Consider the following 55483-nt stretch of genomic DNA (forward strand, 5'->3'; position numbering starts at 1 on the left):
CGATGCTGCGCGCTGGCAGGCTTTCGAGCGTAGCAACCATGCCATCGAAATTTACGCCTAATGTCTGCGCATCAAAATAGGGGTAAGTGTGTACCTTGAATCCGGCACCGGCAAAAATAGCGATGTGGTTTTCCCAGGTTGGATCGCTGACCCACACCTCGGAGTCCGGGAAATAGTGTTTCAGGAAATCGGCACCGACTTTCAGTGCACCGGAACCGCCCAGCGTCTGGATAGTGGCAATGCGGTTGGCGGCCAGCGCCGGGTGCGCTTTACCAAACAGCAGCGTCTGGATTGCGGAACGGTAGGGTTGGAGACCTTCCATGGGCAAATAGGAGGAGGCCACTTTGGGCTGCGCTTCAAGCACACCAATGGCATCGCTCACGGCGCGTAGTGGCGGGATGGTATTCTGTTCGTTGTAATAGAGCCCGATACTGAGATTGATCTTATCTGCGCGCGGATCCTGTTTGTATTTTTCCATCAGAGACAGGATGGGATCTCCGGCATAGGCGTCGACATGTTGGAACACAGTTTTTCTCCTGAAATAATGATCTGCCACGCTTAACGCGCAGCGCACAACCCCTGAGCGCCATTTAGACCGTATAGCGCCCCGGTCGGTGATTCATCGCAATGATTAAGTTAAGCATCACGGCACCTAATACGGAAACCACCAGCATAGGTATGCTTACCACAAACAGTGAAGCCAGCACAATCACCACATCAACCGCCATTTGTAATTTGCCAGCGCGTATGCCGTAGTGATCCTGAAGGTAGAGCGCCAAAATATTCACGCCACCCAGACTGGCCTTGTGACGAAATAGCACGATGAAGCCCAACCCGATGATGATGTTGCCAAACAGCGTGGCATAGAAAGGCTGAAGTTTATCGAAGTGAATAAACAGCGGATGCACGTCTGACAGCAGAGAAACCAACCCGACGGCACAGAACGTCTTGATGGTGAAATGCCAGCCCATGCGGCGAACAGCCAGATAATAAAACGGCAGGTTGATCAGAAAGAAAATGGTGCCAAATGAAATATGCGTGATGTAGTGCAGCAGGAACGCCATCCCTGCTGTGCCGCCGGTAAGCGCGCCAGATTGGCGTAACAGGATGATCCCAAAAGACACCATCAATGAGCCAATCAACAATGCCAGAATATCTTCCAGCAGCGTGTGTTTTAGATTATCAGTTGCAACAACGTTATCCATGGTGTGCTCAATGGCAGAAAAAATCGAAATGTGACGCAAGCAAAGCAAAAAGTGCACCAAAAATGGCGCCGACAGTGGAGTTGCTGGCGTATTAACCGTGCTAATAAGTATAAGTTATTGAAATGCTGCAATTACGTATTGCACAAAAAGTGCAAAAATAGTGGATTCATGCGTGACTTGCGCATGTTTTGTGGGTTTTGTGCGCGGATTTATTCTTCGCGTGCACCAAAAGGAAGCGCTCCGCCCCAATAGGGTGCAAGCCTTCAGTTAGGCAGCACGACGCTATTCTCTTTCAGGCGATTCAGCACAACCGAGGTCTTCAGGTGAGAGACGCTTTTATTCTGCGACAAGATGCGACTGATGAGATCGCTCAATCCTTGCAGATCGGCTACTGCAACTTTCAGTAAATAGTCAGCATCGCCGGTGGTTTTGTAGGCATCAATGATCGCATCCACCTCTCCTAACATTTGGTGAAAGCGCTCCACGTAGTCGGCAGTATGGTTGATCAGGCGCACTTCGATCAAACCGAGACACTCCAGACCAATGGCGTTGGGTGCCAGGCGGGCGTGGTAGCCCAAGATCTGCCCAGCCTGCTCAAGCGCAATGCGACGGCGCGAACACTGCGATGCGGATAACCCGATCAGTTCGCTTAACTCCTGATTGGTCAAGCGGCCGTTGGTTTGCAGTAAGGTCAGCATTTTCAAATCATAGTCGTCTATCTGGTACATGGTGCTTTATCCGCATGATGTATCGGGAGATAAAACAGACTAACAGCTTTTTATCACCGCGTGCCGCTTCTTTTTACATCCTGGTTCTCGGCGGGATTGCACAACCAATGGGCATGCACCGTGTTGGCGCAACATCGTGCGTAAAATGATGCAATCAAGGGCGTTATGTGCATGTTATTGCCTGTTTATGCATCAATCTGTTTTGTGCCGCCATTATGTACCCCGCAAAGTGATAATAAAAATAATGAATATATTCATGGCATTAGTTTCTTTTATCACGGTTATTCGCCGCGTTATTGCTGGGGCTGGCCTGATTGTTGCTATGAGATTGCCAACACAACATCTTGTTCGGGGAATGTCATGGATACGTCGCAGACAACGGATCAACTGAAAAGAGGGTTAAAAAACCGCCATATCCAGTTGATTGCATTAGGGGGGGCGGTAGGCACCGGGCTGTTTTTGGGGATTGCGCAGACCATCAAAATGGCCGGACCATCGGTATTACTGGGCTATGCGATTGCCGGGGTTATTGCTTTTTTCATTATGCGTCAGTTAGGGGAAATGGTGGTGGAGGAGCCCGTAGCCGGTTCCTTTAGCCATTTCGCCAATAAATACTGGGGCAGCTTTGCCGGTTTCATGTCCGGTTGGAACTATTGGGTGCTGTATGTGCTGGTCAGTATGGCGGAGCTTTCTGCGGTCGGGATTTACATTCAATACTGGTTTCCCGATGTGCCAACCTGGGTTTCGGCGGCCGTTTTCTTTCTGCTGATTAACGCCATTAACCTCACGAACGTGAAAGTCTACGGCGAAATGGAGTTCTGGTTTGCCATCATTAAAGTGGCGGCAATTATCGGCATGATTGCGTTCGGCTGTTATCTACTGATAAGCGGGAGTGGTGGGCCGGAGGCCAGCGTGGCTAACCTGTGGCAACATGGTGGGTTCTTCCCCAACGGTTTTGGTGGCATGGTGATGGCGATGGCGGTCATCATGTTCTCCTTTGGCGGTCTTGAACTGGTCGGTATCACTGCCGCTGAGGCCGATCGGCCAGAAAAAAGTATTCCACGCGCCACCAATCAGGTGATTTATCGCATTCTGCTGTTTTATGTGGGCGCGTTGGCGGTGCTGCTGTCGCTGTACCCTTGGCAGAAAGTGGTGGAAGGCGGCAGCCCGTTTGTGCTGATTTTCCACGCGCTGGATAGCAACGTGGTGGCAACCGTGCTGAATCTGGTGGTGCTGTCTGCGGCGCTCTCGGTGTACAACAGTTGCGTCTACTGCAACAGCCGTATGCTGTTTGGCTTGGCTAAACAGGGCAACGCACCCCGCTCACTGTTGAGCATCAACAAACGCGGCATTCCGTTGAATGCGCTGGGCGTATCGGCGCTGGCAACCGGGCTGTGCGTGGTGTTGAACTACCTGATGCCGGGCAAGGCGTTTGAGCTGCTGATGGCGCTGGTGGTGTCCGCGTTAGTGATCAACTGGGCGATGATTTGCATTACACACCTCAAGTTCCGCCATGCGATGCAAGTGGCCGCAAAGGAAACGCGTTTCAAAAGCTGGGGTTACCCGGTGACCAACGTAATTTGCCTGCTGTTTCTGGCGGGGATTCTGGTGATCATGGCGATCACGCCCGGTATCCAGATCTCGGTATGGCTAATTCCCGTGTGGCTGGTGGCAATGGCGGTGGCTTATCGGGTGAAGAACCGTAACCGCACGCCGGCAGATATCGCGGTCAGTGACGTGTAATTGATGAAAAAGGCGTACCTTGCGGTACGCCTTTCTTAAGTTCTTGATGCGCCGCGCGATAAACTCAGGTCACAATTCAAGATAAATAGGTAGTCGCGAAATTTCAGCTATTGAAAAAGAATTACAGAATCATGCGCCCTTACAAATGCCATGAGACTCTTATAAGGTTGAAATACTCACAACCTATGTCACATATTCGCGCCATCGGCATACTTCCAGGTTTGTAGCGCTTGATCAAAGAACACTGGCTTCTTCGTGTCAACGTTATAGATAGTATGCCCCCAGCCTAAGAGTGATTTTGTCACTGCGCTGATCTGCGCGGTGGTGCCTGACCTTATGATGCCGTTGTAACCGGCTGATGGCAAAACCCACAATGAACCGGTCCACAAAACAAGTGTCCCAGTATCAGTTTGGTAGAATCGCCCTCCAGCAAGAACATTCAGGGGCCGTGCTGTCGATAAGCCAACAACTGCATATCCAGCCGCCCCTGTCCATATCCCAGCAGACACATTGGTTATGTACTCATTAAGGAAAGCGTCAAGGTAGCTAAACCCCGGTATTGCAATCGCAGTATAGTTACGCCACAGGGCGCTATTATCCGTGGCCCTGACCCTGACCCTCTGAAATGTTTGCCCTGTGGCATTCAGTGGAGAGGCCGTATTGACTGCATTTTCGCAAGTGATATCGATGTCAACATAAACGGGGGCTGATTCGCGGGTTATGTTCTGGAATCCCTGATAATGGCAACCCGTGGAACGCAGGGATTCTGACTGGATCCTGCCTGTTTTAGAGAAGTAAACAGCAAGCGCATTGACTGAGGAATGCGCATCATTAATATAGTCACTTCCCACATCGGTAACTCTGCGAGTATTTCGCCATTCGACCCCATTAGATATATTGGCTATCGGGCAATTAAACCTGTAAAGATTGTTGCTGCTATTTAAGTCGTTTAAATACCATGTCGCATCACTGGCCTGAGCATCTTCATCCTGAAATGTAACGACAACTCCAGCAGCGTAAGTTCGTGCCGTATTGTTGCTCACAGAAAAGCATTCTGCGTTTTGATGCTTTCTGAATGTTAACAGAGCTAAACCATATCCGCCTACAAGCTGATTATTGTGTAAATGAACATCCTTGGAACCGATAAATTTAAAGCAACGCTCAAATGAGGTCTCAGGCGTCTCTGTGGTGTAGTCTCGCATAACCGCTGTGTTATTCACGACAAAGACAATTTTACATGCACCAGAGCCATCATTATAAGACGAACAGTAAACACCATGACGATCGAGTGGTGAGCCAGTGACACCGAACGCGCACCCATCAACTAAGACAAGATCGCAGTCAATCGGTACTGTTCCATATCCATAAATACCAGGATTCCAGTCTTGAGATGCTAATTGCTGGTATACGTTGTAATACCTGGCTTCACGACAAATGTGAATCTTTGCTTTTACAGTGTTTACCCCCGCGCTGATATTGCGCATCTCCGAATTTTCGTAGTGCGCGTAAACATTACTCACAGTGATACCGACAACAGCACGACCAACACCACGTACCTTCCCCCCGTTAATTTTTAGCTTGGTCAGAACGCTTTCAATGCCGGTACCATCAAAGGTTAATATTTGGTAGTAAGTATCGTTTTCGGAAGGCGTGAAGTTAATCCAAGCATCATTTGTTGATATGATTGATAAATCTTTGCCGTTAAGCTGCCTGTAGATTGTCTCTGTTATATTTTGAGTGTCATCAACAAGAACATCAGCATTATTAGCAAGCGCTATATCAATAGCAGCAGCAAGGCTGCCGGCTTCTGATGTTTTTACTTTCCCTCTAACACCTCCCACAATCGTAAACCCTGCTGGCTTCGACAGATCTATGCGGATGATGTTTTCACCAACATCAACCCAAACCCCATCAGGATTATCGCCAGACCAAACCCCACCATCATCTTCTGGCGATTCACCGGCAATAATATGCGGAACATCGAGACTGCCGCGATAGCGATACCAGGAACCATTAAAGCCAACAATCTGGGTGGGCAATGAGACCTCAAGCCCCACCACCCACGCCCCCAATTGCATCCAGCCCAGGTTATCGAAAGCCGTGTCATATTTCTGCTTCAGCCATGCTGTGCGGTTGGCTAAGTCAATAAGCGGTTTGTTGGCTGTCCCTCGCTCTTTGCCTTTTTCATCAATGCGCAATGGCCCACCGGAAACAGGGTCGTTACGCTCTAACTGATAGACACCTTCAGCCCATTCGGGCACGTTAGGTAAATACGACATTATTTAACTCCCCTGGTGCGGTTAATAGGCAAAGTCATGCTCGCCATCAAAATCGATTTCATCGTTATAAGTAATCAGCCGGAAATCATTGCTCATTGAGATACGGCCAAATAAACCCAATTGCCGAGAGGGGGCTCTCTGCAAATCAGGCAGGATTAATGAGGTGGTTTCCAACCCAACAAGGGTATTCCCGGTATTAATCAGCTCCAGCATGCCAACCGGGTCGATATTAACGCGATATAATTCCACCAATGTTTTCCGGTCATTTTCGGCCAGATTGATACTTTCATAGCGCAACGCAAACTCACCCGGCGTGGAGGTTAATACCGGAATGGTTTTATAGCTGGCATAGTCATAACTGGCGAACACCGGCTGCTCGGCGGGAGTGGTGAGAAACTCAATCGCGCCAAAGTCAGCATCAACTATGTAGTCCTCACCTTCAGTTAACCCGGACAGCACCACATCACGCACGTTTTGGAATTCCAGACAAACGCGGTCACCGGCAACAATGCCTTCAGGTAACGCCTCATCACCTGCCCAGCTCTGCCGGTATTGATACTGTTCGCCATACAACAGGATGGCCAGATTATCGGCTGACAGGTCATGCCATGTCGCGGTGATGCCGCCGTTCCTGGCGGTAATGTACCGGTTTGCCTGCAATACACTCCCGCCACGAGAGATTTTCCCGACCTGCTGCTCATGGGTCAGCGTTACATTTAAGGCGGAAACGTCACCAATCCAGCGCCAGTTCACGCGACGGTCACTATCACGCTTAGAGAGATAGACTTTCCCCTGGCCGTAGTAATAGTTTTCCTGGCTCATAGGCTCCCCTCTGGCTCTGGCTCTGGCGTCGGTACGGGAGCATAAACGCCGACTGGCAATGTCACCTGATAGCGATACAGCGATTCTGTGCCGTCTCGTGTACTCCACAGCGTCAGAATGTGCGTAGCAGCATCTTCGCTTTCCGTCTCTGTGCTGTACGGCAGCGCCACGGCTTCATCCGTCGTGGTGTTCGTCCAGACCACAACACTCGTGGCCACATTGGTCAGCGTGATGACATATTGCACGCCAGGCTCTGGCCCGATACTGCCCTCGGTGAAATCAATTAACCGGTCAGCCTGAAGCAGGCGATCGCGGTGGGCATAGGTCAGCGAGTAACTGACAGCGGCAGCCACTGAAGCAGGGTAAAGAGCACCATTGATACGAATATTCCCTGGCAGGTAGGGGCGAGACTGGCGATGGTTCATCACGATCGTTGATACCGGTGCCAGTGCCGTATCGAGCATCTCAGCACTGGTGCGCGTTAACTGGCGCACCTCCACGTTTTCCCCGGTGATGTACTCGACGTTATCTGACTCGATAGCATCGGTGTAGAAACGAACCCGCGTACCTGCCGGATGTTGTGCTGGCAACGTATCCGCACAGGCACGGCCCACCGTCAGGCGATTGTTCTCTGCGTCAACCGCATCGATACGCATGATCTCGTCGCCCACAATGATCCCCGTGCCGATGGCGGGGAGACGTTGCAACGAGATATGCATCGAATCCGTCCACCGCGTCATGGTGGTCAGCACTATACCCGATGGCGTCCAGTCGCCCAGCCCCCGGTCAGCGAACGCGGCTCCGGCGGCGCGGGTCTGCAACTGGTAGTTAACAGACAGTGGCGTGGGGGCAGTAGACAATACGCCAACATAACCCGCTTCGGCCTTCAGATAGTCGAGTTCGGCAGTGCTCAACGTTGCAACCAAAATCATGTAGGGGATTTCAATCAACTGCACATCACTGACGGCATGTAATGACTGGTCTGGCGGCGTCCACTCACTGCCCTGGTTGCCATTACTGTATGACGTTGCTGGCAGCCCAAAAACATCCTGTACCGCTGTGACGGTCAACGCCCCGTTTTCTCCCTCTGTTATCTTGCTGGCTCGCATGACCATATTGGCAATGTTGCGATCGGGCAGAGAAACACGGAATACGCTGGCGGGGGCCAGGCTACCACCACGACGGTCGAACTGGATGACCAGACGGGTTAACCCGGATGCCCCCATTTCCAGATCGCGCTGTGCGACGCGGGCGGCAAGTTCCTGAGTCGGAATAGCCTTGTACTCGGTAGAGCTGGAGATAAGCCCGACGGACTGAATCGAACCAAGGTTCTGCGCCCGCACCGTGCCGTCGGTATTGGTGACCGGATCGCGGAACGTCACGACGATTTCATTCGGGGCCGAGTCCGTGCTGGTACTGTCATCGTCCTGCACCGCGATGATGCCATTGTCATAGGTAAACAGGGGCAAGTCAGCAGGATTGTAGTTATCGCGTATCAGCTTCAGCGTCATTTTGCCCGTAGACAAATCACCGTACTGTGCCGCACCGATGTGGTCGAGGATTTGCTGAACAAAGGTATCCAGAGAGTCCTGGCGGTTATAGCGAAAACACAGCCCGAACTTTTCATCGTAGAGGCGATCAGCAGCAACCTTATAGCTGTCCAGGTTGAAATCGTCTTCGAGAGACAGGCCACGCCCCCAGTCACGGTTGCTGCCACACTCAATCAGGATGTGCGCGGGATTCATGGCCAGAATCGTGCGTAAGTTATCCTGTATCGCTTCACTGGCTTCCGTCCTGATCTCATCACGCGTCGGTTCGCCAGGCAGTGGGGGCTCAGGCTCACCCTCTTCATCCAACACAACAGGAGGCCAGTTATCGTTTAACAGGTAGTTGGTGTTGAGTTGTGCATCATCATTTCTGAGGGTGATTTTGAGTTTTTCTGGATACCACACAACTCCCTTGTCCCACCCTTTATCGGTACGACGCACCCGGTATTTCCAGGGCTTCGGGCTGGCACTGTAGCAACTCACCAGGCCACTAAACAACGTTGTCACCAGGCCACGGAAACCGGGGACGAGTCCGGTAAGCAAACGCAGCAATGCCGGAGTAGGCTCCTGTGTTGGTCCTCCCATCATCACTTCAAACGTGCCCTGAATACCCCCTTCGCCGCCGGTGTCATCGCCGCCGAACAGGCCCGCCTTATCGATATAAAGAGACGTATTACTGCTGATTTGCCCCGCAGTGCCTGCAAAGACATTCTTATCGTCAGCCGTGATGGCAACGATTTCATCTACCGGGCCTCGACCAAGCCCTGCCTGGATATCCCAATAATAGCGATAGCCCACGGTGACTTTTTTAGACCCTTTACCGCCCACCCTATTTCACCTCATCTTGTCTGGCCTGAGCTTCAGCCAGACGGACAATATTGATGGCCAGCGCATCGCCGGTGGCCAGAAACAACGCTGAATCAATGCCGCCGTTCGCCAGGAACGCTTTCAGGTCGAGCGAGTAACGCTTGAAAAAGGCTCTGAGCCCAGGGGCACAGCCACCGCCTGCCCGGATATGCTCCATCGTGATCAACATAACGCCCCCTTACTTTCTGATCGCATCGTAGCGATAGTTGCCATAAGCCAGAACGAACCAGTCTTCCGTCCAGCAGTCACCAAAGAACACACACTGCGCCGTCCCTTCTGTCGGCTGGGGCATTTCCCAGTCCTCTTCCGTTGCCGCCTCTGGCGAGGAGTTCTTAGCCTTGGGAGCCAGCGCAACATTCAGAAAATAGGAAGCCGCCAATAAGCCGACATACTTGGCCACAACCAGCCAGGAAAAGGGTTCCACAGTGCCTCCTAAAACAACTTGATAATGGTGAACGGGGATTTGCCTGGCATATGCGGCTGGCCACCGTAGTTAAGATGGTTGCTGAACTTCTCCGCACACTGGCTGATTGTCCGGTTGCAGCCTGGAAACAACGTAATGGCCAGCCCTTCGGATAAACCCGATGTGCCACCAATCACACCGACCACATTGCCATCCTGCACTTTCAGGCCGCGCCGCTCGGTGATGCCGTCGGTTTCCCATTCAACATACCCCCCCGTGAACCAGCCGTTTTCCAGCCCCGCCGGAAGGGTGACGGTAATTTCAGCGCCATCCAGGCTGCTAATGACCAGCCCGGAGACTCCAAAACTGGCCGGATCAACCGTACAGTTGTGGTCATACAACGCATGCGGGCAGGCGCGGCCATAGGTCAACCGCAGCCCGACGCGGCTGAATGTTGATGCCAGGCTGGCCGTCACCAGGCGGGTGCGATCAATGGCTTCACGCTTTGCCTCTTTAATGGTGCCCACCCATACCGTTCTGAACTCGGCGCTGGTGTCATCCACATGCCAGCGATATATACGCACACGCACCGCGCGGGAGGGAGACACACCACGAAACAGCAGCGCCACCGCGTTCTCGGCGGGCACCGTCACATCGAGGTTGTCGCCGCTGCCTGCGCTCAGGCCGCTGTCGCTGATCGCCTGCGCTGTCCACACCACGTCATTGAGTAAAATATCTTTGTCCGCATTGGTGTAGCGGTAGGACAGCGTATCGCCCCGTACGAACTCATAGAGCGTGACAGGGCGACCATCGGCGGTTGAATACTCAAACTGATTCCAGCTCATCCCGGATCCCCCTGAACGTAGTGCTTACGGTGGTCAGCCCGTCGGTGTCCGTGACGTGTTGCCACTCCACCGAGTCGGACTCCTGGCGACACAGCGCCATAAAGGAAATGGACTCAATATCGTCAAGGGCCAGGCTAATGGCATCGCCATCGAGCAACAGGCGCTCTGTTGTTGACGACAATACGGCTGCTGCCGTTATGCGGCGGTACAAGCAGGTGCCATCGGTACGGCGGATACGCACATCACGTCGCCCTGGCACAACGCCCAAATCCGCAAACCCGGCGTTCTCAACGTCGATCGCATGGCCGTTCATGCCACTGACGGGATAAAAATCAGCGCTTGGTGTGGCAATCCAGACAGCCCGCTGACGCCCGCGCAGGTAATAGAAGAGGCGGCGCAAGGTGGCATGGGCTTCATTACCAATGGGCATCCACGCATGAGACTGCACGACAAACGGACGGCGTGCGGTGTCTGTCCGGGCTATCAACCCGGAGCCGTTATCCAGCTCCAGCAGCAGGCGGGCATACTGCCCCGTGACGGATTCACTCCAGTCAGAATCAGGCTCCAGCACCGGATGCTGGCGATAGCGTGGTAAGTCGGTAATGTCATCGCTGAAAGCATTGTGTTCATCCACCCGAAAGCGGACCTGCGCCGTGGCCAGCGTGGCGTTATAGCGGGTGAAGTCTGGCGGGTCGGTTAACATCGCCAGGCGCAACGGATACACCAGCGTACCCGCAGGCCAGCTTTCAGCCAGGGGAGTGGAGAACGTCACCCCTTCCGGCGAGACGGTCTCGATAGCGACTAATGATGACCGGGCACCTACCTCAATGCCTCTTTTCAGTAACAGCTTTCCACCGGCTGAAAAGTCACGCCCCGTGGTATCGAGCGCGAGGGACGACGAACCGGCAGCAAGCGCGGCAGGCAGCACTGACACGTCGGGAAAGACCGGCATGTTCCAGTGGGCAGCACCGGCATGAAACAATGCATTCTCCAGACGCTGGCGATCGTTATCCCCGACAAGGATACTGAACTCAAAGGTACGACGCGGAGACAGGCGACGTGCGATACGCTGCTCTGCGCCAGTGGGTGACTGAAGAACATCCGTTTTCCACTCCAGCGTCTCAGTGACGCCGTCCGTCCAGTTGGGCTCTGCCAGCCAGGTGATGAAGTCAGCCACTATTTCACCCCCAGCATTTGCTTCAGCGTCGGTGCATTCGCCTGAACAAACGTGAACATCTCACGTTTACCGCGCAGAGATTTCAGACCAGCGGACATAGCGTCACCCGCATCAAATACCAGGGTCTGCTGGAACGGCATGCCAGCACCATCATTCGCGGCGGCTGACTGACGCTGCGCGGGTTCGGGGATGGTGGCGGGCATATTGAAGACCGGGGCGGGAATACCGGCAAGCCCCCCCGTCGCATGACGAACGCGCGGTGCCCAGTCTTCCAGTGCGGCAATACCACGCTGGTTAAAGTCGTGCAGGAACGGCAGCGCACCCGGCTGCTGAACCACTGCGGCACGGGTGACAAACTCATGATCGGATAGCATCGCAGGAATAGAGTCACTGGTTGTTGTACCAGGGCCGCGAACGTGACCACCATCGGCAAAGAAGCTGGAGAACAATCCGCCGAGACCACCGCCCGCGCCGCCACCCGCGCCCATCAAGCTCGACGTGGCCATCATCGCGAGCTGCTGTGCGGCAATCTGCGCCATGCTGTTCACTATCGACAGCGCCAGGTTACCCACCGCATCACCCAAATCCATCGTCCCTTTGGCCAGACCCATGATGGAGCTTTGCAGCCCGGACTGGAGACCATCCTTGAACGCTACCGTCAGTTGATTGCCGCTTTCTTTCAGCTTGCCCAGTTCACCTTCCAGCGTGCTGATTAAGCCCCGGATGTTTTCACCCGCCTGGCCTGGTTGGGTTGCCAGTTCGCGCAGCTTCGGCAGGTACCCTTCAATCTTGGCGCCTACCTGTTGGTGCAATTCGACCAGGCGCTGGCGCCCATCCATTTCAGTTAATAAGCCGCCCTGTACCTGCGCCTGGATGCTGGTTTCCTGCTGGCTGCGCCAGGTAAGCAGGTCTTCCATTTCCTTTTTCAGTGCATCGGTGCGGATTTTGGCTTCCTGCATCGGCAGCAGCTTATCCAGCCAGTTCACGCCCTCGGTATTGCCGCTGGCGGTGAACTCATCACGCATTTGCTTATACTGGCTGCGAACCTCTAACAGGCTGGCACCGGCGCTGTCTCCCGATGCCCGCATGTATTCCATTTGCAGTTGCAGGTTTTTGTCACCGAACTCGCGCGCATTCAGTGCCGCATGGGCCGATTCAGCCAGCTTGCGTTGTTCAGCGGAGAGATTACGGGTAGCGATTTCGTGGGCGCGGGTAGCCGCTGCGCCCTGGGTGTGTTTTGAGGCTTGCTCGACCAGGGATTTAACAAAGCGCTCGTTCTCTGCCGCAGAGCGTTTGGTTTCGGCAGCTGCTTCGCGGGCTGCTTTGATGGATGCATCTTGCGCATCGGCTTGACGAGCAAGGGCACGGGCTTCGTTCTGCCGCTCTATCGTGGCGTCTTTCAGTGAGCCGGAGCGGATCTCCGCTTCGACTTTATCTAACTGGGTAATGGCAGTTTTCTGCTCAATGGTCTGACGTAACGTGTCGTTGTACTGCTGCGCTTTCTTATTGGAGGTATCCAGTGCGGCGACATCAACATCCCATTGGCCACCAGAGAAGTTCTGGCCATCGGTTGAGGTAACGCCCAGGTCACGTAGCTTTTCCTGAGAACCAGCAGCAGCCCACATTTCCTGGTATTTTTTCTTCAACGAGTCAAGGGCCGCTGCCTCCTGATCCATTGCGGTGGCATTTTTTCGCCATACAGGCTCCATTGAGTCATAAGCCTTCCTGGCTTTCTCTTCAGTTTTCTGTCGCTCAGATGCTGCATTAGCTACCGCATTTATTGCAGCTTCTTCCGCCTCTAATGCCGCTAACTCATCTTTGTCCGCACTTACTAAATTCTGATATGTTTCTCCTCTGGAGGCTATTTGGATATCACTTCCAGCGTTCGCTAGCTTTTCCCGTAATTCAAGTATTCTATTAGTGCGAGCCTCACTTGCACTTTCAGCGCCAACCGCACTAGCGGCCCCTCGCTTAGCTCGTTCAATTGCTTCACCCATCCTGTCTTTGACATTCTTCCAGCCACGGGCAACCCAATTAAGTTCTTTCTCTAACGCCAGCAAACGCTCGCTGGCAACTCTTTTATATTCTTGTGAGGCCAATTCGATGGCATCTTCGGTTTTTCCCTGTTCTTCCAGGGCACGAATACGCGTATAGGTAGCCGTATCAAGCCAGTGATACTTATCGTTGCTGTTTACAGCCCACTCACTGACGCTGTCGGACATCTTCGAAAATTCGCTCACCACCTGATCGGCAGACTGCCCGGTGAGCTGTGCCATCGCTGACGCTGCCTGAGACACGCTATCAATGGTGTCGGCAGTGAATTTACCGCTGCTGACCAGCCCTGTGAGAACGTCCCGCACCTGTGAGTAGTTATGGCTGAGAGCTCCGCCGCGCTGGGCCATTTGCTCCAGTTGGCCTGCGGTAACACCGGCATAGTTACCGGTCTGAGCGATCGCACGATTGAATGCATCCTGATCGTTCATCACGCTGATAACCGCAATACCCACAGCGGCTACGGCGGCGGCAAGTCCGCCCATCGCCAGACGTGCAGGGGTTATCAGGCTGGTCAGTGCCCGGAAGGTGTTACCGATGCCGCCAAACGAGTCCTTGATCTGGCCACCTTGCTGGATGGCCACCATCCATACCGGCATCCCGGATGCCAGGGAAGTGACCACATCGGTGATTTGCATCGGCAGAAAACGCATCGCCTGTGCGTATTGGCCAGCACTGAGGCCACCACGCTTCATTGCGGCGGAGGAGTCCGTCAGCCTCTGAATAAAGGGAGCCGCTTCGGCAGTGACGCCCAACTGAGCTGCTTTGTACTCCAGCAGTTCAGCCGTGGTCATGTTCATCGTATCGGCTTGCTCGCGCAGTCGCGCGATAAAGGCTTCTTTGGTGGCGCGGGCCTGGGCTTCTACCTGGGCGGCTTCGCGTGCTGCGCGGGCGGATTCTCGTGCGGCCTGCGCTTCCCGCTGTCCCGCTTCACTGGCGGCGTAAGCGTTCTTTTCCACCTGCTCGCGCATGGCGTTCAGGCGGGCGGTGTACTCGTCAAGGTCGTCACCACCGATTAACCCGGCAGCGCTGAACTCACCGAGCTGCCGTTCCATCTCATCCAGGCGTTCATAGGCTCCGACAACCGGATCAATGCGGCCCAGCAATCCAGCCAGTGCGGCCTGTTGTGCGACCAGGTCAGTATTCACATCACTGGTCGCGGCCTTGAGTGCTTCGGCGGCGATGTATGCCTGCGAGACGGCATTCTGATAATTGGTGGTACTGGCTGCGGTTTGCTGGGTAGTTGCCCCGACGCGGGCGAGTTCAGCGGCCAGTACAGCTTGCGTCTGGCCATGCTGTTTGGCTGCGGTCGCCGCCGCCTCCTGCGAGGCGACCATGGCTGACCATTGCGCATTACCCCTGCTGGCGGCGGCACCCGCCTTATTGATATCACCGGTCAATGACTCAACGGCACTCTTTGCCTCATTGAGGTCGGCAGTGATACGCAGTGCTAAATTCAAATCATTGCCCGTGGCCATTGATACACCTGTAAAGACTATTTTGTGAGTGCGTTAATCCGGCTTTTTGCCGCATCTCCGCCCGCAAACCCCGCGTTAACATCCAGAATAAAACCGGCGCTGTCCTGGCCTTGCAGGCGCAGCGCTTCGCGGTAATACAGCGTTAACTGTCGGCTGGTGTAGTGGCGGAGGCGTTCGGCGTCGTGTCCTTCTCTGACGAGCGTGGCGAAGACGCGTCCAAATCCGACTGTTCGCTCTGCGCTGCCTGTGCGGCCAGAATGGTGAGGCGTCGGACGGCAGCGCTCGTAAAAAAATGCCGGTTAACCGTCCAGAACCAGTCCAGCAGCGTAGTCCCATCCTGCGCAGGCAAAGCAGCGACCCATTCAACCGGCTTATCAACGGATCGAGCGATCAGAACGGGGATGATGCTGGCATGCTGCGCCAGCAGTGCGGCAACCTCGTCATACGCCATTGCCCGTAATTTCATCACTTCAGCCAGCGCCGAGACCAGTTGAGTGATAGGCGCATGCAGCTCCAATGAATCCATCAGGCTGTATTCGCGTACCGTCACTGTTTCACCGGCGATGGTGAGCGTGCGTTCCGGGATAAGCGTTTCCAGATCGCTTTGGGTCTCTTTGGACGTGCTCATTTACGCTGACTCCGCGACGTGGATGATGCGACCAAAACGACCCAACAGCGGGTCATTGGGTCGCGCGGTATCAAACAACACGCCTGCCGTGGTCTCCAGTGCTGCCAGTGACGTATCGTTGTTAATCAGCGCCAGCGCTGCCACGGGATCGAACGCCAGCTTGTACAGTTCGACGATAACCGCCGCACCACCTTCAGCCAGATTGATGCCTTCATAGCGCAGGGCAAGATTCTCGGGCTGGACGCTGAACAGCGTGGTATTGATGCCGCCCTCATACTTGTAATTCACGGTCGTTGCACCCGCCTGTGCGGTCAGAAAGGTGACAGCGCCATATACCGCATCCACTTCATAGTCAGTTCCGGCCACTAATGTCCCGATCACCACATCACTGACATTCTGCTGGGCCAACGTCAGGCGATCACCGGCGGCGATATTGCTGCCGAGGGCTTCGCCGGTCACCGTGCCTGCCGGAATGACGGCCTGCTCGCCGTAAAGCACCTGAGCCAGGTTTTGCGGGCTGTAGTCATGCCACGTTGAGGTGACGGTGCCGTCCTTGCTGGTTGGGAAACGCCGTACCGTTGCACGCTGACCGCTGTAAGATTCGCGATGCGTCAGGTTCTCCACCGTCAGTGCCAGGGACAAAGCCGAGACATCACCAATCCAGCGCCATGCCTTCGGTTTGCCATTGGCATCGCGTTTTGCCAGGAAGACTTTTCCCTGGCCGTAAAAGTACGTTTCAGGCTGTGCCATGATCGTCATTCTCCTGCTTTACGTTTTTAACTGCCTGGGCCTTGTCGGCGGGCACAGAAATCAGGTGGTGGTCGCGCAGCCAGTCAGCCTCGCGGTCACTCACCTCGATGGTTTCACCTGCGGCAACACCTTTACCGTTGTGCGTGTGCGGCGCAGTGAGGGTTACTTTTGGCATCGCATGCCTCCGATGACTCGTTTGGTCTGAAAGATATCCATCCACACCAGCGTCCCGGCGTCATAGTCCAGTACGTCACCACGTAGCCACTGCACCGGCGTGGTGTGCATCTTCGACGGCAAAAAACCGATCAGTTGATCGCGAACCTGGCCAATCAACGGATGAGATTCATGCGCCAGGGCAATGGCACCGTCACCGCTGTAATTGCGCACAGCAATGGCCACGCCAAACACCATCGATGCCACCTGGGCACGGCCTGAGCCAGGCTCTCCCTGTTCCGGCCCCATCAGCACATAAGCTGAAGGGGTTGAGAAGCCCGTCAGGTCGGTGATTTTGCTGTACTCGACCACCGTACCGATGAGGGTGAACGGCTGCGGGTCGATCGTCTGGAGGCGGGCCACAATGAGGGAGATATCAAACGGTGCGCTGCTCATTTGCCGTAATCCCTCAGTGAATCCATGCTGAATGTGCGACCGGGGCCGGTTATCTGCGGCGAACCGCCCGCAGGTTTTTGCGTATCCCCCAGACCCAGGCTGAATTTCCCATCAGCGACTTCACGCAAAAACCTCAACGCATCGCGGTAATCGCGCACGATGGGGTCGGTTCGTTCATCGGAGATACGGTGTGCGTGCAGCTTGTAACGGACGATAGATCGCGCCCAGGACGTCAGGATGGGTTGAATGTTGGCTAACGGCAGTTTGTAGCCGCGCTGTTGCAGATAACCGTCAATCAGCGTCTGGGCCTCTGCAACAGCATCACCAATGCGGGTTGTGGCATCGAGTGCCACATTGACCTGGTCGGCGGGCCACTGGCTGGTTTCTTCGCCGCGCAGTACCGCATCAAGGATTTCCGGTCGTGCAACAGGCTTGCCTATCTGCTGCGCGACCTGAGACAGTTCGACCGTGCCCGGACGTTCGGCCAACTGCGTCAGCGAGATATACCAGTTCGTGGCCATCGTCTTACGCCGCTACCGCGTTCTGGAAGAAGTAGCCGACGTCTTTGGCCACCACCAACTCTTTCACGGACTCACCCACACGAACGCGCTGACCACCGCGCAGCCCCATATCCGGGTCAGGGATAGAGCCGGAAACACGATTGCCGAACTGGGCTGTCATGCCCCAGGTGATCCCGCCACGGGTTGTGGCCAGCTTGTTGCGGTAGATAAAGGCGGCATGGCTACCCCAGGCACGCACCAGTTGTGCCGGCTTACCGGGCTTTGCAACATTGACCCAGCCTGAACCAACCAGAATATCTTCCAGCTCCAGCAGGTCTTTAAGGAACGCCAGTGGCACCATGCCATCCGACCCGGTACTGCCGTTGTAGGCACGCACCACGGACGGGTGACGGCGCAGCGCAGTCGCGGTAGCGCGGCCCCAGATTGCAATGTTCGGGCGCATGATGAGAGAGTCGAGCGCATCGGTAATGGCATTAATGGGCGTGCTGTCGGCATGACTCCACTGGTCATTACCAGCCAGGATGACGCGGTTGTCCGCGTTGTAGTTGGCAGCACCAAACACCAGATTGGCAGCGCGGACTTCGCGATCAAGCAGAATGAGGTCGGTGGTCGCCTCAGTCGCATGCCCCAGTGGATCGTAGTTTTTCGGGGCGTTATTGATATCGTCCTGCGGCACCGGGGAATCCAGCCCGTAGTCGTTGGTTGAGTCGGTTTCTTCGCTGGCCGGAAATTCTACCTGGTTCGGCTGCGATTTGCGTCCCACCAGAGTACTCGGCACCGTGAAACGTTCAGCGATGTCATATTTCCACCACTTGAACGCGCTGAGGCCCACCGGCACACGCGGCAGCACATCATCAGCAATCAGCGACATATTGCGGTACGCGATCGTGATGGCGGTCAACGCGGGGTCGACGGGAAAGGGAAAGTTACCAGCCATTGTGATGTTCTCCAGTAATAAAGAATAAGCAGTGCTCTGCCCGGAGGCTTACAAGCATCCCGCCGGATTAAATGGGATCGTCCAGTTGCAGAACGCCGGATTTTTCAGAATCGGAATAAGCCAGCAGCCCGGAATACTCCGGCATCTGCGTACCGTCATCCGCCTCAAACGCCGGGATAGTGCCGTGCGCTATCGTGTATGCGGGTTGCCCTTCTTTTGCCGCGAACTCGGCCAGTGACTTAATCTGTGCGGCGGTCAATATCAGCTTGCTCATGGCGTTCTCCAGCCTGGGTAATCAACGTGCCGGAGCTCATCCCGGCTATGGAGCGGTTTATACTGTCGCAAGCGTATTAACCGCCTGCCGCTGCGGGGAGTTGCCCTGGCGCAATCCACACCGAGCCAATTTCTTCCGCTGCGCCTGCCACTTCGGCATAGCCGATAAAGAAGTCGCCCGCCTCGGCAGGAACGGCGGCACCGGTGGCATCCGATGTCAGCGGATCGCCTGCGGCCACGGCACCACCGTAGACAACCAGAGCCAGACCCGAGCGGATCACATCCACATGATCGCCTTCACTGGCGCCCACATCGGTCGTCACCCCAATCAGTAACGCAGAGCCATCTACGGCCTGTGCAGCCAGCCCCTCGCTGGCACCGTGTACCACCAGGCGGCGCTTGACGAATGCCCCGGAAGCACGAAACGCGGTGATCAGTCCTGGAATATTCACTTGGCACCCCCTTGAACGTGGCGAACGGCATCGGTCGCGGAGACATTGCGCCCCAGTTTTTTCTGCTCAGCCTGGTAAACCTGGGCTGCTGATGCCACCGCTTCGGCATCGGCAAAATCCACAGGGGCACTGCCTGTGCCGGGTGACTTCTCGGCAAAGTCCAGCACCGTGGGCTTTTCTTCCAGCAGCTTGCGCAGCAGGGTTTCCGGCTTCTCGCTGATCGTGGCGGTGCCATCGGCAAACGAGATCGGTTCGTGGTCAAGGCCGACCAGCACCTCAACCAGCGTGGATTTGTGGCGCGGCAGGATCTTGCCGTTTTTCACCAGGCCATCCGCAAACGAGGTGATGTCGTCGCGGCGCTGTTTCTCTTCTTTTTCTTTATTGGCCTGTTCCTGGGCTTTGATTTTGTCCTCGCGCTCCTTGAGTGCCAGCTCACGCTTGGCAAGTTCATCCTCCCTGCCAGTAGGGGGTTTTGTGCCCGGGTTCTTTTCCTTAGCCGCCAGGGCGGCTTCGCGATCGGCCAGCGCCTGTTCACGCGCGGCCAACGCCTTTTCTTTTTCATCCACGATGTGCTCCTCGGCATATGCCAGTGGGGGAATAACAGAGTTGTCCGACCGGGTGGCCATCTCTTCTATGGATTTGATGCGCCACTGCGGCAGGATTTGTTCGGCACGCTCGGTGCCTTCTTTTTCGATGAGGTAATCGCGCAATCCCCGCAGCACGTCGGCAAGGTTCTCTGCCTCCCACTCGGTGGCGAACTCCAGAGGCGCGTTCTCGGCTCCGGTTTCGGCAAATTGCACATCCGGTAAACCTTTTATCGCCGGTGCCACCGCACCGAGAAAACCGACGTGCCGTGCGTAGTAATGACCAGGCTTGGGATTACCGGGCGAGTCAGGCAGATAAATGGATAACGAGCGTTTTTTATAAAGCCCGTCATTGAAGGCTTCCGCAAAGGCAGGGACGACCTGCTTGGGCTCGGCATAGACCAGTCCATCGCGCACCTCAAAGCGGGCTGCCCAGCCATAAGCGGGAGCCGTCAGGCTGGGATGACCAACAACAAATGGCGCTTCGGCCAGCGTCGGGTCATAGCTGGTTGCCAGGTCAATGCAGTCGTCCAGGGTGAATGTGACGTTGCGCCCGTCCATCGCGGTATGCGTGCCGGGGCGAAATACAGGCAAGGTGGCAGTGGATTGAGGCATTTCATCGTCGTCCGCAATTCAATAATGCAACGATGATGGCGCACAGGGGCTTGGGGGTAATCTGCCCCCGGACAGATAATTTCCGGGGGCTTGCAGCGAAAGCAGTGAAGGAGACGCAAGGGATACGCCCGAGAGCGTTATTAAAAGCTATTATAATAAGCCCGGAACGTATTCCCGCGACCATTGCGCCTCAAACTGCGCACAATGGCATACAGAGCGATTTATCCCCCTGTTTTCCTCTGGAACGATTGGCGGGCGATTTCCAGCAATCTTTCGGTGTCTGTGGCTGAAATCCCCAGCCAGGGACGCGCCGGGATCGTGATGCTGTAATTGGGCAGTGTATGCCACTGGCTGAAGTTCGACTTTTTCTTACTGACAAACTGATTGCCCACCTCTGTTTTCCCGTCGCTGTTGCGTTTGGTGCGGTAGTACGCCTGCTGAGGTCGCGACTTAATCTGTATCGTCCCGCCAAACTGGTGGATGGCACCATAATCTCGATCGGTGCCGAACAGCAGCTCATTGGCGTTCACCTGCCAGCGCAGCGTATTACGCAGATGGCCGTCGCGGGTCAGAATTTTATCAGCGTTCTTGCGCTTGCGCTTCTGATAGCGGGCTGAAAGCGACTGCCACGGTGTGCCATCAGGCGATTTTTGTTCCGTAAAGCGCTGCTGGTGAAACTCCAGCAGCTTCTCCCCCATGCCTTGCAGCATAGCCTGGGGAAATTTCACGGTCTCTTCGATAGCGAGAAGCACCTGAAGCGCATCACGATAATCCAGAGCAAGGGTTGCGCCAGCCATATCAATTCTCCCGGCGATACATCAGTACACCACTGCGCAGGGACTGCAACAGGGTTTCATCGGCTGCAATGCTTCCGGCCCAGCCATCTGCGCCGGTTTCAAACACCACCGATAACACGTCAGTCCCCGGCGACTGGAAGCGGGCCAGATAGCGATGGTGGACAACGGACTGCTGTTGCTCGGGAGAAAACACCACCTGCGCCCAGATCTCATCCGGGAATCGAATCCCCTGAGCCAGCAACAGTAACTGGTCTGACGCGGCAATTTGTCCTATCCCCGAGGGCGCATCGAACATCTCAGCGCCAATAGCAAGGCGCTGGCCCGCTGCATCAAGGAACACCGCTGGTTGCGAAAGCGATGCCTGGAACGCGGACAGAAACGCCTCAATAGCGTTATCGCTGGCCGATGGTTGCGGTGCGGGTTGAGGTGACGGCAAAGGAGGAATATTCGTTGCCGGTGTCGAGAGACCGTCCGGCGCGATATCAGCAGCCAGCGGATCATCGCCACGCGGAGGCGGCACTTGGCTGAACACGCGCGTGCGCCCTGGCGTATGCTCAAAGCCCGGATCGATGCCTTGCGGCACAAACACGGTACGTGGTCCGCCTGGACTACGCTGTCCGATAACCCGCTCAACAAAGGTAATGGGTGGCGCGGTGTCCGGGCCGGTTTTCCCCATCCGCTTCAGGTCGTCTTCTGTTCGTGCAATGACGCTGCATTGGCATCCCCAGGCATTGATGGGGAAATGATAAAGCCACCACGGGTCATCCCAGCGCAGCACCATACCGTTCCATGCCAGATGCTCTTCGCGCGGCTCTTCAACCACATCGCTGTGAACGTATTCCCAGTAGGGATGCGTTTCACGCATGGCCATCAGTTGCTGAAAGCGACCTGCCATATAGGACGAACGCAGGTTGGTTTCGTAGATGATGCGGGAGCGCCACTCGAAACCGCCGTTATAGCTCCAGCCATAGCGCTGGACGATCGCCGCGAACTCCTTGCGAAACTGCTCCAGCGTGCCGCCGGTGTTCGCCTTTTCTACCGCTGTGCGTAGATCGGCCAGCAGGTCATCACGATTGGCACCGGCGACCATAAACTCAGTGTCATGACTGGCACCGTAGACATCCGTCCAGGCATCAGTCTTGATGTTGAGCTTGCGCTCGAAAAAGGCAATCTGCTCACGGAACGGGAGCGAACCATAACTGACGTTACCGGCCATTCATTTCCTCCAGCAAGTCATTGCGACCTGCCAGTGCAGCGGCTTTCATCGCCAGTGCAAGGGTTTCGGCGTAGTCGTCGAGGTTCATTTCGGGCAGCAGACCGGTAAGCTCGTCGCGCAGCTGCTCCGGCGTTTCTGCCTTGTCGACAATCGTCTGTATCTGCTCAATCCACTTATCCGTGACAGGCTGTAGCTCTTTGTTCAACCGGCGGGCCATCAAGGTGGTGGCGTCGGGTTCGTCATGTTCGGCAAAGCTGACTGTCGGTGACGTTACTGCGGGTACAGACTGGGGTTTCTCTTCCCAATTACCACCATAGGTGTCCGTCACGTTGGCCAGCGTCGGCCTGAATCCGGTCGCATCGACAATATTCTTGTCACGCTCAGAGCGTGATTTGAGGTCTTCCGGCTCATCAAAGATGCGGGAAACCAGTGGGACAGCAGCACCAGGGAAGTTCAGCTCCGTCCACCATCTGCCAGGGCCACGGTTCCAGGACTCGCAAATCAGATCGGCGTCCGATTTGGCAATGGAGTTCAAAATATCCGATTGCAGTGATTCATCACCGCCGATGCCCTTGGCAGTACCGCCGGAACTGGAAATCTGCCCGACCACAACACGCCGGATGGCTTCATTCATCGCGTTATACAATGACTGGTAATCTGCTGCCCCGGAACGGCCAGCGGCCAGTAATTCGACCAGCATTTTTTCCGGCATAACGACACCGGTGTCGGTGGCCAATGCTCGCGTCAATGCCAGCAAGTCTCGCTTCTGAGCATCTGTAGCCCCTTCAGGATATTTTCCTACCACCGTTGGCATTCCAAACTTATCCAGAAATGTCAGCCAAAATTTAACGCCATTGCGTTTGAAGAATACCGGCCAGTACAACCAGTGGGCCAGCCCCAGACCATAGGGTTCATCGTCATGATCGGCACCGATAGAGTAATGCCAGAAGTAAGGCGGCGGACACTCGATACCTTCAGCCATATTGCGCGGGGTCAGTAAGCGCAACTCACCTTTTGGGGTATAGCGAAAACGCCTGCGATCGCGCACTTTGACGTCCTCTATCCACAGCAGGTTATCTTTGACGCCGTAAATCAGTTCAGAAACCGCATACCCGTAGAAAACGCCGTAATGCATCAGGCGCGTCACCCGATCAAACCCGATTGCCTCAATCTGCTGGCGCATGGCATCCGCGGCTTCGATATCAATCGGCTGTTCACCCCCAGCATCCACCTGCACCTCACGTGAGATCACTGCATCCTGCCGTTGTGTCAGTGCGGATTTCACTTCATCGTCGGTCAATACCTCACGGTAGATCTGCAAATCCTGAGAGCCGCGATGGCGCAGAACGCTGTCATCCGAAAGCGCCAGCGCTCCGAGCCACGGGCGGGTGATATCATTGCCGTCGCCGGTTGAGGCAATCTCCTGACCCAGTTTTGGCCGCTTGACCCTATCCTTAACGCGTTGCCACAGGCTCATATAAATCCTCCAAAATCATTCATGCCGCGCACCGTGCCAAAGCCGGTATCCGTTAGCTCACCGCCCTGCGGGCTGGCTCCATATCCATTGATATGCTGGTAAATACTTCGCGCCCCCGCTGACTGAAACTCGATCTGCGAGGACAGATTGAGCGCGGCATAGTTTGCCAGGCACCCGGCGATGGCCACGTCACCGTGGCGCACCAGTTCGGGGTCTTTGAGGTCTTTACGCTCCAGACGGGCCACCATCGGCACGCCATCAATGTTCTCTACCGTGCGCAAGTCCTGCGCCACGTTTTCATCGCGCGGCAACAGGATCATTGAATCCTCAAACAGCCCCGTGAACTTGGGCATCCACAGACCGTACCACTGGCGATTCAGGGTGATTTCAGCGATACGCGGGCGACCGTAGCGGTCGGCGGCATACTCGGCCAGCACCATGCCGGGGCCAGTGGCATCAATCGCGCCGCCCGACTGGCGGGGAAGATGGTCGATAAACCAGAATAAAATCTGCTGTTGCAGCGCTGACGGCACGTTGTTCAGTTCCAGCAGGAACGGCACATCGCGCAGCAGGTTAGGCTGGATGGCCATTGGCATTAACGCCGAGAAGTGACGGTGGCGGGCAAAGTCCATGCCGAACACATGGCGGCATTCCGGGTTCAGCGTTTCCGCCATTACCGGGCGCAGATAGCGGTCTATCCATTCATCACCCCAGCTTTGCCGCTCCAGCTCGCCCATGTTGATAAAGTCATCATCCAGCACCAGGCGAACCACCGGGCGTTCTTCCGGCATCGCGCGTTCAATCCACACGCCGGGGATACACACCCCGTTGCCGTCGCGCGGAATGGCATCCAGCTCTTCACGCATCGCCGCCTTGCGCGGGCCGTAGCCATTGCGGATGCCTTCATACCAGGCTTTTTTCCCCTCTACGGTGGCCTCTTTGCCGCCCATAGCGCACACCCGCTCATACAGGCCGTTAGCCACCGCATCATCGAACGTCACCGTAAACACCGCGGCATTCGCGCCATAGCGGCCTTCCTCTATGTCGTTGCAGAACTGGTTAAAGGGGTTGTTTTTACCGTTGTGAGAACTGATAACGACAATGCGCCCCCCCCAGATAAGCAAGGCGGTTGCCGCATCCAGCACGCCCTGCACATCTGGGTGGAAGGCGGCTTCATCAATGATAACCACACCTTGCAGACCACGGATGTTAGCCGGACGGGAAGAGAGCGCTGCCACCTGCATGCCACTGGCGAACCGCACGCGGTAGGCGGTGATTTGTCGGGTATTACCCTCGTTGTCCTGGTCTTCGAACAGGAACTCTTCGATACTGGACACCGCTGTGGCCTGCTGCTGGGCGATAACGCGGGCGAACTTGGCCACATAGCCGATAAACTCCAGTCCTTTCTCTTTGGTGTCACCGATGTAGTAAACGTTGCTGCCGCCCGCTGACTTGCGGGCACCGGCGATCAGCGTGGAGTTAAGCCCCCAGGCATAGGTAATGCCGGTTCGGCGTCCCTTGGGGATGGCGAGAATAGCCACATCCAGCTTCAGGCACTCGACTTGGTGCGCCATCAGCACACCGTCGGCCAGCGGGTTGAAGTCGGAAGGAATATCCCTGGCACGCGGGGGCAGTTCGTCCCACTCGACGACACGCACGGTTGAGGCAAGGGGTTTCATACCCTGCGGCTGGCTCATCACTTGATCCCCAGCACTTTCTCGCGCCAGAACTGCACCTGGTCTTCACTCATACCCTGGGCACTGGCGATTTGATCGAGGTTTTCCTGTTGCTCTTGCAACAGGCGTTCACGGGCCGTGCGTTCGATTTCCTTACGCTCATCCAGTGAAGCTTTGCGGGCCTGTAGCACATCTTTTGCCGCACGGGCCAGATGGCGAACGGTATCGATATCGGGCGTTTCCTCTAACTGGGCGGCGAAGGTGGCATGCGTTGTCAGCGTGGTGACAGCCTGCACCATCAATGCACCGGCTTTCTCGTCGGGGTTCTCGCCCAGCTCACTCACCAGCAACCTCGCCATCTGGTCTTGCTCGCGCATACGGCCGACCACCTGCTCAAACGACTGCTTGTAGCGGCCCAACGCACTGCGTGAGGGGGTATCTTCAGCATCAGGGAAGTGCTCGCGGATATCGGCAATCAGTTCATCAAGCGTTAACGCATCTTCACGCAACCGGCGCTCGATGTGAGAGCGAACATCAGGCGGCAGCTTATGGATAGTGGATTTGCGGCCCATCTCAGCCCCCTGCGCCAGGGCGTTTCACACCGGGGATAATCGCACGACCGGCCGCTGCGTCTGCACCGCGCTCGGTCAGCCTGGCAACCAGTACGGTCTCAATATCGTCGACAGTGACCAGCCCTTGCTCTTCGAGCCAGCGCAGCTCAGATTTAACCTGGTCACGGCTGGGTGCATGGCCATAGCGTGTTAACGCGGAATAGACCACCGAGCTGTTGCTGCTGTAGCTCGGCATTTCAGCGAGAAAGCGCAGGATAACCAGTCGCTGGTCTTCGCGTAAGAAAGTGGCAAAATCGCTCACAGAGTCCCCCTTTATTTGGTCTTTAGCAGGTATTCGTTAATGGTCTCAGTACGACGAGAGATTGCCGTAATTTGATCGCCCATCCCTTTTAACCCGGCCTCGGTGCGACTCAGATTGCTGATGAGTTCGGTGATCTGCGCCTGCGTTGGCACCTGTTTCACCTGCGCTTCCAGCGTGGTGATACGGGTGCGCAACTCCAGCAACTCCTGCTGACTGGCCGACTGACGGCCAATCAGCCAGGTGTAGATCCCCACCACACCCATCACGACCCATTGCAGAAACTGCCAGTTAAAACTCAGTTCATTTATCCCCACAGTCGCCTCCCTGGGCACATCGGATAACGTCGATCAATTGACCGGCACAGAGCCCGTACTGGTCATATAACTGCTTTTGCGCGATGGCCAGGTCATCCATGCTGTTACTGGCTGCTGCCACCGGACGCTCGCACGGCACCGCCAGACGCGCCGGTAAGACCGGTGGTGGCTGCACTTGCTGCACGCTCACGGGCGGCGGCAATCTGTTGCATGACGTCAGCATCAAACACGCAAAGAATACGAGTGGTGGCGGTTTTTTTAAGTGCAGCACGGATGGCCTCCGTTGATTGTTCGTCCGCCGCCTGGCGGGCATTGACCTGTTCTGACAAACGTTCGCTGGCGAGATTGGCGTTGGCGGTGAGTTTGCGGGCAGCGGCAATAAAACCATTCAGAGCGCCTGCGGCCTGCTGGGTTTCGGCACGGGATTGCGTCAGTTGGGTATCTGCGACACCCTGCTCATAGCCTGAACTGTGGATCATCCACACAGTCAAGACAATCAACCCCGCCCATACCAGATACCGGGCAAAAACCTTGATAGCTTCAGCCATCGCACACCCCCGAACCCCAGCCCGCACCGGCATAAAGCGGTTGCCAGCGGTGAATAATGCGGTCGGGATAGCCGCGATTCTCGCGGAAGTTGGCGGGCGTTCGGCCCGCGTTGACGGTCTCTGTCTGTCCCCAGTAGCGCGAACTGTCCAGACCGCGCTGCGCTGCCAGTTTTCGGTCTCGCTGCACCCAGCCCAGCCCGCCGTTATAGGCCGACAGCGTAAAGGCCATCCGGTCACAGTCACTGGCCGTTGCCGGGATGCGCTGCCAGTTCCAGCGGTTGTACTGCACCAGCGCACGCAGGGCCCATGATGGGTTATACGGCTGATCGGCTCCCAGTTCAGCGGGGTAGATACCGGCAATCCATGAGGATGTTGCGGGCATAAACTGCGCCAGCCCCTGGGCACCTACGGGCGATCGGGCCGTGGTTTTCCACTGCGATTCCTGGTGGATTTGACCGGCGAACGTGGCCACCGGCGCATCGATACCCCAGATGGCGCGACTGTTGCGGGTCAGCTCGTTTTGATAGCGACGGGCTTCCGTTGGCACATCGGCAACGGCTGGCCCCCAATGGCAGGCGCTTAACAGCAGAGACAGCAGGATTAGCGCTCGCATCATCACAGCCCCAGCGTCACGCCCAGCACCACCGCCAGCACAATCACCGCCCGTCGCAGCAGAACGGCAGCAAAGACCAGCTCATAACCGGTGGCGATGGGGTACTCTGGCTCGTTTCGTCCCCCTACGCCAGGCAGGGGCTTACCGATGGTTTTTTTCCAGTCGTCAATCAGGTAACTGCCGGGGCTGGCATAGGGAAACAAAGCCCGATCGAGGTGATAGCCCAACACGACAGCGATGGAGACCAGCGACAGCTTGTAGATGGTGACGCTCAGTTGTGCCGGTGACACGAACGCAATGACAACCAGCAGCAATACCGCAAGGATGACCCAGTAACGCAACCGCTGGGGAAAGACTTTATGAATGAGTGGCATGATGGATTCCCTGGTGTTGAAAGAAAAAAACAACGAACAGGGACATTGTGGGCGTGGGCTGGCGGGATGTAATTGGCCCTCGGACAGATTATTTAATCAGTCTCAGAGATCACTATGGCGGTGCATTATTATCACATTGCCGAGGGCATCATGAAAAAGTCAGAAAAAACTCAAACAGAAAACAACAAATCCCCACAAGTAGCAATGGGCCATGCTGAAATACGGCAGGTACTGAAGATCGAATATGACAATTGTATCAATACACGTATTGGCCGTGATTCATTGCTAAAAACCATAGCCAACTCACGTAGTGGTCGCGATACCCGACGTTGAATATTACTCCTTCCTATCTGAGGATATGATGACCATTCCAATTAAACCATTCAAAGCACTTTGCCTGGACTGGAGCAATAAATCACGAACTGCCGACGCTGAAGCGGGTAGAGCTTGTGATGAGATGGATAAGCGCATCTTGGGCAGTACCACATTGCATTATGCGACGTCAGCCCTGGAGTTGCTGCGAGCATATGAAAACCCTGCCGCAACAACACAGGACTTCATAGCACTACTCAAGGAATTTGAAAAGCAGGCGGGAATAGCTAAATCCGGTGTACTCCAAGCAAAAACTGAATATGACCGACGCGGCTGGCAAAATCGGGCTGATAACTTCACCGCTATTGCCAGTCAGTTGCGCAACCTACTAGAGAGGGGGAAGGTATTTGCTTAATTCCGCCTTCAGGTAATCTCTCAGAATAGAGAACGTCCAGCCAGCCAAGGGCTTCATTACGTTCTCTTTTGCTTTTTCCCACACGGTATCGCTTTTAATACTTTCTGCAAAATCCTGACCGTCCCATGTGAGTTGGTGTAACAATGCCCTCATCGGTATGCCGTTTCGTACCGGTTCAACAATACCTGTTACCAGGCCAGCCTCGACAAGCAGTAGTGCATGATAATTAAATTTTAACTGATCTACACTTTCCAGCTTAATTAAAGGCCCACTACGAACATCATCTCTGAGAGCCAGAACGATTTGCCGAATCAAATCCATATCTCGAGTCATAGTTGCTTAACACCCCTCATCAAGGCCAGCTTTGGGGCTGGCTTCAGTAGCTAAATCACCTAATACCTGGAGGAACAAACTTCACCACTTCATTATTTTTTGTATCGATAACACAGGTAGCAGAAACACCAACGAGTGCACCATGTTGGTTTTGTATCTTTAAGGTCAATGGTGTCCATTCATAGGTAACTTTGTCGCCATATCTCACACCATTAACGTCATCAATTTTTACGTTGTCAGAGTTTGCCGACTCCATGCGCAGCATCATCTTGCAGACATCTATCGCATTTCGTTTGGGTTCTGCGAATGAAAAAACAAACAGAACCACAAAAAAACCAACAGCAAAGATAGCCGTAATACCTAGACATCCCTTTAAATTACCAAGCTCTTTTTTTCTCTTGATGCCGCAATGAGGACAGACATTAGCTTTATCTGAAATCTCTTTACCGCACTCCGAACAAGCAACCAAAGCCACAATAGTCACCTTCAACAATTAATCCGTCTGGTTATCGATGGCACGCTACGCCGTCTTACCTTTTTTTCCTACTCGCTCTTGTTCCGCCAACGCAAAAGCCGTTCGCTCCAAGGCTGCCTTATCTGCCTCACCCAAATGATCATAATTATCCAATAACGCAGACTGACGCCTTGTTAATGAAGGTTTTTCTCTCGCAGTTGTTGAACTGCGCTGCCCAGTCAAAACATATAAAACATCCATCCCCATTAGAGATAGTGCAGATAACTGCACTGCTGTTGGTGAGGTGCGCTCTTTCTCCCAATCTATAAATGTTCTCTTGGCAACACCAATAGCTTCGGCCATCCCTTGCTGTGTAAGGGACAGGCGCTCTCTTTCTTCCTTAATACGCAAACCTATCATGTGAGTTTTTCTGCACTCTTAAATTGACTGGTGAGGAAATCTGCACCATAATCTAACACGTATTATACAAACATCATTGCATTACAGGAGGCAACACCATGACCCCCGAGCAGGTTAAAAACCGCTTCCAGCAACGTGGCATCACCATTACCCAGTGGGCGCTGGATAACGGCTATTCACGTGAAGCGGTATATCGGGTACTGAACGGCATCACCAAAGCCAAATATGGCCAGTCGCATGAGATCGCGGTGAAGCTCGGTCTCAAACAAACCGCTCAAGCCGCCTGATTTATCAGCATGAGCAAAAGAGTATCACATATTGCAAAAAGGGGAATGTGACATGACCAAGCCAAACACTTCAAGTTCCGGCTCCCGCATTCTGCGCGTCCTCAAAGCACTGCGTGGTCGCTCGCTGGACGGTCTTTCTAACAGCGATCTTGCGAAAGCGTTGGACGAATCACCCGCCAACATCAACCGGGCACTCAACACCCTGATTGAAGAAGGGATGGCACAAAAACTGGATAGCGGCCGCTTTGCCCTGAGCGTTCAGGTGTTGCAGATAGCAGTAACTCACAGCAATGAGATTGCCCGCGCTCAGAACCGCATCAATGAATTAAACCAGCGCGTTCTGGCTGGCAGCCGATAAGGAAAAACAACGATGGCACGTACTAAAACCCAACCAGCAGAGTTAATCCCGGATGCAATGTTGAACCCGGAGCTGGAAAATACGCAAAACCTGATAGCAACAGTCAGCAGCGAATTCAGCGACGAGCGCGACCTGTTGAACCAGCTATTAGGGCAGGCTCAGATGGCTGATGCTTTCGCTCAATTTTCCAAGACCGTCTTGACTTCTAAAATGGCATTTGTGAAGGAAAATAAACTTTATCAATCACTTAAAGGGAAAAGGAGTCAAGACGGTCTTGAGTTTTCAGGCACATGGGCTGAGTTTTGTAATTTGCTTGGCTACACACCTGAACATGCCAACGAATCAATAAATAACCTACAGTCATTCGGCGAAGAAGCCCTCGAATCCATGTCCCGCATGGGTATCGGCTATCGCGAACTGCGTCAGTTCCGCCGCCTGCCAGAAGACCAGAAAAGCGCTCTGATTGAAGTGGCCAGAGACGGAGACAAAACGGCACTGCTGGAGCTGGCTGAGGAAATGATCGCCAAGCATACCAAGGAAAAAGAAGACCTCAAGACCGACCTGGAAATCAGCCGCCAGACCGTGGCGGAGAAAAAAGAAATCATCAGCAAGCTGGAAGATGAGAAAGAAGACCTGCGCACCCGCCTGACGCGACGCTCAGCCCAAGAGACCCCGGATGAAGAAGGCAAGGCAATTGAGGTTGAGGTGGGCGGCTTTAAAAACGCTGTGGTCAGCGCTCTGGTTGAGCTGCAAAGCGGCTTCAATGCGTTGGACGAACACCACGAACGCACCGGCATCAACCACAGCCACTACATGCTCGGCATCCTTAATGACCTGCAACTCCAGCTCGATGACCTGCGCCAGCAGTTCAACCTGCCGGAATACCAGCCCATCGACACCGTGCCGGATTGGGTAAAGGAATCACAGGAGAACAACCATGAGTAATACACCTGTAATGGACAGCCCTGAAGTGCTTGGCCACGCGCTGTGCCGCCATGTTCCTGATATGCGCAAGGGCTTCACTATCCAGACCCGCCACGGTGATATCTATGTAACCGCCGATGACGCCGCGCCGTTCGCTGGTGCAATGGAGCGCTTATTGATGCGCAAGATCTCCCTGATTCAGGACGAGCAATTGGAACAGAATGGCGATACGTCGCGCGATCCAATCTACTCCCAAAAACTTGCCGCCCAACTGGAGCGGAATCTCGCCACCATTGACGAAAATAATCGGCAGATTCTGGCTCTTGAACCCGTCCTCACACAGAAGCTGCATTTCTCTATAACGGAAGGGGCCAGACATAATCTTCTCCAAAATATACGCGAATTGGGAAATCAGACAGAACAGGCGACACGCGAGGCTACCCGCGCAAATGGCAAATGCCTTCTTAGTGAGAAAGATATTGCTCAAAATCTCATGATGAGTCGGGTGGGTGGCGAAGAATTTGACGATAAATATAAAGCAGCCCTTCAAGAGCTGATAACCCAGCAAAGCTCGACCAAGCATGAAGAGTTATCACATGAAGAGAAAGCTCACCTGGTCTCTCAAATCAATGCATTGCAGGATGTTGCAAAACAAGAATGCGATAGAGCCCAAAAACAGATGCCGGGTCTGGAGTGGCTGGCCATAGTCATGATGGCATATGAAGACAAAGCCATTCCTGCAAACAGTGTTATCAACATGATCCGGAATCATTTCAACCTATCCACACCAATTTCTCCGGCAACCAGCCTGTTGGGGAAACTCAGTCACAGGTTGTATACGGGGCGCGTCCACGATACAGCATCTGACGCAAAAGCTGGAGACTGACATGGCCAGACATTCCCTCTGTATACACACAAGGCACGCGCGTTTGTGGAGGACGCGTCATGAGATCATCTCGCGACAGCCACCATCGAATGCCCATATGGTGAAGCATTTTAATGCCGTAGTCATCATGGCGGGTTTCGCTTACCCAACCATCAAGTTTGGCCTCATCTATATAGAGGGCGAACTGCGTGAACTTACCAATATCGGCCTCAAGCTTGGTGTGCTCACGGAGTATTGCATCGTGATTACGTGTCAGGGACTGAAATGCTTTCCACAGCAGGTCAGCGCCATAGCGGCGGGAAAATTCATCGAACGATACGGCTATAGCTTCATGTACAGACCAGTATCCTCGATCTTTTATGGGGTCATTTTTCATCTTGTCATCCTGATTCTGTTTGTAAAAAAACAAATTATCACGGTCACAAGAAAATCGGTAATCAATGAGGTGGGACTATGAATCCTGTCCTTACTCAGCGACTTGTTGCTATCGCCGAAGCGGCCAACGCTGCCGGGCATGGCAATAAAGAGCCTGTGTATCAGTCCGCCTGTGAGGAACTGCAAATGTCACGCGCCACGTTGCTCAAAAAGCTGAATGCAGTACGCGCCCCCAAACCGCGTAAACAGCGTGCAGATGCGGGTGAGACCGCACTGACGCGCGATGAGGCGCTGACCATTTCCGGTGCGCTGATGGAGACCATTCGCGGTACCGGCAAGCGCACTCTGAGCGTGGAGAAAGCCATCGACAGCCTGCGCGACAACGGCCTTATCCTTGCCGGACGGGTCGATCAGGACACGGGCGAGTTTGCGCCACTGTCCACCAGTACCATTATTCGTGCCTTGCGCCAGTTCAAGCTGCACCCCGATCAGCTACGTGCGCCAGCCCCTGCGCAACAACTTGCCAGCCTGCACCCTAACCATGTCTGGCAACTGGATGCGTCTATCTGTGTGCTTTATTACCTCAAGAACCCGGCCAAGGGTGTGCGGGGCGATACCGGCCTGCGCATCATGGATGAACGGGAGTTCAACAAGAACAAGCCCGCCAACGTGGCGAAAGTGGTTAACGATCGAGTCTGGTCATTTGAAGGCACCGACCATACCACCGGCTGGATTTATCTGGAGTACCGCTTTGGTGGTGAAACCACCGAGAACTTTACCTCGGTACTGATCAACATGATGCAGGAGCGCGGCGGCGCTGATGTGCTGCATGGCGTACCGCGCATCCTGTTTACCGACCCCGGCGCGGCGCTCAAATCCCCCACGATGGCCAACCTGTGCCAGGCGCTGGGCATCCAGTTGATATCCCACAAGGCTCGCAACGCCCGCGCTACCGGTTCGGTGGAAAAAGCGCGTGACATTCTGGAGCGTGACTTTGAGCACGGCCTGCGCTTTTGCCGCGTTGACAACATTGACGAACTGAACCGGCTGGCGCGGTTGTGGCGTATGAAGTTCAACCGCACCGCCATTCACAGCCGCTACGGCATGACGCGCACCGATAAATGGCTGCTGATCACCGAGCTGCAACTGATTAAAGCGCCATCCGTTGAAGTGTGCCGCGAGGCGGCGGTGTCCGCGCCGGTGAGCTGCAAGGTGGACACCTTCCTGCGCATTCGCTTTCGCAAACGTCAGTTTGATGTATCAGCCGTGCCGGGCATCTATGTGGGCGACAGTCTGATGGTGGCCAGAAACCTCTATCGTGACGATCAGGCGCAGGTGGTACTGACGGGTGAGGACGGGTTTAAGACCTTCTTCCTGGTCGATGAGGTCATGAAGGATGAGCACGGTTTCGCCGTGGACTCGCCGGTGATTGGCCGTGAGTTCCGTGCGCTGCCGCAAAGCGTGACCGAACAGCATAAGGAAGAGGTTGAACAGCGCGTTTACGGTACCCAGAGCAAGGAAGAGACCGAGGCCGCGAAGAAGGCCAAAGCCGTGCCGTTTGGCGGTCGTCTGAATCCGTATCTGGATATCGAACGTGATGACGCGCCGACCTACCTGCCCAAACGCGGGGCCGTCGCCGAGGTTCGCAGCCCGCGCATCGAACAGCGCCCGTTGACCCACGTCGAAGCCGCCAAACAGTTGCGTGACCGTCTTACTGAAAAAGGCCACCCGTGGACAGCGCAGCATTACCAGCAACTGGTGGCGCAATACCCTGACGGCATACCCGCCGATGACATTGAGACTGTGGCGAACGCGCTCGTTACCGCACCCGCCATCGCTAATGTCGTTGGCATTCGTTAACCAGGAGGGAGGAGATGCTGCAACTGAAAAACATTATGGCCCGCCACAGAATCAACCAGGGCGAACTGACAACCGCCGCAGGCATATCACAGCCCGCTATCGCTCAACTGGTGAATCACAGTATCTGGCCAAAGCGTAACGCCGAGGGTATCCGGCAGAGTATTTCCCGCGTGTTGTCGCATCGCGGTATCGATCCAGAAGGGGCATTTGAAGAAGTCCCGGCGGCAGGCACCACCACCGGGACAGATGTCCCACTGCAACAGGCACATGATGAGGAGACAGAAAATATGCTACTGAAAAAACAGGTATTACGTCCAGCGGCAAAAAAGGCATTCGGATTGTTCCGCGACCCGTTCGCTGATGATGCGATGCAAAGTGCAGAAGACGTCTTTACCACGCAGGACATTCGCTACGTGCGTGAGTCACTGTACCAGACCGCGAAACATGGCGGATTTATGGCAGTCATCGGTGAATCCGGTGCAGGTAAATCGACGCTGCGCCGTGACCTTATCGAGCGCGTCAACCGCGAGAACGCGCCGGTGATTGTGATCGAGCCTTATGTCATTGCGATGGAAGACAACGACGTTAAAGGCAAAACGCTGAAAGCCGCCGCCATTGCCGAGGCGATTATCAGCACCATCGCGCCACTGGAGAACATCAAGCGCAGCCAGGATGCACGTTTCCGCCAGTTACACCGCGTACTTAAAGACAGCAGCGCAGCGGGTTACAGCCACGTTCTGGTGATTGAAGAGGCCCACAGCCTACCCATCCCGACACTCAAGCATCTGAAACGCTTTTATGAGCTGGAAAGCGGGTTTAAAAAGCTGTTATCCATCGTCCTGATTGGCCAACCCGAGCTGGCCACCAAGCTGTCAGAGCGCAATATGGAAGTGCGTGAAGTCGTCCAGCGCTGCGAAGTGGTTGAACTGCTGCCGCTGGATAACGCACTGGAAGATTATCTGCAATTCAAGCTCGGACGGGCGGGTAAGCAGCTCAAAGAGATTGTGGATACCACGGCGATTGAGGCTATTCGCGCTCGTCTCAGCAATCAGGCCACTGGCCGTAAAAGCATTGTCAGCCTGCTTTACCCGCTGGCCGTCAGTAACCTGCTGATAGCGGCGATGAATCTGGCCGCTGATATCGGCGTGCCGGTGGTGAATTCTGACGTGATTAAGGGGGTATGAAGTGGATATCAGACGCTATGGAGTTAACTGGTTCGGCACTCTGGATCTTATTGTTGATGTTGACCTCGATATTGTCACTGAAGACTCGCTGAATGTAATCAATAATTTTTGGAGTGATAGCAGTTGGAGACTGAATGATGCCAACGGCAATTTGCTTTTTGCTGTACTAAAAATGCTGGCACAACAATGCTTTCAGATGGTGACTGCGCACGGGTTTAATGCCAATGGGCTTATTCACCAGTTTGATTGGGATGGCGGTAATGGAATGGAAGGATGGCCTCCTATGGATGGCTCATATGGATTCAAAATCATCTCCTGTGATGAGCTTGAATTTGATATGGGTGATATCACGGTCAGTGAAGTGCAGGAATAAACATCTGAGAGGTTAATAATGGAAACAATCCAGAATATTAATCAAAAGTTAGCGGACGTTCATGAAATCATGGCGTGTTTAAAAGCCATGAACGCCAATGTCCAGAGCGTCATTATCAAAGGTGATAAACCCATTATCCGTATTGAACGCAATGCCCATTGCGATGTGTTGATTAAAAACGGTATCGCTCGTTACGTGTCTTTCGGTTTTGGCAGCAATGGCCGCTTCCGCCAGGGGGTATTTGAGCATTCAGGATGCCGCGTTGTTTGGTCTGAATCGTTGCATTAATAACCGTAAAAGGAGTGCTGCGTGAGTGAGTTTATAACTGTAGATATAAGTGCTGAAGCTATCGTGCGATATAAAAAACGGGTCAGCATGTCACGGGTGGACTATGAAAAGTATCTAGCCATTTGTGAAGAGTATCCTCGTGATATCGATAACAAGCTACTTGCCATCGCCATAAAGTATGACTTTGAGCCAAGCAACGACGTCATTGAAGATATTGCTGACCCCGAAGAAGTTGAATTTACACCTGTTACAGACAAGTCACAAATCACCACTGGAGATAAAGAAGATGAGTAATATTAACCAGGCTGAATATATGACAGACCGCAAAGGTCGTCTGGTGCCCATTAATCAGGTCTCTGATTATGATCTGGAAATGGATGCCTTTGTGAATGATGCCATCCGCGATGCCAAGCTGAAAAATGCCGAACTCCGCGACTTCAAAAAACGGTCATTCGATAACTGCTATGCCTGGCTGGATTTGATTGCTGAGAAGTATGGGCGTACTCGCGGCGGCGCTAAGGGAAATGTAACGTTTCCGTCGTTCGACGGCAGCAAGCAGATCACCATCAAAGTGCAGGACTCGTTGACGTTTGGCCCAGAGCTACAGGTGGCCAAAGACCTGATCGACGAATGCGTTAAAGAATGGTCAAAGGGGGCTGATGAAAAGCTGCTGGCGATAATTGATGATGCATTCCAGGTCGATAAAGAGGGTAATCTCAGCACCTCGCGCATTCTGTCCCTGCGCCGGGTGAAAATCGAGGATGACCGCTGGAAAAAGGCGATGGAGGCAATTTCAGAGTCATTACTGGTGACCGTATCCAAGACTTACATTAATTTTCGTGAAAAAGATGAGGCAGGAAAACTGGTCAATATTCCATTAGATATCGCTGCCATTTAATTATTAAAAAATGAATCTGTTTTTATTTCGGCGTCAACGCCGGGGAATTCTGCACGCTTAATTCAGTAAAACCTTATATTGGAGAAAGATCATGGCTCATGTATCACCCGTAAAACGCCTGGAGCGCATAGCCCAGTTTCTTCGCACTGCAACCCGCCAGATTCAGGAAAATACCCCTGATAAAGCGCTGCAAACGCTGGCCAATGCAACGAATGAAGTAAAAATCCTGATTAAAGACCCTAAAACGGGGGAATTATCATCATGAAAATGGCCTATGTTAATCGCTCCTCGTTATACAAGCTGGCACTCCAGAAATGGGGGCCAGAGTCTCAGATGGTCAAATTGGTGGAAGAAACCGGGGAACTGGTAGCAGAAGCCGCCCGTAACGTTAATGGCATCGGTAATGAAGTCGCACTGGCCAGCAAAATGGCCGATGTGGAGATTATGATCGAACAGTTCCGCTTAAATGGCCTGGCGACATTGATTGACTATCAAAAAGAACAAAAATTACAGCGCCTCGCACAACGATTGGAGGTGACGTATGACCCAGAAAAATAAACGTCTTCGCCTCGACCTGGCCGATCACGGCCAGGACTTCCTCTATTTTATTGTAGAGGGTGGCAAGGTCATCGAAGCTGGCCCATTTCAGAACAGTGTCTGGAGCGGTAAATCGGTATTAAATACCGAGTTTAACGTTGGCGATAAAGTTGAAATGGTTATCCAGGGTAAAAGCCGTTTTATCAATTATCCGATTGAGAGCATTACTGTACTGGAGGGGCTGGATCATGAGTAAATACCGCTGCCCCAAATGCAATAAAATGATCCCCGTAGATAAGTCATCAATTAAGGCTGGGGATAAAGTCAATATTCTCATCGAACGGGCAAAACGCACCTCGCGTAGTACCAGCATTCGCTATAGCAGCAAGAAGGTTACCGTAGTAGAAGTCAATAATGACCTCGTTAAAGTACGCTTTGGAAGCAATATCGAAGAGCTGACACTGGATGACGTAACACCTGCTGATGCTCCAAATACACTGACTTATGCATTTATTGGTATGTGTGAGTGTGGAGGTGATGCATGTTAATCGGTGCAATTATTTTAATCATGGTGGGGTTATTCCTCGCATTATTTGCCGGATACATTTCATCAATTAACTCGACGGCATTTCCTCCTGGCGTTACGGTTGTGGCAACACTTTTATGTATCGGTGCAATCGCGTTGGCATATAGCAGTGGCAAAGAAGAAGCAAATCCCCCTAAAAAAGACGTGAAAGCATCAAGCAACAACACCAGTGTGATCATTGGTAATGGGGTGCGCCCATGATTATCGGCTTTGTATTACTGGTGTCTGCCTGTGGATTTGATGCCTGCGAAGCGCTGCCCGTCTCGGATGATATTTATCTGACGGAAGAATCATGTCATCTGATGTTAGATGCCCTTCATAAACGCCGCCCGAATGCTGTTCTGTCGTGCGGAGCCGTCTGGCGGGAGGATAGCGATAGACAGAAATAACCTCGTTAAGCTGATTCATGTCGCGAAACGTGATCGACGACTTGACGACGATACCTATCGTCAGTTGCTGGTCAGCTACACCGGCATGGACAGCACGAAAGATATGACGGACAAGCAGCTACGGCAGGTTTTTGATGCCATGAAGATGCTGGGTTTTAAGGTGAAAACGGCCAAGCCACACAAGATCACTGCCACCGATGCACAGTCAAAGAAAATACGTGCGCTGTGGCTGGAGATGTTCAGCGAGGGCTATGTGCGTGACAGTTCGGAAAGGGCCATCAATGCCTATGTCCATCGTATTACCGATGTGGGGCGGCTGGATTGGGTCAGTACAGACCAGGCCAGCCGGGTTATTGAGTCGTTGAAGAAATGGCAGGCCCGCGAACGCAAGGCCCAGGCTGTTAAGTGACAGGGGTAAATCATGATCACGACGATGGAAGTTAAGCGCCACAAGCTGCTGTCTGAAGTTGCGGATCACGTAGCTGAAACCGCCATTGATTACGGCTGTACGGCAGAACAAGCCGAACAGTTGGGCCTGGCCGTCGCCAATTTCCTGGCTGAACACTTTGGCGGGCAGAACTTCACGTTCCCACGCGACTATGTCTATAAGCTGGCTGTTCGTGATCTACAGATTTACAACGAGCACAAAGGCCATAACTGGGCAGAGCTGAGTTCGAAGTACGGCATCACCGAACGTGGGCTACGCAAGCTGATTCATCGGGTTCACAAGCAGGTGATGAAAAGCCGACAACCTAATCTGGATTTGTTTGGCGACGAGAAGTAAAATTAAGGGCAGAGAAAGTAATTTTTCTGCCCTGATTTCTTTTGCAGTATGTGAAAGGTAATTACAGTAATCTGTCCCGATAAATCCCCAGTGGTTCCACTAAATCCCATTTATCTCAGATTCTCTTAGTTGTTTATCTCACTTCTGATCAAGTTCTAATCGTCGAGGTACTCCAGCGCTAAGCGCTGTGTCACACGGGTAATCAGCTCGTAAGCGCTGATCTTGGTATGTGCGGCGATCCGCTCGACGGGCAGCGCCTCTCCCCACAGTATCACCTCATCGCCGACCCGCTCTTGGGCATCGGGCCCCAGATCGACCGTCAACATATCCATCGATACGCGTCCCACCAACGGCACTTCACGACCATTGACCAGTACTGGCGTACCAAACGGCGCTGTGCGCGGATAGCCATCGCCATACCCCATTGCGACCACGCCGAGCAGGGTATCGTGCTCGCTGGTCCAGATACAACCGTATCCCTCGGCTTCACCCGCTTTATGCTCGCGCACAGCGATCAGGTGTGAGGTGAGCGTCATGGCCGGTTGGAGCCCAAAATGCGTGGCGGTTTCGTTGGCAAGCGGTGATACACCGTAGAGAATAATCCCCGGTCGCACCTGATTACGGTGCGCCTGTGACCACAGCAGAATGCCGCCGGAAGCCGCAATAGATTGCGCGCCCGGTTTCCCTTCGGTAAAGGCATCAAAACAGGCGATCTGTTTCAGGGTGGTATTGAACTCAGGCTCATCGGCGCGGCAAAAATGGCTCATGATATTCACCGGTTGCACCACATTGCGGCACTGTGTCAGCCGTTGATAAAACGCTTCCGCTTTATCAGGACGCACACCCAGACGGTGCATGCCCGTATCCAGTTTCATCCACACGGTCAGGGGATGCGGCAAATCGGCCTGCTCCAATGCTTCCAACTGCTCGATGCTGTGCACCGCGGTTTCCAATTGATGTTGCGCCAGTAAAGGAAGGTCGTCGGCAGAGAAAAACCCTTCCAGCAGCAGAATAGGTTTGGTGATGCCCGCTTGGCGCAGTACCAGTGCCTCCGAGAGCCGGGCGACGCCGAAGCAGTCGGCATCCTGAAGGGTGGTGGCGCATTCCACGGCGCCGTGGCCGTATGCATTGGCCTTGACGACGGCGACCAGCCGACTGTTAGGCGCTAACTGGCGCACGCGCTGCATATTGTGACGCAATGCGCGGCGGCTGATGACGGCGGTTGCCGTTTTCATTTCTACTGTCCTTAGCGCTGCCCGCTCAGGTGCGCTATTTATTCATCATCGTATTGTGGACCGGCGTAATTATCAAAACGCGACCACTGCCCGTTGAAGGTCAACCGAACGGTACCGATAGGGCCGTTACGTTGTTTCCCCAAGATAATCTCAGCGATGCCTTTCAAATCGCTGTTTTCATGATAAACCTCATCACGATAGATAAACATAATCAGATCGGCATCCTGCTCAATAGAGCCGGATTCACGCAGGTCGGAGTTGACCGGGCGTTTATCCGCTCGCTGCTCCAAACTACGGTTAAGCTGAGAAAGTGCGACCACAGGCACTTGCAATTCTTTTGCCAATGCTTTGAGAGAACGGGAAATTTCGGCGATCTCAAGGGTTCGGTTATCCGAAAGGGCGGGCACCCGCATCAGTTGTAGGTAGTCGATCATGATCAGGCTGAGGCCATCATGCTCGCGGAAAACACGACGTGCACGGGAACGCACTTCCGTGGGCGTCAGGCCGGAAGAGTCATCGATATACATGTTCTTCTTCTCAAGCAGGATGCCCATGGTGCTGGAGATGCGCGCCCAGTCCTCGTCATCCAACTGCCCGGTACGGATGCGAGTTTGATCCACGCGCGATAGCGAGGCCAGCATACGCATCATGATCTGTTCGCCGGGCATTTCCAGGCTGAAGATCAGCACTGGCTTCTCTTGCATCATGGCGGCGTTTTCGCACAGGTTCATGGCAAACGTGGTTTTCCCCATTGAAGGGCGCGCCGCGACGATGATCAAATCCGATTTTTGCAGCCCGGCAGTTTTTTTATCCAGATCCTGATAACCGCTGGAAACGCCGGTAACCCCGTCGTGCGGGCGTTGATACAACTGCTCGATGCGAGAGACGGTATCTTCCAGAATGCGGTCGATGCTTTTCGGGCCTTCATCCTTGCTGGCACGGTTTTCGGCGATCTGAAACACGCGCGATTCCGCCAGATCCAGCAGGTCTTCACTGCTGCGACCCTGCGGATCGTAACCCGCATCGGCGATTTCATGGGCAACGGCGATCATCTCACGCACCACCGCACGTTCGCGCACGATATCGGCGTAGGCACTGATGTTGGCGGCACTGGGGGTGTTCTTCGCCAGTTCTGCCAGATAAGCAAAACCGCCGACCGTGTCCAGTTCGCCTTTTTGTTCTAGCGATTCGGACAACGTGATGAGATCGATGGGCTTGTTCAATTCCAGCAGCCGCTGCATTTCGCTGAAAATCAGACGGTGGGCGCGGTTGTAGAAATCGTTGGCGACGACGCGTTCTGCGACGTTATCCCAGCGCTCGTTGTCGAGCATCAAGCCGCCCAGAACCGACTGTTCCGCTTCCAGCGAGTGGGGCGGAAGCTTTAACCCCTCCACCTGTCGGTCGCGGGGCTGTTTCGATGGGGGTGCGGTGCGCTTTTCTGCCATGGGATTACGTTCTTTATTGGTTGATTTGCCATTCCATAAGGAGGCATTGTATACGAAACTGACGTGATAAAAACGCGCCCGTGTGTTTATCGCACCGGACTGCATCAGGAGAAAACATGGCGAAACGCATTCAATTCAGCACCCACGGCGGCCCTGAGGTGCTGGAGTACGTTGATTTTACCCCGCGTGAACCGGCGGCGGGTGAAGTACAAATTGAAAACCGCGCTGTCGGGATAAACTTTATCGACACCTACGTGCGCAGCGGGCTTTATCCGGTGCAGGCCTTCCCGTCGGGGCTGGGCACCGAGGCGGCGGGGGTCGTGGCGAAAATTGGCGCAGGTGTCAGCGGTTTTCAGGTCGGCGATCGCGTGGTGTACGCGCAAGCGGGTCTGGGTGCTTACAGTGCGGTGCACAACGTGGTGGCGGATCGCGTAGCGCATCTGCCGGAAGCTATCAGCTTTGAGCAGGGCGCGGCGTCGTTCCTGAAAGGGTTGACAGTATACTACTTGCTGCGTGAAACCTATGAAATTACGTCCGGTGAGACATTCCTGTTCCATGCGGCTGCCGGTGGCGTTGGCCTGATTGCCTGCCAGTGGGCCAAGGCGCTGGGCGCGCAACTTATCGGTACGGTCGGGTCAGATGACAAGGCGGTGCTGGCGCGTCAGGCGGGTGCTTGGGCGACCATCAACTATCGCAGTGAGAACATCGCGCAGCGGGTACTGGAATTAACCGATGGGCAGAAAGTGCCTGTGGTGTACGACTCGGTGGGCAAAGACACCTGGGAAGCCTCGCTCGACAGCCTGCAACGTCGCGGTTTGATGGTGAGCTTCGGTAATGCGTCCGGTCCGGTGACCGGCGTGAATCTGGGCATTCTGAACCAGAAGGGCTCGCTGTACGTGACGCGCCCGTCGCTGTTTGGCTATGTGACCAACCGGGCAGAGCTGGATAAAGCAAGCCGCGAGCTGTTTTCGCTGATTGCCAGCGGCGCTATCAAGGTCGATGTTTCAGCCAACCAGATCTTTGGGTTGTCGGAAGCGCAAAAGGCGCATCGTGCACTGGAGAGTCGCCAGACGCACGGTTCCTGCCTGCTGATCCCAGGACGATAAGCGAGCCGTTGTCGTCTGTCGTCATGGTTAGTCAGTCGTAGTGATAAAAAGTAAGGGCCCCAAACGGGGCCCTTGTTGCTGCATTATTTTTGATATTTCATCATGCTGTATGTAGGGTACAGCGTGGCGAACGTCAGCGCATCGAGGCGTAATTTTTTTGGATGATGATGCTCTGACGCGGATGAAATCATTTTTTACTGATTCGCGCAGGCCGCGTGTCCTGTGCGTGTTGCCGGTTACGTAAACCGCCTTGCTACATGGAGGCAGTCATAGTGACCAAGAGCCGCCATCCTAACAGCGGCTCAGAGGAAAAAATATCTGCTGGCGCACAAAATTGGCGTAAATTAGCGGGGATAGTGGTGCTCAGTAGCGGTATTTGCTGCTGCCGTCACAACGCGTGGCATCAGCGGTAATCACGCAGCGGTTTTTGCTGCCAGTAACGCCACAGCCAGACGATAGCCACCGCCAGTAGCAGCCAGGGCAGTACTTTGATGGCAGTAACAATCAGCCCGCCTACCAGCATCACCACCGCGGCAATGACCAGTGCGCCCAGTACGCCAATCAGTGAAATCCCGGTGACCATTAACATCACGAAAAAGCCCACTACGAACAAAAACTCCAGCATGATTTCTCTCCTCATTCAGGTATGCCGTACTAAAGACGTGCTCTACGGGAGGTATTACAAGAAGCATGCCAACCTTTCCCCTCTGATAACGTATTGATTTATCAGAGGAGAGTGTCGGTGTGGGTAACAGGTTGTGGCTATTTTGACTAACTATTGGTGTTTTTTATACTGCGCGATCGCGTACCAGCGCCAGTGCCGCTTCCACCACCGGGATGCCTGCGCCGGGTTTATGAGCATTTTCGCTCAAGTGACGACGCCATTGACGCGCGCCGGGAATACTTTGGAACAAGCCCAGCATATGGCGGGTGATATGACCCAAATAGGTTCCGTTCGTCAGTTCACGCTCAATGTATGGGTACATCGCTTCCACCACGCTAAACGGGCTGACGGCAGGCGCATCAATACCGAACAATTGCGAATCGACATCCAGTAGCAGGCCAGGATTTTGATAGGCTTCACGCCCCATCATCACCCCATCGAGCTGTGCCAAATGGTTTTTTGCCTCTTCCAGCGTTTTTACACCGCCGTTAATGGCGATGGTCAATGCCGGGAAATCGCGCTTGAGTTGATAGACGCGTGGATAATCCAGCGGTGGGATCTCGCGATTCTCTTTTGGACTGAGACCCGAAAGCCAGGCTTTGCGCGCATGGATAATAAAGGTATCGCACTGGCCACGCTCGGCCACGGTATGAACAAAATCGCACAGAAAAGCGTAGCTATCCTGATCGTCGATGCCGATACGGGTTTTCACCGTGACGGGGATCGATACCCGATCGCGCATCGCTTTGATGCAATCCGCCACCAGTTCGGCTTCCGCCATCAGGCAGGCGCCAAAGCGTCCATTTTGCACGCGGTCCGAAGGGCAGCCGACGTTGAGATTGATCTCATCGTAGCCGCGCTGCTCGGCTAACTGCGCGCACTGCGCCAACGCGGCAGGATCGCTGCCGCCCAACTGCAACGACACCGGATGCTCGGTATCACTGTAAGCCAGATAATCGCCCTTACCGTAAATAATGGCACCGGTGGTGACCATCTCGGTGTACAGCAGCGTTTGACGGGTCAGTTGGCGGTGAAAATAACGGCAATGACGATCGGTCCAATCGAGCATCGGCGCGATGGAGAAGCGTTGTGCAGGGAAACGGTGCTGAGTATCAGAAGATGGGTGCATACGTCTTACTGTGTCTGGTCAATATTTATCCCAATACTCGTCATACTTCAAGCTGCCTGTGCGTTGGCTGCGTTCGTTCACCCGAATCACTTACCTGAGTAAGCTCATCGGGATGAATGAACCTCATCCCTGAGGTTCACCCTACGGGTCAGCGCAGGCGCTGTTCAAATTTGTTCCAGACAAATTTGTCTCTCTCTTGCCGCCTTCATGCAACTCGAATTATTTAGAGTATATGCAGGGAAACCTGAGCACAGTGTATCATTGAAAGCCGGTGTCATCGACACCGGCTTTATCGTTATCAACCCGGCTTATGCAGAGAAGTCACCGATTTTAGCCTGCAAAAAGGCGTGCCACGCATCAATATTGCCCAGGAATTCGACCGTCTGAACAATCTCTCTGTTGCCGTCAACGGTTTCCAGCACGAAGGTGGGGAAGCCGTGCCCGCCCACGTTTGCCAGTAATGCGCGGCTTTCCTTAATATGTTGCTCCAGACCGTCTGCGTTAACGAAGGCATACTCATTGGCAAAAGCAACCGGATCCAGCCCGATTTCATCGGCGCACTGTGTCAATACGCCGACATCAGCGATTTTTCTGCCCTGTTCGTAATGCGCGCGTTGCACATGGTGCAGCATTTCATAGCCTTTGTTGGCCATACGCTCTGCCGCGAGAACGGCAGCCGTCGGCGGCGCGGAGTCCAGCACAACGCTGGTATCGCGCAGCAGCTTATCGAAGTAAGGCCGACCAAAAGGCTGGCCGGTCAGCTCTGCGATACGCTGGTCATGGGGCAGTACGTAGTCGTGCCACTGCGGGGTGACCTGACGACGGTTGTTGCCCGTCATCATGCCGCCACCGTGCAACTCCACATTGACGCCTGACATGGCCTGTGCGGCTTGTGCCAACGGTGCGGCACCGTAGCACCAACCACACAGCGGGTCATAAATATAATGCAGGGTTATTGCGGCCATTTCATTTCACCTTTAAGCACTTTGGCACTCAGTTCCAGGCTGGACTCTTCGTGCAGGTTGGGGTACTGCTTTTTCATGGTATCGATCAGCGCAGCAGAATCTTTACTGGTAGCCAGCGCTTTTTCCAGCGTGTTCAGGTATTGCAGGCTAAACGTGACGCTGCTCAGACTGTAATCCATTGGCGGCAGGAAGTGACCCGGTACCACTTGTTTCGGTTTTAACTGTTCAATCTGTTGTAACGTCTGACGCCAGTCAGCGCGCGATTGCGGCGTTTGGGTATCGGCAATCCACAGATGGATATTGGCAGACACCGGAATCCCGCCTACCACGGTGCTCATCGATGGGATCCACACAAAAGTGCGATCCGGCGTAGGCCCTGTCAGACCTTTTACTTCCAGTTTCTGACCGTCAACGGTGAAGCTGTCACCCTTCAACGGCGTTGGCACGATAATTTTTTGCGGCGCATTTTCTTTCATGATCGGGCCCCAGTAGGCCACTTTACCCGCTTGGCTGGCTTCGATCGCCGCGATGGTTGCTGGAGTGGCAATCACTTTTGCGTCCGGGAAGGCGGCCTTGATCACATCCAGACCGAAGTAATAATCCGGATCGGAATGGCTGATATAAATGGTTTTCAGCGGTTTGCCAGTGGCTTGAATGCGACCCACCAACGTTTGTGCATCGTTACGCTGGAACTGGGCGTCAATCAAGGCCACTTCATGTTCGCCAACAATCAGCGCGGATGAAACTGGGAAAATACTGGCTTCGCCGGGGTTAAAAACTTCAAGCTTCAACGGGGACGCGGCGTGGGCTACGGTAGTCATACTCAGGGCGGCGGCTGCAACCAGCGTTAAGGTAGATTTTTTCATAGCAGGAACTCCATTCATTATTCGTTAAAAGTACGCAACGGGGTCTATCTTAAGTTGCAATTATCGTAATAAAAATGGCTAAATAGTGGCTTCTCTGTTGCATAAATCGAGCTAATCATGGATCGCATTACTGCTGCTGAAGTGTTTGTCGCAATTGTTGAACGGGGAAGCATGAGCGCTGCCGCCGAAGTATTGGACATGTCGCGCGCCATGGTAAGCCGCTACCTTAGCGAAATGGAAACCTGGGCGCAGGCACGCCTGCTGCATCGCACCACGCGTAAATTGAGTTTAACCGATGCGGGTGAGAAAACCTTGCAACGCTGTCGTGAGATGCTGGCACTGGCGGGTGATATGCGGGTGGAAAACGCCTCGGATGTGGCGTCCATCGGTGGGCTGCTGCGCGTCAGTTGCTCGCAATCCCTTGGGCAAACGGCACTGGGCGTGGCGGTCACGGCATTTTTGCAACGCTACCCGCGCGTGGCGGTGGATATGCAGATGAATAACCGTGCAGTTAATTTGGTGGAAGATCGCATCGATCTTGCCCTGCGCATCACCAATGCGCTCGATCCCAACCTGATTGCCCGCCCGCTCGCCCAATGTGCCTCCGTGCTGTGCGCCGCGCCCGCTTACCTGGCGAAGCAGGGGATGCCACGCCAATTGAGCGATCTTTCGCTGCACAACTGCCTGACCTACACCTACTTTGGCAAAAGTCTGTGGAATTTTACCCATGATAATGAGCCGGTGACTGTCCCCGTGAGCGGCAATTTGAGCGGCAATGAATCGCTGGTGTTGTTATCCAGCGCGCTGGAAGGGGCGGGTATCACGCTGCAACCGCGCTACTCGGTTCAACGCTATCTTGCCAGCGGTGCGCTGGTGCCGTTGCTGACAGAGTACCGACCGCAGGATATGGGCATCTACGGTATCTACGCGTCTCGTCAACATATGCCGCCTGCGCTGCGTGCGTTGCTGGATTTTTTAGTGCACTGGTTCGCTCATGAGCCGCGCTGGCTGGCGCTGCAAGCGGAATAGTGAGCCGCTCAGCGTGCCAGCACCGCGTCCAGTTGATCGGCAATGCCTGCCGTATAGCGCGTTAGATGAGCGATTACGGTATCCACCAGCGCGGAGGCCGGACGGTGCAGTGGGCGAATCAGGCTGACGGTAAAAGGCACCGCAACGCTGAACGGGCGCACCACTACGCCGGAGGCGGCATAATCCAAAGCGGTGAGCGGATTGACGATAGAAATACCGACACCGGCGCGCACCATGGCGCACACCGATGCCGCACTGTGCGTTTCCAGCACCATATCACGCGCGATCTCGGCACTATCAAACAGTTTATCCAACAGTTGGCGATAGCTATCGCTGCTTGAAAGGCTGATAAATCGCTCATGGCGAAAATCGTCTGGCGTCAGCATCGGACGCGCCGCTAAACGGTGCTGTGCGGGCAGCACACACACTTCGTTCAACGTGAGCAGGGTATGGCGCTCTGTGCCCGCGGGCGTCACGCTGTTCTCCGTCAGTCCCAGATCGTGGCGCTGTGCTGACAGCCACTCTTCCAGCAGCGGCGATTCCTGAGGTATGACGTTCAGGCTGAGCGAGGGATAGCTGTCCAGCAACGGTTTGCACACGTTAGGCAGCAAGGACTGAGAAAATACCGGCAGGCAGGCGATAGAAAGCTGTGCCTGTTCAAAACGCCGAATGTCACGCGCGGCATTGATGATGCGATCCAAGCCGTAGTAGGAACGCTGCACCTCTTCGAACAGTTGCAACCCCTGTGCTGTAGGGTGAAGGCGTCCACGTACCCGCTCGAACAAGGGCATCTGCACCAGATGCTCGAAGCGTGCCAGCTCGCGACTGACAGTGGGTTGCGAGGTATTGAGTAACGCGGCGGCCTCTGTGAGGTTACCGGTGGTCATGACGGCATGAAAAATTTCAATGTGGCGCAGTGAAATGGTCGGCATCATCGCCTCAGTTGTGGTTACCTCGCTAACCGATATCATAAATGAATGGCTTAGGCAGAGTTTATTTATTTTTTCACCAAATGCGGAGGGAATCGCGCTTGATGGTTGCTCAATCAATCGCGAAGCACATTTTCTGCGGTTAATGTCACATGACGGTAATGTTATTGCTGTGGTTCACGGCCTCTGAATGGATGAAGCCATGAGGCTGAACTATCATCGGGTTACTGCACTTCATGCAGGCGTATTTCACCAGAATCAAACACCGATATCGCGCAATGTGCACCATGACAGGGAATATCTCGCCTGGCTTGATGGGTATGCTCCCGTCTCACCTTGCGCTGACATGCGGTTGTCATACATCCGACATATAACTTTCATCCCGCTGTGCTGAATTGGCGTAGTTATTGCTGGCTAAGACCAGCGTCGCGAACCTATAAAATCAGGAGCATCATGATGAAGAAATTGTTGTCTTCCGTGTTAATCAGTAGCGCACTGTTCTCCTCCATCGCTTTTGTTTCTGCCCCGGTGTTGGCACAGGATCTGGCTGCACTGGAAAAAGCCGCGCGGGCAGAAGGCGCGGTCAACAGCGTAGGGATGCCGGACAGTTGGGCCAACTGGAAAGACACCTGGCAGGATCTCTCCACAAAATACGGTTTGAAGCACAGTGATACCGATATGTCTTCCGCGCAGGAAATCGCCAAGTTTGCGGCCGAAAAAGAGAACGCCAGTGCTGACATCGGTGACGTCGGTGCCGCGTTCGGGCCGATTGCGGCGCAAAAAGGCGTAACCCAGCCCTACAAACCGACCACCTGGGAACAGGTGCCTGACTGGGCTAAAGATAAAGACGGACACTGGGCATTGGCTTATACCGGGTCTATCGCCTTTATTATCGATAAACAGCAAGTGAAAGAGATCCCGCACAGCTGGGCCGATTTGCTTAAAGGCAATTACGTTGTGACCATCGGTGACGTTAACTCTGCCTCGCAGGCGGTAAGCGGCGTGCTGGCAGCCAACTTTGCGCTGGGTGGTGATGAGAAAAACCTGAAACCGGCGTTGGAGTTCTTCGGCAAGCTGGCGAAAGCGGGGCGTCTTGGCGTTACCGATCCGGTTATCTCGAATATCGAAAAAGGGGAAGTGCAGGTTGGTGTGGTGTGGGATTTCAACGGCCTGAACTACCGCGACAAAATCAACAAAGATCGCTTTGAAGTGCTGATTCCTTCCGATGGTTCGGTGATCTCCGGCTATACCACCATCATCAATAAATACGCCAAAAACCCCAACGCGGCCAAGCTGGCGCGTGAGTACATCTTCTCTGATGCCGGCCAGATCAATCTGGCGCGTGGCTATGCGCGCCCGATCCGCGCACAGCACATCACGCTGCCGGACGATGTGAAGGCTAAGCTGTTGCCGGAAGCGCAGTACAAGAGCGTGCGTCCGATTGCTGACGGCGAGGCCTGGGATAAAACCGTGAAAACCTTGCCGCGCCAGTGGCAAGAACACGTGATTATCAACATGAAACAGTAAGGCCTGCTCCTGTACGCCCCCCTGTTCGGGTACGGATAGCGGGCGTGCAGGGGATAGTGATCCACGCCGCAGAGGGAGGATAACGCGTGAAAAAAAACTGGCTGGTTGCAGGGATCCTGTTGCCGTTTTTTGCCGTCTTTTTTGCGTTCCAGATAGCACCGCTTATCTGGATCCTGGTGAACAGCTTTTACAGCCAAACGGAAGAAGCGTGGGGGTTGGCGAACTATACCGATATCCTTTCCTCGCCATTTTACCTTCAGGCGATCCGTTTCTCACTGGATATCTCATTTTGGTCCAGTTTCTACGGCGTCATTATCGCCCTGATTGGCGGCTATTCGCTGCGCCAGTTGGGGACGGGGCGTTTGCAGCGCTTCGTGTTGTCGTTTGCCAATATGACCAGCAACTTTGCGGGCGTTCCGCTGGCCTTTGCTTTCGTGATCATGGTGGGGCTGAACGGCTTTTTTACCTTATTACTGAAAAAATATGGCGTGATCGACGGGTTTAACATCTACTCCCGCGACGGTTTGATCCTGATATACACCTATTTTCAGATCCCACTGGGGATATTGCTGCTCTATCCCGCGTTTGACGGGCTGCGCACGGAGTGGCAAGAGTCGGCGGCGCTGTTGGGCGCACCGCGCTGGCGCTTCTGGCTGCACATCGGCATTCCGGTGTTGACTCCCGCGCTGCTTGGCACCTTTGTTATCTTACTCGCCAATGCACTCGGGGCTTACGCCACCATCTATGCGCTCACAACGGGTAACTTTAACGTGGTGCCGATACGTATTGCTGCGCTGGTCGCTGGGGACATCACCCTGGATCCTAATCTTGGCAGCGCGCTTTCCGTGCTGCTGGTTCTGCTGATGGCGTTGATTACCGTTGTCCACCAGTGGTTGCTGCGGCGGAGTTATCTCCATGCTGCGCCGTAATTCCCTGACCGGAGGTTGCCATGTCACCCCTTGAACGGCGCTACCATCAGACGGTGGTATTACTGGTGCTGCTGATTTTGCTGTTGCCGCTGCTCGCCACCTTGGGCTATGCGCTGGCGACAGAGTGGGGGGCTACCATTCTGCCTAACGGCGTGACGCTGAAGTGGTTTATTGCCCTGTGGGGCGATAGCCGGTTTTTGGTGGCGCTGGGCCATTCACTACTGATTTGCTTTGGCGCACTGCTGTTTTCGCTGCTGCTGGTGTTACCCGCGATGTTTGTCATCGCCTGGCGGTTTCCTCGCTTGGATGGGGTGATGAACGTGCTGATTTTGCTGCCGTTCTCGGTGCCGCCCGTGGTCTCTTCGGTAGGCTTATTGCAGCTCTATTCCTCAGGCCCGCTCGCCATTACCGGCACGCCCTGGATTCTGATCGGCTGCTACTTTGCTATTGCACTCCCTTTTATTTACCGCGCCATTTCCAACAACATTCAGGCCATTAACCTCAAAGAACTGCTCGATGCGGCGCATTTATTGGGGGCGAGTACCTGGCAGGCGGCGCTGTGGGTGGTGCTGCCGAATCTGCGTAAAGGGGTGATGATTGCGGTGTTGCTCTCGTTCTCTTTCCTGATTGGCGAGTTTGTGTTTGCCAACCTGCTGGTAGGCACCCGTTTTGAAACGTTGCAGGTGTACCTCTACAACAAACGTAATGACAGCGGGCACTTTACCAGCGCGCTGGTGATCTCCTATTTCCTCGTCGTGCTGCTGGTGACCTGGCTGGCTAATATTCTTAACCGGGAGAAATCCTGATATGCCCTATCTTGATGTAAAACAGCTCAATAAACACTACGGGCCGACCAAGGTGTTTCACAATATCGATTTCTCAGCGGCAGAAGGGGAGTTTGTTACTCTTTTGGGGCCGAGCGGCTGCGGCAAATCGACGCTGCTGCGTTGTCTGGCGGGCCTGACGCCCGTAGACAGCGGACAGATCCTATTACAGGGGCAGGATATTGTGCCGGTGTCTCCGCAAAAGCGCGGCATTGGCATGGTGTTCCAGAACTACGCGCTGTTTCCCAACATGACGGCAGAAGGGAACGTGGCGTTTGGGCTAAAAATGCAGAAGCTCGGTGCAGGGGAGATTCGCCAGCGGGTGGCCGAGGTGCTGGCGCTGGTTGAATTGAATGAATTTGCCCACCGTTACCCACATCAGCTTTCCGGTGGTCAGTGTCAGCGCGTGGCGCTGGCGCGCTCGTTGGTTACGCGCCCGCGTTTGCTGTTGCTGGATGAGCCGCTTTCCGCGCTGGATGCCCGTATTCGTCGCCACCTGCGTGAACAAATCCGTCGCATTCAGCGAGAGCTGAACCTGACGGCCATCTTTGTGACCCACGACCAAGAAGAGGCGTTGACGCTCTCCGATCGTATTGTGCTGATGAACAACGGAGAAATCGTGCAGGATGGCGATGCGGTATCGCTGTATACCCAGCCGGCCAATCTGTTTGCCGCCAGCTTTATCGGCAGCTATAACCTGTTGAGTGCCGCGCAGGCGCAACAGTTGACGGGAGAACACTTCACCGGCCAGGTGGCACTTCGCCCTGAATCCATCACGCTGGGTGCGCCTGAACAAGGCATCGCCGGGAAGGTCCTCAATCACAGCCTGCTAGGTAACGTGGTGCGATACCGTATCGAAGTTAACGGCATAGAGCTGGCTGTGGATGTACTGAATCGTGCTCCGGGCGATCTGCATCGCGCGGGCAGCACCGTGGGGGTACATATTACCGCTGATGCGCTGCGCGAAGTGGCTTAGTGAAGCTATATCATGGATGAATAGAGTATGCGAAAATCGATATTTGTTTAAATCGTTGCAGCCCGTTACCGTGGGGTCATTGCTCCCTTTTGTTGCACGGAAACCTTATGCCGCACGATCTGAATGACCTTACCCACGCGCTCAATGCGCATAGTCTGCGTGAATTACCCGCGCGTTTTGGATGCCCGGTGTGGGCCTATGATGCGCACACCATCGTGGCGCGTATCGCACAACTCCGTCAGTTTGACACCATCCGCTTCGCGCAAAAAGCCTGCTCCAACACGCATATTCTGCGCCTGATGCGCGCACAAGGCGTAAAAGTGGATTCGGTATCGCTGGGGGAGATTGAGCGCGCCCTGGTGGCCGGGTTTGTGCCGGGTACGGCAGATCACGAGATTGTGTTCACTGCCGACATGCTGGATCAGCCGACGCTGGCACGTGTGGTAGAACTGGATATTCCGGTTAATGCCGGTTCAGTGGATATGCTGGCCCAGTTGGGGGCGGCTCAGCCGGGTCACCCGGTGTGGCTGCGCGTCAACCCGGGATTTGGTCACGGTCACAGTCAGAAAACCAACACCGGCGGTGAGAACAGCAAACACGGCATCTGGTATGCCGATTTACCGCTGGCGCTGGCACAAATCCAACGCTACTCCTTGAAGCTGGTCGGCATTCATATGCATATCGGTTCTGGTGTGGACTACGGTCATCTGGAGCAGGTATGTGATGCCATGGTGCGCCAGGTGGTTGAGTTTGGTCAGGATGTTGAAGCCATTTCCGCAGGCGGTGGACTTTCCATCCCTTATCGTGCGGGTGAGCCGGTGATCGATACCGAACACTACTTTGGCCTGTGGCACGCAGCGCGTCAGCGTATTGAGACACATCTTGGTCACCCGGTGACGCTGGAAATCGAACCGGGACGTTTTCTGGTGGCGGAGTCTGGCGTGTTGGTGGCGCAGGTACGTGCTGTCAAAAACATGGGCAGCCGCCACTTCGTATTGGTGGACGCCGGGTTTAACGATCTGATGCGCCCCGCCATGTACGGCAGCTATCACCATATTTCGCTGTTGCCGGCAGATGAGCGTGCTCTTGCTGGCGCACCGTTGCGCGATACCGTAGTGGCAGGGCCATTGTGTGAATCCGGAGATGTGTTTACGCAACAGGCTGGCGGCGGTGTGGAAACAGTAGCGTTACCTGCGGTTGAGGTCGGCGACTATTTGGTGTTCCACGACACCGGGGCTTACGGTGCCTCCATGTCCTCCAACTACAACAGCCGCCCACTTCTGCCGGAAGTGCTATTCGAAAATGGCGAAGCGCGCCTGATTCGTCGCCGCCAAACTATCGAAGAATTACTGGCGCTCGAAGCGCTGTAACCGCGTGGTATTGAGGTCTCGGATGACGCCACACTAAGCCGCAGGAATGCGGCTCCTCTCCCCTGCAATGTGATAAACCTCTCGCTTTCTTGTTCTGCAACACAAAAATATTTATACAAATGCCCAATTTTTTCGTGTTGCAACACATAGGTTATTTTATTGCCAAGTCATAAAATAATTCTCAATCCATAAGAGCATGTGATAAGGAATTATTTATCGATTCTAATTTCTTCCCAAAGAAAGTGATTTAGAACGGCGTGATTTATTACCACATTAAATAATGCAGATTCCACCAGGAATGTATTTGCATTAGCACCCTATTGTCGAAGACATATATACCTTAAATAATTCGAGTTGCAGGAAGGCGGCAAGTGAATGAATTCCGATGAGCTTACTCAGGTAAGTGATTCGGGTGAGTGAACG

Annotated in this window: 70 protein-coding genes (1 of these 70 running past the window's edge); 30 read left to right on the forward strand and 40 right to left on the reverse strand. The window is 54.3% G+C overall.

Annotation, left to right across the window (positions count from 1 at the left end; translation table 11 throughout):
• From J5224_RS06830 to J5224_RS06840, 3 genes are all read right to left on the reverse strand, one after another.
• Positions 1-526, reverse strand: partial view of an aromatic amino acid transaminase gene (locus J5224_RS06830; RefSeq protein ID WP_264624647.1) — the 5' portion only. 668 nt of this gene lie to the left of the window's left edge; the window shows 526 of its 1194 coding nt (coding positions 1-526); the start codon lies at positions 524-526; its stop codon lies off the left edge, out of view.
• A 64-nt stretch (positions 527-590) separates the two neighbouring features.
• Positions 591-1205: a YitT family protein gene (locus J5224_RS06835; protein WP_264624648.1), complete on the reverse strand. Its 615-nt coding sequence runs from the start codon at positions 1203-1205 to the stop codon at positions 591-593.
• A gap of 263 nt (positions 1206-1468) precedes the next feature.
• Complete coding sequence (locus J5224_RS06840; protein ID WP_264624649.1) at positions 1469-1933, reverse strand: Lrp/AsnC family transcriptional regulator; 465 nt, start codon at positions 1931-1933, stop codon at positions 1469-1471.
• 360 nt (positions 1934-2293) lie between these two features.
• Here J5224_RS06840 and J5224_RS06845 point away from each other — a divergent pair, with 360 nt between their 5' ends.
• Positions 2294-3676, forward strand: a complete 1383-nt coding sequence (locus J5224_RS06845) for an amino acid permease (RefSeq protein WP_264624650.1) — start codon at positions 2294-2296, stop codon at positions 3674-3676.
• Between the two features lie 188 nt (positions 3677-3864).
• Here the strand turns inward: J5224_RS06845 and J5224_RS06850 are convergent, their stop codons facing one another.
• The 27 genes from J5224_RS06850 to J5224_RS06980 all read right to left on the reverse strand — a co-directional run bounded on the left by J5224_RS06850 (position 3865) and on the right by J5224_RS06980 (position 28403).
• The gene (locus tag J5224_RS06850) at positions 3865-5955 is read right to left on the reverse strand and encodes a hypothetical protein (protein ID WP_264624651.1); all 2091 of its coding nucleotides are present in this window, start codon (positions 5953-5955) and stop codon (positions 3865-3867) included.
• A gap of 21 nt (positions 5956-5976) precedes the next feature.
• Positions 5977-6777, reverse strand: coding sequence for a hypothetical protein (locus J5224_RS06855; protein WP_264624652.1), 801 nt, complete (start codon positions 6775-6777; stop codon positions 5977-5979).
• Positions 6774-9152 (reverse strand): hypothetical protein, encoded by a 2379-nt coding sequence (locus J5224_RS06860; protein WP_264624653.1) that lies wholly within the window; start codon positions 9150-9152, stop codon positions 6774-6776. Before J5224_RS06860 ends, J5224_RS06855 begins: the two co-directional genes overlap by 4 nt.
• 1 nt (position 9153) lies before the next feature.
• On the reverse strand, positions 9154-9360 hold the full coding sequence (locus J5224_RS06865) for a hypothetical protein (protein ID WP_264624654.1): 207 nt from the start codon (positions 9358-9360) through the stop codon (positions 9154-9156).
• 9 nt (positions 9361-9369) lie between these two features.
• Positions 9370-9591 (reverse strand): hypothetical protein, encoded by a 222-nt coding sequence (locus J5224_RS06870; protein ID WP_264624655.1) that lies wholly within the window; start codon positions 9589-9591, stop codon positions 9370-9372.
• A 32-nt stretch (positions 9592-9623) separates the two neighbouring features.
• The gene (locus J5224_RS06875; RefSeq protein WP_264624656.1) at positions 9624-10439 is read right to left on the reverse strand and encodes a phage BR0599 family protein; all 816 of its coding nucleotides are present in this window, start codon (positions 10437-10439) and stop codon (positions 9624-9626) included.
• Complete coding sequence (locus tag J5224_RS06880; protein ID WP_264624657.1) at positions 10420-11616, reverse strand: hypothetical protein; 1197 nt, start codon at positions 11614-11616, stop codon at positions 10420-10422. The genes J5224_RS06875 and J5224_RS06880 overlap by 20 nt, the downstream gene beginning before the upstream one ends.
• Positions 11616-15146: a phage tail length tape measure family protein gene (locus J5224_RS06885; protein ID WP_264624658.1), complete on the reverse strand. Its 3531-nt coding sequence runs from the start codon at positions 15144-15146 to the stop codon at positions 11616-11618. The genes J5224_RS06880 and J5224_RS06885 overlap by 1 nt, the downstream gene beginning before the upstream one ends.
• Before the next feature lie 142 nt (positions 15147-15288).
• Complete coding sequence (locus J5224_RS06890; RefSeq protein WP_264624659.1) at positions 15289-15774, reverse strand: DUF6631 family protein; 486 nt, start codon at positions 15772-15774, stop codon at positions 15289-15291.
• Positions 15775-16524 carry a hypothetical protein gene (locus tag J5224_RS06895; protein ID WP_264624660.1) on the reverse strand — a complete coding sequence of 250 codons (750 nt, stop codon included), beginning with the start codon at positions 16522-16524 and terminating at the stop codon, positions 15775-15777. It lies immediately after the preceding gene.
• Entirely contained in the window at positions 16511-16699 is a 189-nt protein-coding gene (locus tag J5224_RS06900) for a hypothetical protein (RefSeq protein WP_264624661.1), read from the reverse strand. Before J5224_RS06900 ends, J5224_RS06895 begins: the two co-directional genes overlap by 14 nt.
• Entirely contained in the window at positions 16687-17133 is a 447-nt protein-coding gene (locus tag J5224_RS06905; RefSeq protein WP_264624662.1) for a hypothetical protein, read from the reverse strand. Before J5224_RS06905 ends, J5224_RS06900 begins: the two co-directional genes overlap by 13 nt.
• Entirely contained in the window at positions 17130-17654 is a 525-nt protein-coding gene (locus tag J5224_RS06910; protein ID WP_264624663.1) for a gp436 family protein, read from the reverse strand. Before J5224_RS06910 ends, J5224_RS06905 begins: the two co-directional genes overlap by 4 nt.
• Before the next feature lie 4 nt (positions 17655-17658).
• Complete coding sequence (locus tag J5224_RS06915; RefSeq protein WP_264624664.1) at positions 17659-18591, reverse strand: major capsid protein; 933 nt, start codon at positions 18589-18591, stop codon at positions 17659-17661.
• A 67-nt stretch (positions 18592-18658) separates the two neighbouring features.
• Positions 18659-18865 carry a hypothetical protein gene (locus tag J5224_RS06920; RefSeq protein ID WP_264624665.1) on the reverse strand — a complete coding sequence of 69 codons (207 nt, stop codon included), beginning with the start codon at positions 18863-18865 and terminating at the stop codon, positions 18659-18661.
• Between the two features lie 76 nt (positions 18866-18941).
• Positions 18942-19316 (reverse strand): capsid cement protein, encoded by a 375-nt coding sequence (locus tag J5224_RS06925; protein ID WP_264624666.1) that lies wholly within the window; start codon positions 19314-19316, stop codon positions 18942-18944.
• Positions 19313-20515 (reverse strand): hypothetical protein, encoded by a 1203-nt coding sequence (locus J5224_RS06930; protein WP_264624667.1) that lies wholly within the window; start codon positions 20513-20515, stop codon positions 19313-19315. Before J5224_RS06930 ends, J5224_RS06925 begins: the two co-directional genes overlap by 4 nt.
• A gap of 221 nt (positions 20516-20736) precedes the next feature.
• Positions 20737-21312 (reverse strand): phage virion morphogenesis protein, encoded by a 576-nt coding sequence (locus tag J5224_RS06935; protein WP_264624668.1) that lies wholly within the window; start codon positions 21310-21312, stop codon positions 20737-20739.
• Position 21313: 1 nt separating this feature from the next.
• The gene (locus J5224_RS06940; protein WP_264624669.1) at positions 21314-22528 is read right to left on the reverse strand and encodes a PBECR2 nuclease fold domain-containing protein; all 1215 of its coding nucleotides are present in this window, start codon (positions 22526-22528) and stop codon (positions 21314-21316) included.
• Complete coding sequence (locus J5224_RS06945; RefSeq protein WP_264624670.1) at positions 22518-24005, reverse strand: DUF935 domain-containing protein; 1488 nt, start codon at positions 24003-24005, stop codon at positions 22518-22520. Before J5224_RS06945 ends, J5224_RS06940 begins: the two co-directional genes overlap by 11 nt.
• Positions 24002-25702: a hypothetical protein gene (locus J5224_RS06950; RefSeq protein WP_264624671.1), complete on the reverse strand. Its 1701-nt coding sequence runs from the start codon at positions 25700-25702 to the stop codon at positions 24002-24004. The genes J5224_RS06945 and J5224_RS06950 overlap by 4 nt, the downstream gene beginning before the upstream one ends.
• Positions 25702-26253: a DUF3486 family protein gene (locus J5224_RS06955; RefSeq protein ID WP_264624672.1), complete on the reverse strand. Its 552-nt coding sequence runs from the start codon at positions 26251-26253 to the stop codon at positions 25702-25704. The genes J5224_RS06950 and J5224_RS06955 overlap by 1 nt, the downstream gene beginning before the upstream one ends.
• A 1-nt stretch (position 26254) precedes the next feature.
• The gene (locus J5224_RS06960) at positions 26255-26554 is read right to left on the reverse strand and encodes a hypothetical protein (RefSeq protein WP_040030835.1); all 300 of its coding nucleotides are present in this window, start codon (positions 26552-26554) and stop codon (positions 26255-26257) included.
• An 11-nt stretch (positions 26555-26565) separates the two neighbouring features.
• On the reverse strand, positions 26566-26868 hold the full coding sequence (locus J5224_RS06965) for a DUF2730 family protein (RefSeq protein WP_040030836.1): 303 nt from the start codon (positions 26866-26868) through the stop codon (positions 26566-26568).
• Between the two features lie 104 nt (positions 26869-26972).
• Positions 26973-27416, reverse strand: a complete 444-nt coding sequence (locus tag J5224_RS06970; RefSeq protein WP_264624673.1) for a hypothetical protein — start codon at positions 27414-27416, stop codon at positions 26973-26975.
• Entirely contained in the window at positions 27409-28032 is a 624-nt protein-coding gene (locus tag J5224_RS06975) for a transglycosylase SLT domain-containing protein (RefSeq protein WP_264624674.1), read from the reverse strand. Before J5224_RS06975 ends, J5224_RS06970 begins: the two co-directional genes overlap by 8 nt.
• Complete coding sequence (locus J5224_RS06980) at positions 28032-28403, reverse strand: putative holin (RefSeq protein WP_264624675.1); 372 nt, start codon at positions 28401-28403, stop codon at positions 28032-28034. Before J5224_RS06980 ends, J5224_RS06975 begins: the two co-directional genes overlap by 1 nt.
• A gap of 114 nt (positions 28404-28517) precedes the next feature.
• Between J5224_RS06980 and J5224_RS06985 the strand changes: the two genes are divergently transcribed.
• Both J5224_RS06985 and J5224_RS06990 read left to right on the forward strand, forming a co-directional pair.
• The gene (locus tag J5224_RS06985) at positions 28518-28736 is read left to right on the forward strand and encodes a hypothetical protein (protein ID WP_264624676.1); all 219 of its coding nucleotides are present in this window, start codon (positions 28518-28520) and stop codon (positions 28734-28736) included.
• 25 nt (positions 28737-28761) lie between these two features.
• Positions 28762-29130, forward strand: a complete 369-nt coding sequence (locus tag J5224_RS06990) for a hypothetical protein (protein WP_264624677.1) — start codon at positions 28762-28764, stop codon at positions 29128-29130.
• Here J5224_RS06990 and J5224_RS06995 read toward each other — a convergent pair.
• The 3 genes from J5224_RS06995 to J5224_RS07005 are packed head-to-tail and all read right to left on the reverse strand — an operon-like array spanning position 29104 to position 30337.
• Positions 29104-29463, reverse strand: a complete 360-nt coding sequence (locus J5224_RS06995; RefSeq protein WP_264624678.1) for a DUF2513 domain-containing protein — start codon at positions 29461-29463, stop codon at positions 29104-29106. The genes J5224_RS06990 and J5224_RS06995 overlap by 27 nt on opposite strands.
• A 55-nt stretch (positions 29464-29518) precedes the next feature.
• The gene (locus J5224_RS07000) at positions 29519-29938 is read right to left on the reverse strand and encodes a zinc ribbon domain-containing protein (protein ID WP_264624679.1); all 420 of its coding nucleotides are present in this window, start codon (positions 29936-29938) and stop codon (positions 29519-29521) included.
• A 45-nt stretch (positions 29939-29983) separates the two neighbouring features.
• Positions 29984-30337, reverse strand: a complete 354-nt coding sequence (locus J5224_RS07005; RefSeq protein WP_264624680.1) for a helix-turn-helix transcriptional regulator — start codon at positions 30335-30337, stop codon at positions 29984-29986.
• Between the two features lie 98 nt (positions 30338-30435).
• On the opposite strand from J5224_RS07005, the gene J5224_RS07010 reads away from it, so the two are divergent.
• The 19 genes from J5224_RS07010 (at position 30436) to J5224_RS07100 (ending at position 40066) form a co-directional block, all read left to right on the forward strand.
• Positions 30436-30624 carry a DNA-binding protein gene (locus J5224_RS07010; RefSeq protein ID WP_264624681.1) on the forward strand — a complete coding sequence of 63 codons (189 nt, stop codon included), beginning with the start codon at positions 30436-30438 and terminating at the stop codon, positions 30622-30624.
• 52 nt (positions 30625-30676) lie between these two features.
• The gene (locus J5224_RS07015; RefSeq protein WP_264624682.1) at positions 30677-30982 is read left to right on the forward strand and encodes a helix-turn-helix domain-containing protein; all 306 of its coding nucleotides are present in this window, start codon (positions 30677-30679) and stop codon (positions 30980-30982) included.
• Between the two features lie 12 nt (positions 30983-30994).
• Positions 30995-31927: a hypothetical protein gene (locus J5224_RS07020; RefSeq protein ID WP_264624683.1), complete on the forward strand. Its 933-nt coding sequence runs from the start codon at positions 30995-30997 to the stop codon at positions 31925-31927.
• Positions 31920-32792: a hypothetical protein gene (locus J5224_RS07025; protein WP_264624684.1), complete on the forward strand. Its 873-nt coding sequence runs from the start codon at positions 31920-31922 to the stop codon at positions 32790-32792. Before J5224_RS07020 ends, J5224_RS07025 begins: the two co-directional genes overlap by 8 nt.
• A gap of 97 nt (positions 32793-32889) precedes the next feature.
• Positions 32890-33249, forward strand: coding sequence for a hypothetical protein (locus J5224_RS07030; RefSeq protein WP_264624685.1), 360 nt, complete (start codon positions 32890-32892; stop codon positions 33247-33249).
• Positions 33246-35027, forward strand: a complete 1782-nt coding sequence (locus J5224_RS07035; RefSeq protein ID WP_264624686.1) for an integrase — start codon at positions 33246-33248, stop codon at positions 35025-35027. Before J5224_RS07030 ends, J5224_RS07035 begins: the two co-directional genes overlap by 4 nt.
• A gap of 14 nt (positions 35028-35041) precedes the next feature.
• On the forward strand, positions 35042-36211 hold the full coding sequence (locus J5224_RS07040) for an ExeA family protein (protein ID WP_264624687.1): 1170 nt from the start codon (positions 35042-35044) through the stop codon (positions 36209-36211).
• A gap of 1 nt (position 36212) precedes the next feature.
• Positions 36213-36584 (forward strand): DUF2528 family protein, encoded by a 372-nt coding sequence (locus J5224_RS07045; RefSeq protein WP_264624688.1) that lies wholly within the window; start codon positions 36213-36215, stop codon positions 36582-36584.
• 18 nt (positions 36585-36602) lie between these two features.
• Positions 36603-36872, forward strand: coding sequence for a hypothetical protein (locus J5224_RS07050; protein WP_264624689.1), 270 nt, complete (start codon positions 36603-36605; stop codon positions 36870-36872).
• Positions 36873-36893: 21 nt separating this feature from the next.
• Positions 36894-37166 carry a hypothetical protein gene (locus tag J5224_RS07055; protein ID WP_264624690.1) on the forward strand — a complete coding sequence of 91 codons (273 nt, stop codon included), beginning with the start codon at positions 36894-36896 and terminating at the stop codon, positions 37164-37166.
• Positions 37159-37770: a DUF3164 family protein gene (locus tag J5224_RS07060; RefSeq protein ID WP_264624691.1), complete on the forward strand. Its 612-nt coding sequence runs from the start codon at positions 37159-37161 to the stop codon at positions 37768-37770. Before J5224_RS07055 ends, J5224_RS07060 begins: the two co-directional genes overlap by 8 nt.
• A gap of 91 nt (positions 37771-37861) precedes the next feature.
• Positions 37862-38035: a hypothetical protein gene (locus J5224_RS07065; protein WP_264624692.1), complete on the forward strand. Its 174-nt coding sequence runs from the start codon at positions 37862-37864 to the stop codon at positions 38033-38035.
• A complete protein-coding gene (locus J5224_RS07070) occupies positions 38032-38328 on the forward strand; it encodes a hypothetical protein (protein ID WP_264624693.1) in 297 nt (98 codons plus the stop codon). Before J5224_RS07065 ends, J5224_RS07070 begins: the two co-directional genes overlap by 4 nt.
• A complete protein-coding gene (locus tag J5224_RS07075; RefSeq protein ID WP_264624694.1) occupies positions 38312-38563 on the forward strand; it encodes a hypothetical protein in 252 nt (83 codons plus the stop codon). Before J5224_RS07070 ends, J5224_RS07075 begins: the two co-directional genes overlap by 17 nt.
• Complete coding sequence (locus tag J5224_RS07080) at positions 38556-38855, forward strand: hypothetical protein (protein ID WP_264624695.1); 300 nt, start codon at positions 38556-38558, stop codon at positions 38853-38855. The genes J5224_RS07075 and J5224_RS07080 overlap by 8 nt, the downstream gene beginning before the upstream one ends.
• Complete coding sequence (locus tag J5224_RS07085; protein ID WP_264624696.1) at positions 38849-39094, forward strand: hypothetical protein; 246 nt, start codon at positions 38849-38851, stop codon at positions 39092-39094. Before J5224_RS07080 ends, J5224_RS07085 begins: the two co-directional genes overlap by 7 nt.
• The gene (locus J5224_RS07090; RefSeq protein WP_264624697.1) at positions 39091-39282 is read left to right on the forward strand and encodes a hypothetical protein; all 192 of its coding nucleotides are present in this window, start codon (positions 39091-39093) and stop codon (positions 39280-39282) included. Before J5224_RS07085 ends, J5224_RS07090 begins: the two co-directional genes overlap by 4 nt.
• Complete coding sequence (locus tag J5224_RS07095) at positions 39227-39691, forward strand: regulatory protein GemA (protein WP_319802421.1); 465 nt, start codon at positions 39227-39229, stop codon at positions 39689-39691. Before J5224_RS07090 ends, J5224_RS07095 begins: the two co-directional genes overlap by 56 nt.
• A gap of 12 nt (positions 39692-39703) precedes the next feature.
• Entirely contained in the window at positions 39704-40066 is a 363-nt protein-coding gene (locus J5224_RS07100; protein ID WP_040030850.1) for a Mor transcription activator family protein, read from the forward strand.
• A gap of 155 nt (positions 40067-40221) precedes the next feature.
• On the opposite strand, the gene alr is transcribed toward J5224_RS07100, so the two are convergent.
• Both alr and dnaB read right to left on the reverse strand, forming a co-directional pair.
• On the reverse strand, positions 40222-41301 hold the full coding sequence (gene alr, locus J5224_RS07105; RefSeq protein ID WP_264624698.1) for an alanine racemase: 1080 nt from the start codon (positions 41299-41301) through the stop codon (positions 40222-40224).
• A 38-nt stretch (positions 41302-41339) separates the two neighbouring features.
• Complete coding sequence (gene dnaB, locus J5224_RS07110; RefSeq protein ID WP_222158126.1) at positions 41340-42746, reverse strand: replicative DNA helicase; 1407 nt, start codon at positions 42744-42746, stop codon at positions 41340-41342.
• Between the two features lie 116 nt (positions 42747-42862).
• Between dnaB and J5224_RS07115 the strand changes: the two genes are divergently transcribed.
• Positions 42863-43852, forward strand: a complete 990-nt coding sequence (locus J5224_RS07115; protein ID WP_264624699.1) for a quinone oxidoreductase — start codon at positions 42863-42865, stop codon at positions 43850-43852.
• Positions 43853-44255: 403 nt separating this feature from the next.
• On the opposite strand, the gene pspG is transcribed toward J5224_RS07115, so the two are convergent.
• The 4 genes from pspG to J5224_RS07135 all read right to left on the reverse strand — a co-directional run bounded on the left by pspG (position 44256) and on the right by J5224_RS07135 (position 47476).
• Entirely contained in the window at positions 44256-44477 is a 222-nt protein-coding gene (gene pspG / locus J5224_RS07120) for an envelope stress response protein PspG (RefSeq protein ID WP_264624700.1), read from the reverse strand.
• A 163-nt stretch (positions 44478-44640) separates the two neighbouring features.
• The gene (dusA, locus tag J5224_RS07125) at positions 44641-45645 is read right to left on the reverse strand and encodes a tRNA dihydrouridine(20/20a) synthase DusA (protein ID WP_264624701.1); all 1005 of its coding nucleotides are present in this window, start codon (positions 45643-45645) and stop codon (positions 44641-44643) included.
• Between the two features lie 308 nt (positions 45646-45953).
• The gene (locus tag J5224_RS07130; protein ID WP_264624702.1) at positions 45954-46610 is read right to left on the reverse strand and encodes a DsbA family protein; all 657 of its coding nucleotides are present in this window, start codon (positions 46608-46610) and stop codon (positions 45954-45956) included.
• On the reverse strand, positions 46598-47476 hold the full coding sequence (locus J5224_RS07135; protein WP_264624703.1) for an MBL fold metallo-hydrolase: 879 nt from the start codon (positions 47474-47476) through the stop codon (positions 46598-46600). The genes J5224_RS07130 and J5224_RS07135 overlap by 13 nt, the downstream gene beginning before the upstream one ends.
• A 117-nt stretch (positions 47477-47593) precedes the next feature.
• Here J5224_RS07135 and J5224_RS07140 point away from each other — a divergent pair, with 117 nt between their 5' ends.
• Positions 47594-48505: a LysR family transcriptional regulator gene (locus J5224_RS07140; RefSeq protein ID WP_264624704.1), complete on the forward strand. Its 912-nt coding sequence runs from the start codon at positions 47594-47596 to the stop codon at positions 48503-48505.
• 8 nt (positions 48506-48513) lie between these two features.
• Here J5224_RS07140 and J5224_RS07145 read toward each other — a convergent pair whose 3' ends face one another.
• Complete coding sequence (locus tag J5224_RS07145) at positions 48514-49437, reverse strand: LysR family transcriptional regulator (protein WP_264624726.1); 924 nt, start codon at positions 49435-49437, stop codon at positions 48514-48516.
• Here J5224_RS07145 and J5224_RS07150 point away from each other — a divergent pair.
• The 6 genes from J5224_RS07150 (at position 49427) to lysA (ending at position 55060) form a co-directional block, all read left to right on the forward strand.
• On the forward strand, positions 49427-49624 hold the full coding sequence (locus J5224_RS07150; RefSeq protein ID WP_264624705.1) for a hypothetical protein: 198 nt from the start codon (positions 49427-49429) through the stop codon (positions 49622-49624). The genes J5224_RS07145 and J5224_RS07150 overlap by 11 nt on opposite strands.
• A gap of 266 nt (positions 49625-49890) precedes the next feature.
• A complete protein-coding gene (locus J5224_RS07155) occupies positions 49891-50961 on the forward strand; it encodes an ABC transporter substrate-binding protein (RefSeq protein WP_264624727.1) in 1071 nt (356 codons plus the stop codon).
• Between the two features lie 86 nt (positions 50962-51047).
• Positions 51048-51890, forward strand: a complete 843-nt coding sequence (locus tag J5224_RS07160) for an ABC transporter permease (protein ID WP_264624706.1) — start codon at positions 51048-51050, stop codon at positions 51888-51890.
• A gap of 20 nt (positions 51891-51910) precedes the next feature.
• Positions 51911-52696, forward strand: a complete 786-nt coding sequence (locus J5224_RS07165; protein ID WP_264624707.1) for an ABC transporter permease — start codon at positions 51911-51913, stop codon at positions 52694-52696.
• A gap of 1 nt (position 52697) precedes the next feature.
• Positions 52698-53690: an ABC transporter ATP-binding protein gene (locus J5224_RS07170; RefSeq protein WP_264624708.1), complete on the forward strand. Its 993-nt coding sequence runs from the start codon at positions 52698-52700 to the stop codon at positions 53688-53690.
• Between the two features lie 107 nt (positions 53691-53797).
• Positions 53798-55060, forward strand: coding sequence for a diaminopimelate decarboxylase (lysA, locus tag J5224_RS07175; RefSeq protein WP_264624709.1), 1263 nt, complete (start codon positions 53798-53800; stop codon positions 55058-55060).
• Positions 55061-55483 lie beyond the last annotated feature (423 nt).

Source organism: Candidatus Symbiopectobacterium sp. NZEC135 (genome assembly GCF_025962695.1).

Coding starts and splice junctions, on each gene's coding strand:
- J5224_RS06955 (WP_264624672.1), bottom strand. CDS start 26,253: ATGGGCCGCAAATCCACTATCCATAAGCTGCCGCCTGATGTTCGCTCT.
- J5224_RS07170 (WP_264624708.1), top strand. CDS start 52,698: ATGCCCTATCTTGATGTAAAACAGCTCAATAAACACTACGGGCCGACC.
- J5224_RS07080 (WP_264624695.1), top strand. CDS start 38,556: ATGAGTAAATACCGCTGCCCCAAATGCAATAAAATGATCCCCGTAGAT.
- lysA (WP_264624709.1), top strand. CDS start 53,798: ATGCCGCACGATCTGAATGACCTTACCCACGCGCTCAATGCGCATAGT.
- J5224_RS07015 (WP_264624682.1), top strand. CDS start 30,677: ATGACCAAGCCAAACACTTCAAGTTCCGGCTCCCGCATTCTGCGCGTC.
- J5224_RS06935 (WP_264624668.1), bottom strand. CDS start 21,312: ATGGCTGGCGCAACCCTTGCTCTGGATTATCGTGATGCGCTTCAGGTG.
- J5224_RS07025 (WP_264624684.1), top strand. CDS start 31,920: ATGAGTAATACACCTGTAATGGACAGCCCTGAAGTGCTTGGCCACGCG.
- J5224_RS07030 (WP_264624685.1), top strand. CDS start 32,890: ATGGTGAAGCATTTTAATGCCGTAGTCATCATGGCGGGTTTCGCTTAC.
- J5224_RS07065 (WP_264624692.1), top strand. CDS start 37,862: ATGGCTCATGTATCACCCGTAAAACGCCTGGAGCGCATAGCCCAGTTT.
- J5224_RS06920 (WP_264624665.1), bottom strand. CDS start 18,865: ATGAGCAAGCTGATATTGACCGCCGCACAGATTAAGTCACTGGCCGAG.
- J5224_RS06950 (WP_264624671.1), bottom strand. CDS start 25,702: ATGAGCCAGCCGCAGGGTATGAAACCCCTTGCCTCAACCGTGCGTGTC.
- J5224_RS06910 (WP_264624663.1), bottom strand. CDS start 17,654: ATGGCCACGAACTGGTATATCTCGCTGACGCAGTTGGCCGAACGTCCG.
- J5224_RS07165 (WP_264624707.1), top strand. CDS start 51,911: ATGTCACCCCTTGAACGGCGCTACCATCAGACGGTGGTATTACTGGTG.
- J5224_RS06915 (WP_264624664.1), bottom strand. CDS start 18,591: ATGGCTGGTAACTTTCCCTTTCCCGTCGACCCCGCGTTGACCGCCATC.
- J5224_RS07020 (WP_264624683.1), top strand. CDS start 30,995: ATGGCACGTACTAAAACCCAACCAGCAGAGTTAATCCCGGATGCAATG.
- dnaB (WP_222158126.1), bottom strand. CDS start 42,746: ATGGCAGAAAAGCGCACCGCACCCCCATCGAAACAGCCCCGCGACCGA.
- J5224_RS06895 (WP_264624660.1), bottom strand. CDS start 16,524: ATGGCACAGCCTGAAACGTACTTTTACGGCCAGGGAAAAGTCTTCCTG.
- J5224_RS06975 (WP_264624674.1), bottom strand. CDS start 28,032: ATGATGCGAGCGCTAATCCTGCTGTCTCTGCTGTTAAGCGCCTGCCAT.
- J5224_RS07085 (WP_264624696.1), top strand. CDS start 38,849: ATGTTAATCGGTGCAATTATTTTAATCATGGTGGGGTTATTCCTCGCA.
- J5224_RS06970 (WP_264624673.1), bottom strand. CDS start 27,416: ATGGCTGAAGCTATCAAGGTTTTTGCCCGGTATCTGGTATGGGCGGGG.
- J5224_RS06875 (WP_264624656.1), bottom strand. CDS start 10,439: ATGAGCTGGAATCAGTTTGAGTATTCAACCGCCGATGGTCGCCCTGTC.
- J5224_RS07005 (WP_264624680.1), bottom strand. CDS start 30,337: ATGATAGGTTTGCGTATTAAGGAAGAAAGAGAGCGCCTGTCCCTTACA.
- pspG (WP_264624700.1), bottom strand. CDS start 44,477: ATGCTGGAGTTTTTGTTCGTAGTGGGCTTTTTCGTGATGTTAATGGTC.
- J5224_RS07155 (WP_264624727.1), top strand. CDS start 49,891: ATGAAGAAATTGTTGTCTTCCGTGTTAATCAGTAGCGCACTGTTCTCC.
- J5224_RS07075 (WP_264624694.1), top strand. CDS start 38,312: ATGACCCAGAAAAATAAACGTCTTCGCCTCGACCTGGCCGATCACGGC.
- J5224_RS06995 (WP_264624678.1), bottom strand. CDS start 29,463: ATGACTCGAGATATGGATTTGATTCGGCAAATCGTTCTGGCTCTCAGA.
- J5224_RS07100 (WP_040030850.1), top strand. CDS start 39,704: ATGATCACGACGATGGAAGTTAAGCGCCACAAGCTGCTGTCTGAAGTT.
- J5224_RS07050 (WP_264624689.1), top strand. CDS start 36,603: ATGGAAACAATCCAGAATATTAATCAAAAGTTAGCGGACGTTCATGAA.
- J5224_RS07130 (WP_264624702.1), bottom strand. CDS start 46,610: ATGGCCGCAATAACCCTGCATTATATTTATGACCCGCTGTGTGGTTGG.
- J5224_RS07070 (WP_264624693.1), top strand. CDS start 38,032: ATGAAAATGGCCTATGTTAATCGCTCCTCGTTATACAAGCTGGCACTC.
- J5224_RS07115 (WP_264624699.1), top strand. CDS start 42,863: ATGGCGAAACGCATTCAATTCAGCACCCACGGCGGCCCTGAGGTGCTG.
- dusA (WP_264624701.1), bottom strand. CDS start 45,645: ATGCACCCATCTTCTGATACTCAGCACCGTTTCCCTGCACAACGCTTC.
- J5224_RS07145 (WP_264624726.1), bottom strand. CDS start 49,437: ATGCCGACCATTTCACTGCGCCACATTGAAATTTTTCATGCCGTCATG.
- J5224_RS06990 (WP_264624677.1), top strand. CDS start 28,762: ATGATGACCATTCCAATTAAACCATTCAAAGCACTTTGCCTGGACTGG.
- J5224_RS07010 (WP_264624681.1), top strand. CDS start 30,436: ATGACCCCCGAGCAGGTTAAAAACCGCTTCCAGCAACGTGGCATCACC.
- J5224_RS06855 (WP_264624652.1), bottom strand. CDS start 6,777: ATGAGCCAGGAAAACTATTACTACGGCCAGGGGAAAGTCTATCTCTCT.
- J5224_RS06845 (WP_264624650.1), top strand. CDS start 2,294: ATGGATACGTCGCAGACAACGGATCAACTGAAAAGAGGGTTAAAAAAC.
- J5224_RS06890 (WP_264624659.1), bottom strand. CDS start 15,774: ATGAGCACGTCCAAAGAGACCCAAAGCGATCTGGAAACGCTTATCCCG.
- J5224_RS06900 (WP_264624661.1), bottom strand. CDS start 16,699: ATGCCAAAAGTAACCCTCACTGCGCCGCACACGCACAACGGTAAAGGT.
- J5224_RS06940 (WP_264624669.1), bottom strand. CDS start 22,528: ATGGCCGGTAACGTCAGTTATGGTTCGCTCCCGTTCCGTGAGCAGATT.
- J5224_RS07140 (WP_264624704.1), top strand. CDS start 47,594: ATGGATCGCATTACTGCTGCTGAAGTGTTTGTCGCAATTGTTGAACGG.
- J5224_RS06840 (WP_264624649.1), bottom strand. CDS start 1,933: ATGTACCAGATAGACGACTATGATTTGAAAATGCTGACCTTACTGCAA.
- J5224_RS06865 (WP_264624654.1), bottom strand. CDS start 9,360: ATGTTGATCACGATGGAGCATATCCGGGCAGGCGGTGGCTGTGCCCCT.
- J5224_RS07095 (WP_319802421.1), top strand. CDS start 39,227: ATGCTGTTCTGTCGTGCGGAGCCGTCTGGCGGGAGGATAGCGATAGAC.
- J5224_RS06945 (WP_264624670.1), bottom strand. CDS start 24,005: ATGAGCCTGTGGCAACGCGTTAAGGATAGGGTCAAGCGGCCAAAACTG.
- J5224_RS07090 (WP_264624697.1), top strand. CDS start 39,091: ATGATTATCGGCTTTGTATTACTGGTGTCTGCCTGTGGATTTGATGCC.
- J5224_RS06905 (WP_264624662.1), bottom strand. CDS start 17,133: ATGAGCAGCGCACCGTTTGATATCTCCCTCATTGTGGCCCGCCTCCAG.
- alr (WP_264624698.1), bottom strand. CDS start 41,301: ATGAAAACGGCAACCGCCGTCATCAGCCGCCGCGCATTGCGTCACAAT.
- J5224_RS07035 (WP_264624686.1), top strand. CDS start 33,246: ATGAATCCTGTCCTTACTCAGCGACTTGTTGCTATCGCCGAAGCGGCC.
- J5224_RS07060 (WP_264624691.1), top strand. CDS start 37,159: ATGAGTAATATTAACCAGGCTGAATATATGACAGACCGCAAAGGTCGT.
- J5224_RS07150 (WP_264624705.1), top strand. CDS start 49,427: ATGGTCGGCATCATCGCCTCAGTTGTGGTTACCTCGCTAACCGATATC.
- J5224_RS07135 (WP_264624703.1), bottom strand. CDS start 47,476: ATGAAAAAATCTACCTTAACGCTGGTTGCAGCCGCCGCCCTGAGTATG.
- J5224_RS06835 (WP_264624648.1), bottom strand. CDS start 1,205: ATGGATAACGTTGTTGCAACTGATAATCTAAAACACACGCTGCTGGAA.
- J5224_RS07040 (WP_264624687.1), top strand. CDS start 35,042: ATGCTGCAACTGAAAAACATTATGGCCCGCCACAGAATCAACCAGGGC.
- J5224_RS06850 (WP_264624651.1), bottom strand. CDS start 5,955: ATGTCGTATTTACCTAACGTGCCCGAATGGGCTGAAGGTGTCTATCAG.
- J5224_RS06985 (WP_264624676.1), top strand. CDS start 28,518: ATGGCGGTGCATTATTATCACATTGCCGAGGGCATCATGAAAAAGTCA.
- J5224_RS06980 (WP_264624675.1), bottom strand. CDS start 28,403: ATGCCACTCATTCATAAAGTCTTTCCCCAGCGGTTGCGTTACTGGGTC.
- J5224_RS06930 (WP_264624667.1), bottom strand. CDS start 20,515: ATGCCTCAATCCACTGCCACCTTGCCTGTATTTCGCCCCGGCACGCAT.
- J5224_RS06885 (WP_264624658.1), bottom strand. CDS start 15,146: ATGGCCACGGGCAATGATTTGAATTTAGCACTGCGTATCACTGCCGAC.